Source organism: Arthrobacter sp. Y3221048, from assembly GCF_059092685.1.
In genome coordinates this window covers 850,236-906,051 of record NZ_JBNHHX010000001.1, presented here as the reverse complement: position 1 = coordinate 906,051, position 55,816 = coordinate 850,236, and the positions used below count along the sequence as shown (strand labels likewise).

The 55,816-nt window shown below is 67.2% G+C and carries 54 protein-coding genes, 1 tRNA gene, 1 pseudogene and 1 riboswitch (1 of these 57 running past the window's edge); of the genes and pseudogenes, 27 read left to right on the top strand and 29 right to left on the bottom strand.

The genetic code is table 11. From position 1 onward, the window contains the following. The 4 genes from AC5RVS_RS04280 to catC all read left to right on the top strand — a co-directional run. Positions 1–428, top strand: the 3' portion of a protein-coding gene (locus tag AC5RVS_RS04280; RefSeq protein ID WP_494107239.1) for an MFS transporter. It extends 958 nt beyond the left edge of the window; the window shows 428 of its 1,386 coding nt (coding positions 959–1,386); the start codon falls outside the window, past its left edge; it ends in the stop codon at positions 426–428. A 129-nt stretch (positions 429–557) separates the two neighbouring features. Next, positions 558–1,502, top strand: a complete 945-nt coding sequence (locus AC5RVS_RS04275; protein ID WP_494107238.1) for a LysR substrate-binding domain-containing protein — start codon at positions 558–560, stop codon at positions 1,500–1,502. Next, complete coding sequence (locus AC5RVS_RS04270) at positions 1,499–2,602, top strand: mandelate racemase/muconate lactonizing enzyme family protein (RefSeq protein WP_494107237.1); 1,104 nt, start codon at positions 1,499–1,501, stop codon at positions 2,600–2,602. Before AC5RVS_RS04275 ends, AC5RVS_RS04270 begins: the two co-directional genes overlap by 4 nt. Before the next feature lie 23 nt (positions 2,603–2,625). Continuing rightward, a complete protein-coding gene (catC, locus tag AC5RVS_RS04265; protein ID WP_494107236.1) occupies positions 2,626–2,904 on the top strand; it encodes a muconolactone Delta-isomerase in 279 nt (92 codons plus the stop codon). Here the strand turns inward: catC and AC5RVS_RS04260 are convergent. The 5 genes from AC5RVS_RS04260 to benA form a co-directional block, all read right to left on the bottom strand. Next, positions 2,897–5,773, bottom strand: coding sequence for an AAA family ATPase (locus AC5RVS_RS04260; protein ID WP_494107235.1), 2,877 nt, complete (start codon positions 5,771–5,773; stop codon positions 2,897–2,899). The genes catC and AC5RVS_RS04260 overlap by 8 nt on opposite strands. 58 nt (positions 5,774–5,831) lie before the next feature. Next, a complete protein-coding gene (locus AC5RVS_RS04255) occupies positions 5,832–6,659 on the bottom strand; it encodes a 1,6-dihydroxycyclohexa-2,4-diene-1-carboxylate dehydrogenase (RefSeq protein ID WP_494107234.1) in 828 nt (275 codons plus the stop codon). Then, entirely contained in the window at positions 6,659–8,230 is a 1,572-nt protein-coding gene (gene benC, locus AC5RVS_RS04250; RefSeq protein WP_494107233.1) for a benzoate 1,2-dioxygenase electron transfer component BenC, read from the bottom strand. The genes AC5RVS_RS04255 and benC overlap by 1 nt, the downstream gene beginning before the upstream one ends. Positions 8,231–8,351: 121 nt before the next feature. After that, on the bottom strand, positions 8,352–8,888 hold the full coding sequence (gene benB / locus AC5RVS_RS04245) for a benzoate 1,2-dioxygenase small subunit (protein ID WP_494107232.1): 537 nt from the start codon (positions 8,886–8,888) through the stop codon (positions 8,352–8,354). A 36-nt stretch (positions 8,889–8,924) separates the two neighbouring features. After that, on the bottom strand, positions 8,925–10,307 hold the full coding sequence (gene benA, locus AC5RVS_RS04240) for a benzoate 1,2-dioxygenase large subunit (RefSeq protein ID WP_494107231.1): 1,383 nt from the start codon (positions 10,305–10,307) through the stop codon (positions 8,925–8,927). A gap of 330 nt (positions 10,308–10,637) precedes the next feature. Between benA and catA the strand changes: the two genes are divergently transcribed. Then, entirely contained in the window at positions 10,638–11,522 is an 885-nt protein-coding gene (gene catA, locus AC5RVS_RS04235; RefSeq protein WP_494107230.1) for a catechol 1,2-dioxygenase, read from the top strand. Between the two features lie 111 nt (positions 11,523–11,633). Beyond that, complete coding sequence (locus AC5RVS_RS04230; protein WP_494107229.1) at positions 11,634–12,917, top strand: benzoate/H(+) symporter BenE family transporter; 1,284 nt, start codon at positions 11,634–11,636, stop codon at positions 12,915–12,917. A 519-nt stretch (positions 12,918–13,436) separates the two neighbouring features. On the opposite strand, the pseudogene AC5RVS_RS04225 reads toward AC5RVS_RS04230, so the two are convergent. After that, a pseudogene (locus tag AC5RVS_RS04225) lies at positions 13,437–13,873 on the bottom strand (acyl-CoA dehydrogenase family protein); the annotation flags it as partial. 101 nt (positions 13,874–13,974) lie between these two features. Between AC5RVS_RS04225 and AC5RVS_RS04220 the strand changes: the two are divergent. The 3 genes from AC5RVS_RS04220 (at position 13,975) to AC5RVS_RS04210 (ending at position 17,193) form a co-directional block, all read left to right on the top strand. After that, positions 13,975–14,048, top strand: a tRNA-Met gene (locus AC5RVS_RS04220). A 362-nt stretch (positions 14,049–14,410) separates the two neighbouring features. Then, positions 14,411–16,675 (top strand): choline BCCT transporter BetT, encoded by a 2,265-nt coding sequence (gene betT, locus AC5RVS_RS04215; RefSeq protein WP_494107228.1) that lies wholly within the window; start codon positions 14,411–14,413, stop codon positions 16,673–16,675. A gap of 83 nt (positions 16,676–16,758) precedes the next feature. Then, the gene (locus AC5RVS_RS04210) at positions 16,759–17,193 is read left to right on the top strand and encodes an acyl-CoA thioesterase (protein ID WP_493989900.1); all 435 of its coding nucleotides are present in this window, start codon (positions 16,759–16,761) and stop codon (positions 17,191–17,193) included. Between the two features lie 128 nt (positions 17,194–17,321). On the opposite strand, the gene rlmN is transcribed toward AC5RVS_RS04210, so the two are convergent. Further along, positions 17,322–18,539, bottom strand: a complete 1,218-nt coding sequence (gene rlmN / locus AC5RVS_RS04205) for a dual-specificity RNA methyltransferase RlmN (RefSeq protein WP_494107227.1) — start codon at positions 18,537–18,539, stop codon at positions 17,322–17,324. Between the two features lie 173 nt (positions 18,540–18,712). Between rlmN and AC5RVS_RS04200 the strand changes: the two genes are divergently transcribed. Next, positions 18,713–19,195 (top strand): pyrimidine dimer DNA glycosylase/endonuclease V, encoded by a 483-nt coding sequence (locus tag AC5RVS_RS04200; RefSeq protein WP_494107226.1) that lies wholly within the window; start codon positions 18,713–18,715, stop codon positions 19,193–19,195. Between the two features lie 105 nt (positions 19,196–19,300). On the opposite strand, the gene AC5RVS_RS04195 is transcribed toward AC5RVS_RS04200, so the two are convergent. The 3 genes from AC5RVS_RS04195 to AC5RVS_RS04185 form a co-directional block, all read right to left on the bottom strand. Continuing rightward, positions 19,301–20,521 (bottom strand): aminotransferase class I/II-fold pyridoxal phosphate-dependent enzyme, encoded by a 1,221-nt coding sequence (locus AC5RVS_RS04195; protein WP_494107225.1) that lies wholly within the window; start codon positions 20,519–20,521, stop codon positions 19,301–19,303. Between the two features lie 7 nt (positions 20,522–20,528). Continuing rightward, positions 20,529–20,954: a universal stress protein gene (locus tag AC5RVS_RS04190; protein ID WP_493989904.1), complete on the bottom strand. Its 426-nt coding sequence runs from the start codon at positions 20,952–20,954 to the stop codon at positions 20,529–20,531. A gap of 104 nt (positions 20,955–21,058) precedes the next feature. After that, positions 21,059–21,262, bottom strand: coding sequence for a hypothetical protein (locus AC5RVS_RS04185; RefSeq protein ID WP_493989905.1), 204 nt, complete (start codon positions 21,260–21,262; stop codon positions 21,059–21,061). A 213-nt stretch (positions 21,263–21,475) separates the two neighbouring features. On the opposite strand from AC5RVS_RS04185, the gene AC5RVS_RS04180 reads away from it, so the two are divergent. Both AC5RVS_RS04180 and AC5RVS_RS04175 read left to right on the top strand, forming a co-directional pair. Continuing rightward, positions 21,476–21,934 (top strand): VOC family protein, encoded by a 459-nt coding sequence (locus AC5RVS_RS04180; protein ID WP_494107224.1) that lies wholly within the window; start codon positions 21,476–21,478, stop codon positions 21,932–21,934. Positions 21,935–22,163: 229 nt separating this feature from the next. After that, complete coding sequence (locus AC5RVS_RS04175; protein WP_493989907.1) at positions 22,164–22,604, top strand: arsenate-mycothiol transferase ArsC; 441 nt, start codon at positions 22,164–22,166, stop codon at positions 22,602–22,604. A gap of 53 nt (positions 22,605–22,657) precedes the next feature. Here AC5RVS_RS04175 and AC5RVS_RS04170 read toward each other — a convergent pair whose 3' ends face one another. Both AC5RVS_RS04170 and AC5RVS_RS04165 read right to left on the bottom strand, forming a co-directional pair. Next, a complete protein-coding gene (locus AC5RVS_RS04170) occupies positions 22,658–23,959 on the bottom strand; it encodes an MFS transporter (protein ID WP_494107318.1) in 1,302 nt (433 codons plus the stop codon). 298 nt (positions 23,960–24,257) lie between these two features. After that, positions 24,258–24,797 carry a TetR/AcrR family transcriptional regulator gene (locus AC5RVS_RS04165; RefSeq protein ID WP_493989909.1) on the bottom strand — a complete coding sequence of 180 codons (540 nt, stop codon included), beginning with the start codon at positions 24,795–24,797 and terminating at the stop codon, positions 24,258–24,260. Positions 24,798–24,899: 102 nt separating this feature from the next. Between AC5RVS_RS04165 and AC5RVS_RS04160 the strand changes: the two genes are divergently transcribed. The 4 genes from AC5RVS_RS04160 to AC5RVS_RS04145 all read left to right on the top strand — a co-directional run bounded on the left by AC5RVS_RS04160 (position 24,900) and on the right by AC5RVS_RS04145 (position 29,689). Further along, positions 24,900–26,405 carry an MFS transporter gene (locus AC5RVS_RS04160; protein WP_494107223.1) on the top strand — a complete coding sequence of 502 codons (1,506 nt, stop codon included), beginning with the start codon at positions 24,900–24,902 and terminating at the stop codon, positions 26,403–26,405. Positions 26,406–26,492: 87 nt separating this feature from the next. After that, positions 26,493–26,846 carry a metal-sensitive transcriptional regulator gene (locus tag AC5RVS_RS04155; protein WP_494107222.1) on the top strand — a complete coding sequence of 118 codons (354 nt, stop codon included), beginning with the start codon at positions 26,493–26,495 and terminating at the stop codon, positions 26,844–26,846. 40 nt (positions 26,847–26,886) lie between these two features. Next, complete coding sequence (locus AC5RVS_RS04150; protein ID WP_493980104.1) at positions 26,887–27,111, top strand: heavy-metal-associated domain-containing protein; 225 nt, start codon at positions 26,887–26,889, stop codon at positions 27,109–27,111. Positions 27,112–27,238: 127 nt separating this feature from the next. Next, the gene (locus AC5RVS_RS04145; RefSeq protein ID WP_494107221.1) at positions 27,239–29,689 is read left to right on the top strand and encodes a heavy metal translocating P-type ATPase; all 2,451 of its coding nucleotides are present in this window, start codon (positions 27,239–27,241) and stop codon (positions 29,687–29,689) included. A gap of 92 nt (positions 29,690–29,781) precedes the next feature. Here the strand turns inward: AC5RVS_RS04145 and AC5RVS_RS04140 are convergent, their stop codons facing one another. Further along, on the bottom strand, positions 29,782–30,057 hold the full coding sequence (locus AC5RVS_RS04140; protein WP_493989913.1) for a DUF2277 domain-containing protein: 276 nt from the start codon (positions 30,055–30,057) through the stop codon (positions 29,782–29,784). Between the two features lie 181 nt (positions 30,058–30,238). Beyond that, positions 30,239–31,594 carry an MFS transporter gene (locus AC5RVS_RS04135; RefSeq protein WP_494107220.1) on the bottom strand — a complete coding sequence of 452 codons (1,356 nt, stop codon included), beginning with the start codon at positions 31,592–31,594 and terminating at the stop codon, positions 30,239–30,241. A gap of 348 nt (positions 31,595–31,942) precedes the next feature. Here AC5RVS_RS04135 and AC5RVS_RS04130 point away from each other — a divergent pair, with 348 nt between their 5' ends. Further along, positions 31,943–32,620: an NADPH-dependent F420 reductase gene (locus AC5RVS_RS04130; RefSeq protein WP_493989915.1), complete on the top strand. Its 678-nt coding sequence runs from the start codon at positions 31,943–31,945 to the stop codon at positions 32,618–32,620. Here the strand turns inward: AC5RVS_RS04130 and AC5RVS_RS04125 are convergent. Continuing rightward, positions 32,604–33,608 carry an EamA family transporter gene (locus AC5RVS_RS04125; protein ID WP_493989916.1) on the bottom strand — a complete coding sequence of 335 codons (1,005 nt, stop codon included), beginning with the start codon at positions 33,606–33,608 and terminating at the stop codon, positions 32,604–32,606. The two genes, AC5RVS_RS04130 and AC5RVS_RS04125, sit on opposite strands and share 17 nt — an antisense overlap. Before the next feature lie 108 nt (positions 33,609–33,716). On the opposite strand from AC5RVS_RS04125, the gene AC5RVS_RS04120 reads away from it, so the two are divergent. Continuing rightward, on the top strand, positions 33,717–34,265 hold the full coding sequence (locus AC5RVS_RS04120) for a CGNR zinc finger domain-containing protein (RefSeq protein WP_493989917.1): 549 nt from the start codon (positions 33,717–33,719) through the stop codon (positions 34,263–34,265). 91 nt (positions 34,266–34,356) lie between these two features. Here the strand turns inward: AC5RVS_RS04120 and AC5RVS_RS04115 are convergent, their stop codons facing one another. The 5 genes from AC5RVS_RS04115 to AC5RVS_RS04095 all read right to left on the bottom strand — a co-directional run bounded on the left by AC5RVS_RS04115 (position 34,357) and on the right by AC5RVS_RS04095 (position 38,972). Further along, a complete protein-coding gene (locus tag AC5RVS_RS04115) occupies positions 34,357–35,238 on the bottom strand; it encodes a DUF4261 domain-containing protein (RefSeq protein ID WP_494107219.1) in 882 nt (293 codons plus the stop codon). 43 nt (positions 35,239–35,281) lie between these two features. After that, on the bottom strand, positions 35,282–35,710 hold the full coding sequence (locus tag AC5RVS_RS04110) for a hypothetical protein (protein ID WP_493989919.1): 429 nt from the start codon (positions 35,708–35,710) through the stop codon (positions 35,282–35,284). Between the two features lie 102 nt (positions 35,711–35,812). Further along, entirely contained in the window at positions 35,813–36,424 is a 612-nt protein-coding gene (locus AC5RVS_RS04105; RefSeq protein ID WP_494107218.1) for a hypothetical protein, read from the bottom strand. Positions 36,425–36,433: 9 nt separating this feature from the next. Continuing rightward, positions 36,434–37,783: an MATE family efflux transporter gene (locus AC5RVS_RS04100; protein WP_494107217.1), complete on the bottom strand. Its 1,350-nt coding sequence runs from the start codon at positions 37,781–37,783 to the stop codon at positions 36,434–36,436. Between the two features lie 34 nt (positions 37,784–37,817). Further along, positions 37,818–38,972 carry an MFS transporter gene (locus AC5RVS_RS04095; RefSeq protein ID WP_494107317.1) on the bottom strand — a complete coding sequence of 385 codons (1,155 nt, stop codon included), beginning with the start codon at positions 38,970–38,972 and terminating at the stop codon, positions 37,818–37,820. Positions 38,973–39,161: 189 nt separating this feature from the next. Here AC5RVS_RS04095 and bcp point away from each other — a divergent pair, with 189 nt between their 5' ends. Beyond that, positions 39,162–39,626, top strand: coding sequence for a thioredoxin-dependent thiol peroxidase (bcp, locus tag AC5RVS_RS04090; protein WP_494107216.1), 465 nt, complete (start codon positions 39,162–39,164; stop codon positions 39,624–39,626). 126 nt (positions 39,627–39,752) lie between these two features. Here the strand turns inward: bcp and AC5RVS_RS04085 are convergent, their stop codons facing one another. Continuing rightward, positions 39,753–41,021: an MFS transporter gene (locus AC5RVS_RS04085; protein WP_494107215.1), complete on the bottom strand. Its 1,269-nt coding sequence runs from the start codon at positions 41,019–41,021 to the stop codon at positions 39,753–39,755. 95 nt (positions 41,022–41,116) lie between these two features. Here AC5RVS_RS04085 and AC5RVS_RS04080 point away from each other — a divergent pair, with 95 nt between their 5' ends. The 3 genes from AC5RVS_RS04080 to AC5RVS_RS04070 all read left to right on the top strand — a co-directional run bounded on the left by AC5RVS_RS04080 (position 41,117) and on the right by AC5RVS_RS04070 (position 42,821). Then, on the top strand, positions 41,117–42,214 hold the full coding sequence (locus tag AC5RVS_RS04080) for a WD40/YVTN/BNR-like repeat-containing protein (RefSeq protein WP_494107214.1): 1,098 nt from the start codon (positions 41,117–41,119) through the stop codon (positions 42,212–42,214). A gap of 12 nt (positions 42,215–42,226) precedes the next feature. Next, positions 42,227–42,529, top strand: coding sequence for a MoaD/ThiS family protein (locus tag AC5RVS_RS04075; RefSeq protein ID WP_494107213.1), 303 nt, complete (start codon positions 42,227–42,229; stop codon positions 42,527–42,529). Between the two features lie 70 nt (positions 42,530–42,599). After that, positions 42,600–42,821 carry an Rv3202a family protein gene (locus AC5RVS_RS04070; protein ID WP_494107212.1) on the top strand — a complete coding sequence of 74 codons (222 nt, stop codon included), beginning with the start codon at positions 42,600–42,602 and terminating at the stop codon, positions 42,819–42,821. Between the two features lie 84 nt (positions 42,822–42,905). On the opposite strand, the gene AC5RVS_RS04065 is transcribed toward AC5RVS_RS04070, so the two are convergent. Next, positions 42,906–43,445, bottom strand: a complete 540-nt coding sequence (locus tag AC5RVS_RS04065) for a DinB family protein (protein ID WP_494107211.1) — start codon at positions 43,443–43,445, stop codon at positions 42,906–42,908. A gap of 36 nt (positions 43,446–43,481) precedes the next feature. Between AC5RVS_RS04065 and AC5RVS_RS04060 the strand changes: the two genes are divergently transcribed. After that, entirely contained in the window at positions 43,482–44,066 is a 585-nt protein-coding gene (locus AC5RVS_RS04060) for an LOG family protein (RefSeq protein WP_494107210.1), read from the top strand. A 111-nt stretch (positions 44,067–44,177) separates the two neighbouring features. Here AC5RVS_RS04060 and AC5RVS_RS04055 read toward each other — a convergent pair whose 3' ends face one another. The 3 genes from AC5RVS_RS04055 to AC5RVS_RS04045 all read right to left on the bottom strand — a co-directional run bounded on the left by AC5RVS_RS04055 (position 44,178) and on the right by AC5RVS_RS04045 (position 47,893). Then, positions 44,178–45,164 (bottom strand): ABC transporter substrate-binding protein, encoded by a 987-nt coding sequence (locus AC5RVS_RS04055; protein WP_494107209.1) that lies wholly within the window; start codon positions 45,162–45,164, stop codon positions 44,178–44,180. A gap of 217 nt (positions 45,165–45,381) precedes the next feature. Next, positions 45,382–47,073, bottom strand: a complete 1,692-nt coding sequence (locus AC5RVS_RS04050; RefSeq protein ID WP_494107208.1) for a long-chain-fatty-acid--CoA ligase — start codon at positions 47,071–47,073, stop codon at positions 45,382–45,384. 115 nt (positions 47,074–47,188) lie between these two features. Next, a complete protein-coding gene (locus AC5RVS_RS04045) occupies positions 47,189–47,893 on the bottom strand; it encodes a transglycosylase family protein (RefSeq protein ID WP_494107207.1) in 705 nt (234 codons plus the stop codon). 370 nt (positions 47,894–48,263) lie between these two features. Here AC5RVS_RS04045 and AC5RVS_RS04040 point away from each other — a divergent pair, with 370 nt between their 5' ends. After that, the gene (locus tag AC5RVS_RS04040; protein ID WP_494107206.1) at positions 48,264–48,458 is read left to right on the top strand and encodes a DUF2795 domain-containing protein; all 195 of its coding nucleotides are present in this window, start codon (positions 48,264–48,266) and stop codon (positions 48,456–48,458) included. Here the strand turns inward: AC5RVS_RS04040 and AC5RVS_RS04035 are convergent. After that, a complete protein-coding gene (locus tag AC5RVS_RS04035) occupies positions 48,455–48,976 on the bottom strand; it encodes a metallophosphoesterase family protein (protein WP_494107205.1) in 522 nt (173 codons plus the stop codon). The two genes, AC5RVS_RS04040 and AC5RVS_RS04035, sit on opposite strands and share 4 nt — an antisense overlap. Positions 48,977–48,997: 21 nt before the next feature. Next, positions 48,998–49,618 carry a LysE/ArgO family amino acid transporter gene (locus tag AC5RVS_RS04030; protein WP_494107204.1) on the bottom strand — a complete coding sequence of 207 codons (621 nt, stop codon included), beginning with the start codon at positions 49,616–49,618 and terminating at the stop codon, positions 48,998–49,000. Between the two features lie 70 nt (positions 49,619–49,688). On the opposite strand from AC5RVS_RS04030, the gene AC5RVS_RS04025 reads away from it, so the two are divergent. From AC5RVS_RS04025 to AC5RVS_RS04015, 3 genes are all read left to right on the top strand, one after another. Next, positions 49,689–50,588 carry a LysR family transcriptional regulator ArgP gene (locus tag AC5RVS_RS04025; protein ID WP_494107203.1) on the top strand — a complete coding sequence of 300 codons (900 nt, stop codon included), beginning with the start codon at positions 49,689–49,691 and terminating at the stop codon, positions 50,586–50,588. 130 nt (positions 50,589–50,718) lie between these two features. Then, complete coding sequence (scpC, locus tag AC5RVS_RS04020; protein WP_494107202.1) at positions 50,719–52,239, top strand: succinyl-CoA:acetate CoA-transferase ScpC; 1,521 nt, start codon at positions 50,719–50,721, stop codon at positions 52,237–52,239. A gap of 67 nt (positions 52,240–52,306) precedes the next feature. Beyond that, positions 52,307–52,416: riboswitch (TPP riboswitch) on the top strand. Positions 52,417–52,446: 30 nt separating this feature from the next. Beyond that, the gene (locus tag AC5RVS_RS04015; protein WP_494107201.1) at positions 52,447–53,820 is read left to right on the top strand and encodes an NtaA/DmoA family FMN-dependent monooxygenase; all 1,374 of its coding nucleotides are present in this window, start codon (positions 52,447–52,449) and stop codon (positions 53,818–53,820) included. Positions 53,821–53,838: 18 nt separating this feature from the next. On the opposite strand, the gene AC5RVS_RS04010 is transcribed toward AC5RVS_RS04015, so the two are convergent. Together AC5RVS_RS04010 and AC5RVS_RS04005 are read right to left on the bottom strand one after the other, a co-directional pair. Continuing rightward, positions 53,839–54,666 carry an oxidoreductase gene (locus AC5RVS_RS04010; RefSeq protein ID WP_494107316.1) on the bottom strand — a complete coding sequence of 276 codons (828 nt, stop codon included), beginning with the start codon at positions 54,664–54,666 and terminating at the stop codon, positions 53,839–53,841. Positions 54,667–54,672: 6 nt separating this feature from the next. After that, a complete protein-coding gene (locus AC5RVS_RS04005; protein ID WP_494107200.1) occupies positions 54,673–55,812 on the bottom strand; it encodes a hypothetical protein in 1,140 nt (379 codons plus the stop codon). Positions 55,813–55,816 lie beyond the last annotated feature (4 nt).

Here is a 55,816-nt window from a genome sequence, read left to right as displayed (position 1 = left end):
AGCGAATCATTGCCGCTACATTCGGACTTGCTACCATCTCGCTGGCACTGATGACATTCAACTTTCCGTTGCCGATGCTTTTTGCCTTCATCGCTGTTGCAGGCGTTGGAACTTTGGGCACCCAGGTGCTCGTGTACGGATTCCAGTCCAACTACTTCACCACAAATGCCCGGGCGGCCGGCGTCGCATGGTGCGCCAGCGTGGGCCGGCTCGGCGGAGTGCTGGGTCCGATCATCGGTGGCTGGTTGGTCGCTGCGGGCATCGGCGGGTCCACCGCCTTCTATCTCTATGGTGCGGTGGCTCTCATCGGCGCCGTCGTTACGGTCCTGGTCCCCCACCAGCGCCGGCTGGAGGAAGCTGAGCACAAAGTAGAGGAGATCGCCGGAGGCCGGCGGGAGCCAAGCCTGACTTCGAACCCGCGCAAGTAGCTGGCGCTGGCCACCTAGCCCGATTGAGCTTTCAAAATGTACTAGTAAGGCTTTTTATGGCTATTCTATGAATCAATCTTCGTTCAGGGCAGCGGGCAGGAACGGTCAACGCAGAAGGGTGGCACTACGGTGGAAATCCGGCAGCTCAGCTACTTCATTGCGGTTGCCGAGGAGCGGCATTTCGGCCGGGCGGCCAAGCGCCTGCACATGGCACAGCCACCCCTTTCGCAGCAAATCCGCCAGCTGGAAGATCAGCTCGGAGTGCGGCTTTTCAACCGCACCACGCGCAGGGTGGACCTCACGGCAGCGGGACAGCTCCTGCTTGACCGCGGACGACAGATCGTCAATGACGTTGAGACGCTGACGGCGGACGTCTACCAGGTAGGCAAGGGTGCCACCGGCGTCCTCCGGGTGGGCTTCTCGGGGTCAGCAACCTACGGTGTCATGCCTCAGATTGCCCGCCTTGCCAATGAGGTCCTCCCAGGCTTGTCCCTTGCCCTCAACGGCGAAATGCTCACGCCTTCTATGGAGGCAGGCTTGCGCGACGGAACGCTGGACGCGGCGTTGCTGCGACCCCCGGTTGCTTCCCAGGAGATCGACTACCGCGTCGTAGCCCAGGATTCGCTCGTCGTTGCCCTGCCTTCGTTCAGCGCCCTGGCAGAAGACAAGACCGTGGCGATGCATGAACTGCAGGACCAGGATTTCATCTCCTATGCGCCAGAGTCCGTGCTCTTCCGCATTACGTCAGACCTGTGCCGCCAGGCAGGCTTCCAGCCACGGATCACCCAAGTTGTAGGCGAGACCTCCACGATGCTGGCATTCGTGGCTGCCGGGGGCGGTGTAGCGATCATGCCGTCCAGGGTGCGGGCGTTCCAGCTCGATGGGGTTACTTACCGGGAGATCGAAAACGCCCCGCCCGTGGAGCTCGCTGTCGCTTGGATGCGCGGGCACCGCTCAGCACTGTTAAACAACTTTCTGGACGTCGTGGTGGCCGCTACTGCGGGACCGTCGACGGCCGCTGCATTGCCCGACCCGGTGTCGTTTCCCACTGATGAAAGGCTTTCCTCTTCATGAAGATCGCAGCCATTGATGCGATTCCATACTCGATCCCCTATCGCCATCCGCTGCATTTCGCGTCCGGTTCCGTTCATGACGCAGACCATGTCCTCGTCAGGCTTCGCACGGACGACGGGGTGGTGGGGACCGCCGACACGCCACCGCGGCCCTACACCTACGGTGAGACGCAGAAGTCCATCGTTGCGGTGGTGCAGGATGTTTTCGCCCCGCAGCTGATCGGCGTCGACATCTTTGACCGGGAGAAAATCCAGGAGATCCTTTACCGGACGATACACAACCAGACGGCCAAGGGCGCGGTAGACATCGCGCTGTGGGACGTTATTGGCAAGACCCTCGGGCAGCCGGTGACGAAACTGCTGGGCGGATACACCGACTCATTGCGGGTTTCCCACATGCTCGGTTTCAAGCCTGCACAGGAATTGCTGGCGCTGGCCCTGCAGTTCCGAGAGATGCACGGGATCAACACGTTCAAGCTTAAGACCGGCCGACGTCCGCTTCACCTCGATATCGAGGCCGCACGGGTTTTGCGCGAAGGCCTTGGTGAGGACGCGGAGCTGTACATGGACGCCAACCGCGGCTGGTCAGCCAACGAGGCGGCCGAGGTACTGCGCCGCACGGCGAACCTGGGTTTTCAGTTCCTTGAGGAACCGGACGACGCCCGCGAAGTCCTGGGCCGGCGCCGCCTCGTGACGAACTCCCCCATACCCATAGCCGCTGATGAATCTGCCCCCAACCTCGGCGAGGCCGCCCGGGAAATCCTTACCGGCGGGGCAAACCTGCTGGCGGTAAAGACGGCCCGTTCGGGTTTTACTGAAGCCGCCAAAATTGTTGGGATGGCCGAGGGCATGGGCGTCGACGTCTACATTGGCAATCAAATTGATACCCAGGTCGGTACGGTCGCCTCGGTGGTCTTCGGCGCCGCATTCGCGCATACGGCCAAACGGGCCGCGGAGCTGTCAAACTACCTGGACATTGAAGATGACCTGCTGGCCGAGCCCTTGACCATTACTGGCGGGCGCATCCATGTCCCCGAGGGCCCCGGGGTGGGTACCGCCATTGACGAGGACAAGCTTGCGCTTTACCGCACCGATCGATAGCCCCCTTCCACAGAGAGGAACCCGTGAAGTACCTGGTCCACATGGACGTAACACTGCCCGCCGACCTGCCTGCCCCTGAAGCCGCCGAGATTAAGGCCAAGGAAAAGGCGTACTCCCAGCAACTGCAGCACTCGGGCAAATGGCCGGAAATCTGGCGCGTGGTGGGCGAATATGCCAACTACTCCATCTTCGACGTCGATTCCAACGACGAACTCCATGAGATCCTGCAGAACCTGCCCCTGTTTCCCTACATGGACATTTCGGTAGTGCCGCTCGCCAAGCACCCCTCAGACGTCAAGTAGGCACCCGAGTAGGCATCACCGCAGGCCGGGTTTCCGGGTCAGTCCTTGTCCGGAACCCGGCGGCGAGTTCGCTGCGGGAACGGATGCCCATTTTCCGGTAGAGCCGCGTCAGGTGGTACTGCACCGTCTTCTCCGCGAGGAACAGGGCACGGGCTGCCTCCTTATTGGTGGCCCCGGCCGCTACCAGTTCAGCCACCGCGTGCTCTTGGGCAGTGAGCTGGACGTGGTGATCGCTGACGGCACTGAGCACGGGGTCGGCCGGGTCGGGCAGGTTCCCGACGTCCAGACCGGTCGCCTTGAGCTCCCGGTCGCAGCGTTCCACATAGGTTGCCGCCCCAAGGGAGTCGTAAAGATCCCGGGCCGCACGCAGCACGGAGGAGGCCAGGCGCCGTTTGCCGGCCCGGCGCATGCTCTGCCCGAAGGCAAAACTTATCCGCGCCCGCAGATACGGCCGGTTCAGCCCGCGGATGTGTCTCAGGGCCGCCTCAAAGTGTTCCCTGGCCGCGTCGGGGTCCCCCTGTGCGGCCAGCAGCCGCCCCCTCGCCCACTCCATCCTTGCCAGGTCAGAGGGAACTTCCCGCTCGCGCTGCACGCCCTCGAAAGCCGTAAGGAAGGATTCTGCGGCGTCGAGCTGGTCAGTCATGACGAGGGCGTTGACGTACGTATCCTGCCACGGCCAGAAAGACACGCGGTTCTCCGTCCACGGGTCCAGCTCCGTTAGCGGCTGCAGAACGGCCAAAGCGCTTTCATAATCCGCCCTCGCCTCGTGGAAGCGGGCCCGGGCCAGGCTTGCCGGAACCTGCATGGCGCGGTACGTCCCCGGCTGAACCGCCGCCTGCGAGACGTAGTATCGCGCCCGGTCCCAGTCGCCCCGCATGGACCAGAGCTCAGCGGCGGTCCAGTAGAGCAGGGGTCGTATCAGCGGCATCCGCGATGTTTCAAGGCGCACGCTTGCGCGCGCTACTGTGGCGGCGGCCGCATCCCAGTTCCCTAGCACGAGGTGCGTGCGGGCCAGCCATGCCTCAGCCCACAGGGAAATCCGCAGCGATCCGCCGCGGTACTCGGTGGGGGCGGCGGACTCGAAATTCACCAGTGCCGACTCAACATTGTCGAGGCGCAACGCCAACCAGCCTGCCCCCATTTGAACCCGCTGCTTCTGGGCGTTCTCGGCAGCATGTGCAAAAGCCCGCTGGTAGGAGGCCTCCGCCTCTCCGATCCGACCCCGGGCATACAGGCCCAGGCCGTAGATGGCTTCTGACTCTATGTGGGCAGGGGTTCCCGGCTGCGTGAGCGCCATGGCGCGCTCGGCCCAGCCGGTGATCAGCGGGCCATCCCAGGACGCTACCCCGTGGAGGACGAGACGTTGTGCCACCTGCGCCGCGGCGGCGGGTTCACGTTGAGGGTTGCTGGTGCGCCAGGCCATTTCCAGCTGGGTCTGTGCACTGTCATTTTGGCCAGACACCGTGGACAGGTATCCCAGCACGGAGGAGCGGAGCGGCGAGGATGGCAAAGCATCCACGGCGGCGGCCCACATCTGCGCCTGGGCGACATTGCCGGAGCCAACGAGGGCATCCACAGCCCTGAGGAGCCGGTCGTTGCGGGAACGGATATCCAGTGAGAGCCGGGATGCGGAGAACAGCGCCGTTGAGACGTCCTGCCAAGCCCCCACCGTGGCTTGGCGGCGCGCGAAGTCCTCCAGCTCCACGGCCATGGACTCATCTGCGACGGGGGTCGCCGAGACCCGGTGGCCCAACCGTTCGCCCTCTAGTTCGACGGCTTCGGCAGCCAGCTGATGAAGCGCAATACGCCGGCTGGGAACAATTTGTTCGTAAATTGCTTCTGCCGAGCCGGGTTGAACGAATACTATGGCGGAACGCGCCTGGTCAACGGACAGCTCCAGCAGCCCGGCGCGGTGGCCCTCGTCGAGGACTTCCATGACGGGCGCAACCCCGCTGACCTGGGATACCTCGGCCAGGCCGGCGCTTCGCCCGAGCACGGACGCGGCCTCCGCGACGGATACGAGCCCGGGGGACGCCGCATTCAGGATGCTGCGCACCCTGGCTCGCACCCGGGACGTCGGCGGCAGGGATGGAAACCACGACAGCCAGGTTTCTGCCGGCAGCTCGCGCAGCAGTTCCACGATTGGTTCCGGCAGGCCTTTGGTGTGCTGGACCAGACCGTGGGCTGCCGTCACGCTGAGGTCTATACCGAGCAAGCGCCGGGCGACTTCCTGGACCTGCTGCGGGGAAAGCGGCTCCAAAGGGATGCGCACCACTTGGTGGCCGGTGAGGAAATCGAGCACGCCAGCGGGGATGCGCTGAGCGTCGGCAGGGTTGAGTGTCAGCAGGAACAGGATTCGTTTGCCGTGCAGCCGTCGCATGACGAAGGTGAGGATGCGCAGGCTCTCCACATCCAGTTTGTGGACGTCATCGACGGCGACAACCACGCTCCCGTGGGACTGCAGCCCTTCGAGGTGTGTGCTGAGAGTCAAGGCGTAGTTGACCATTTGGCCGGTGGTGAGAGCTGCGACGGGCGCCGCAGGCAAGGCCGGGCCGCTGTCGTAACCCTTCGCCGAACGCAGCGGCGAAGTGAGCATGAGCTGGGAGTAACCGGCGAGGGCAAACTGTGCCTCCCATTCATCCCCCATAACGGACAGCACCCGGATTCCACGCGCCACAGTATGGCAGTGTTCCACGAAGGAATTCAGCACGGCGGTCTTTCCGGACCCTGATGGGCCTGTGAGCACCACTGTGCCGACGTTGCCTTTGCGCACTGCGCGGAGGATTTCGAGGAGTTCCTCGAAGACCCGGGCCCGACCCACCAGCGGCGAGTCCTCCGTTATTTCGCCTTGGATGGACCCGGCAGTCATGCCGGCAAGTCTACCGGAGGGGGCCGTCTGGCCCTTGAAGCGGGGATTCAAGAGTGTCTTATCCCAAGTCCCCGCCGGCGACCGGCAGGATGCTCCCGGTCAGGTATGACGCTTCATCTGATGCGAGGAAGACAATGGGCGCCGCCTGTTCGTCCAGGGTGCCATAGCGCTTCATGAAGGAGGACTGCACGGTCTGGTCGACGATCACCTGGTACCAAGCCTTTTCCACCTCGGTTTCGGCGTCCGGCCCTCGCTTGACCTGGCGGGGAGGCGCCTCGGTACCGCCCGGGGCGGTCGCGACCACTCGGATGCCGCGCCCGGCAACTTCCATCGCCAACGCTTGGGTCAACGCATTGACGCCGCCCTTCGCCGCCGCGTACGGCACGCGGTGCAGCCCGCGGGTAGCCACCGAGGAAACGTTGACGATCGTGCCCGATCCCTGCTCCAACATTATTGGCAGCACGGCCCGGCAGCTCCAAAGGGTGGGAAAGAGCGAGCGGCGGATTTCCTTCTCAATCTTGTCTGCGTCGTATTCTTCGTATGGGCGGGCCCAAATGGTGCCACCGACGTTGTTTACCAGCACGTCTACCCGCCCGTGGGCGGCTACCGCCGCCTCCACGGCCTGCCACGCTCCCGCGAAGGTCTCAAGGTCAGCGGTCACGGACGTGGCCGAGCCTCCGGAACCGGCAGCCTGTGCGGCCTCATCGATACCGCTTGCCACCTCGTGGACGAGCTCGGCCCGGTCCACAAGGACGACAGCTCCGCCCTCGGCACCGATGCGCTGGGCAACCTTCTGGCCGATGCCTTGCGCGGCTCCTGTCACTACGGCTACCTTGCCGGAGTACCGGCCCGGGGTAAGGAATTGTCCCGCATATGGCGCTGCCATTAGCGGGCAGCCTTTGCGTCGATCGCACCGGCCATGGTCTCCTTCGCGTCACGTGCATGGTCGGTGATGACCTCACGCAGGCGCGCCCTGTCCTGGCGCTCGAAGGCGTCGACGATGTCAAGGTGGTCCTGGGTGACCCGGTTGAAAATCCGGGATCCTTCTTCTAGCGCCGCGGCCATCTGGGCGTGGACGTCGAGCCGGCGGTAGGACTCGAGCAGCATGGGGTTATCGCAGATCATGAAGAGGTATTCGTGGAACTCCTCGTTGGTGCGCGCGAACTCCTCCGGTTCCTTGATGGCCCCTGCATCGATTGAGCGTGTTGTGGCCTCGGCGAGCCGCCGGAACTGGCGCAGCTGCTCCTCGCTGAGCCGGCCCAGCATCAGCTCGCTTACTGCAAGCTCCAAACCCATGCGGGCATCCAGCTGGGCGAAACTGTCCTCCTTGCGGAAATTCACACGGCCGGTCTCCAGGGAAGAGACGGCCTCGCCGCGGCTCATCGTGTCGCCCTCGGTCTCGATCTTCTCGGCGGGTGCTGGTGCGCCCGTCTCGGCATCGCCACCGGTGGTCTCCTTCGGGGCGAACCGCTCGAAGTAGAAGTTGGCAGGCTGGATGCCTTCGGCGTCCAGCCACTTAGAGACAGCATTGACCATGGGGGGCGGGCCGCACAGGTAGATGTCTACATCGCCCTCATTGAGGTGGGCGGGCTCGATAATCTGGGTGACATAGCCCGTGTGGGGGGCGGAGGTGCCAGGTTCGGAGGCAATGTAATCCCAAGTGAATCCCGGTAGCTTCGCCTCGTACTCCCGCAGCCAGTCCAAGCCGACGATATCTGCCTCTCGGGTTAGGCCGTAGATGAGATGGACCGGGGTGGCAGGCGGATTGCTGGAGAGCTTCTCGAGCATTGACAGCAGCGGGGCCAGGCCCGTGCCGCCTGCCAGGAGCAGCAGGGGGCGCTTAGGCTCACGCAGGAAGAATGAGCCGTAAGTGCCCGTGAATTCGATGGTGTCGCCCACTGCCGCCCTGTCGCGTAGGTACTCCGACATTGCGCCCTGCGGAGTCACCCGCACCATGAAGGACGCGTCCTGCACCTCGGGGCCGCTGCTGAAGGAATAGGAGCGCTCGGCGTCAGTTCCAGGGACCTTGAGGTTGACGTACTGGCCCGGAAGAAAGGCCAGCGCGTCCCGGTTCTGCACCTCGAGGGTGAAGGACACTGTGCTGTCCGAGTGCTTGTTGAGTTCCTTTATGGTTGAGGTGAAGGTGGTGGCGGCCGTTTTCGCGGATTCCGACGTGGCGGGGATCTGGATGGCCAGGTCTGACTCCGGCACAGCCTGGCATGTAAGCAGATAGCCCTTTTCGAGCTCCTCTTCGGTCATCGCGTCGTCAATGTAGTCCCCCGGGTCGAAGGAGCCGGAATCGCAGAATGCCTTGCAGGTGCCACAGGCACCGTCACGGCAATCTGACGGGATGTTGATGCGTGCCTTGTACGCGGCGTCCATGACTGTTTCGTAGTCGCCGACCTTAATGACTTTGGTTACGCCGTCCTCGAAGCTGAGGGCTACCTCGTGGCCCATGATTCCTCCTGTCTGAGCGGGCGCGTCGTCGCTACCCGGGAAAGTTGTTGTGTGAACGTTGGGCACAGCTTGCGAACCGGTCGGGGCCGGCGCCCGGCCGGTACCGGCACCGGCGCGGCCCTCAGATCATGTAGACATCCACCACGTGGTGGATGTAGTCGTTCTTCAGGACGACCTTCTTCTTCAGAATCACTGGCTCCTCGGCACAGAGATCGATCGTGTAGTAGCTGGTTCCGAAGTACGTATCCGTTGTGTTGTAGCGGAAGTACAGGGTGAACCAGTTGAAGCGCACCTGCACCCGGCCGCGGTCGTGCTCCAGGATTTCGATATCAGTGATGTTGTGGCCGGTGCGCGGCTCCGGCAGTGAGGTGGCAGAGGACCGGTCCGTCTTGATCCGGAACACGCGGTCCTCGATACCGCCGCGGTTGTCGTAATAGATAAGGGAGATTTCGTTCTGCGGATCCTGGGTGAGCCGGTCGTCGACGTCCCACGCAGGCATCCAGAATTCGGAGTCCGGGTGGTAGCACTCGAGCCACTCGTCGAACTGGCGGTCATCCAGCAGGCGTGCTTCCTTGTACAGGAAGGCCCGGACGGTTTCGAGCGTGGCAATCTCCTCGGCGGTCTTGAGTGCCGTGGCGGTTTGGGTCGGGTTGGTCATAGTGTTATCCACTCTTTCTGGCTCCACGTGGGCTGGTCAGGCGGTGACGGGAACTGCGTCCAGGGCGGAGCGCTCCTCCTCTTTCAGGGCCCGGTCCATGACTTCCTTCCAGTACCCGTGCTGGATCGGGTACAGTCCTTCATCCTCTGTGCGCACGCCGGAGGCGATCACCCTGGACATGCCCAGCGCCCGCGCCTGTTCGTCGGGGCCGGCGATCTCATGGGTGGAGCCACGGGTCATGTCGTTCCAAGGTGCTGCAGTGGCCCAGTAGGTCTTGTTGCAGGACCTGAATTCCTCAAGGTCGTCGGGAGTGGCCATGCCGGTGGCGTTGAAGAAGTCCTCGTACTGGCGGATGCGCTTGGACCGGTTCTCTTGGGATTCGCCCTTGGGGGCTATGCAGTAGATCGTTACCTCGGTCTGGTCCGCCGAGATGGGGCGGAAGTGGCGGATCTGCGAGGAGAACTGGTCCATGATGTAAACATTCGGGTACAGGCAGAGGTTCCGGGAGATGTTGATCATGAAGTTGGCCATCTCCTCGCCGTACTTCGCGCACAGCTCGTCGCGACGGTCCCAGAGCGGGCGATCCTCCGGGTTGGTCCATTCCTGCCAGAGCAGCAGGTGGCCGTGGTCGTAGGAATAGAAACCGCCCTTGACCTTGCCCCATTTGCCGGCGTCCATGGCCTTGGTCTTGTTGGCGGAGTCGCCGGCGCTGCGGCGGGCGGTGGTGGCAGCGTAGTTCCAGTGCACGGCTGTGACGTGGTAACCGTCGGCCCCGTTCTCCGCCTGCACCTTCCAGTTGCCGTCATAGGTGTAGGTGGACGACCCGCGCAGCACCTCCAGGCCCTCCGGGGACTGGTCCACGATGGAGTCGATTACTTTGGTGGCGTCGCCCAAGTGCTCTTCGAGCGGGAGGACGTCAGCTTTCAAGGAGCCGAAGAGGAAGCCGCGGTAGGACTCGAAGCGGGCGACTTTGGTGAGATCGTGGGAGCCTTCTTTATTGAAGGTCTCCGGGTAGCCGGCATTGCGCGAGTCTTTTACCTTCAGCAACTCCCCGGAGTTCTTAAACGTCCAGCCGTGGAACGGGCAGGTAAACGTGGTGCGGTTGTCCGTCTTGCGGCGGCACAGCATCGCACCGCGGTGCGAACAGGCGTTAACGATGCAGTTGAGGTTTTCGTCCTTGTCACGGGTAATCACCACGGGAGTGCGACCGATGTAGGTGGTGAAGTAGTCCCCCACGTTGGGAATCTGGGACTCGTGGGCAAGGTAAACCCAGTTCCCCTCGAAGATGTGTTTCATTTCCAGTTCAAAAATGTCCTGGTCAGTGAAGATTTCGCGCTTGGCCCGGATGACGCCGTTCTCACGGTCGTCGATTACAGCGTCGGCAAGGACCTCGCGGACATGGGTCAGGTTCTCGGTCATGGCGTGCTCCTCCATTGGAGAGTGCTGGACGGATGGGCGGAGATCCGGGGCGAGGCTGAGGCGCCTGCGGCGGACGTTGTCAGCCAATTCTTGCGGCTCGTGACTGTCCTCACATCAGGCAAACACCTAGGGTCGACCAAGGGTGCATTTATGTATCGATAATGACAAAAAACTACCCAAATCAATATTTGTAGCGTCCTTATGCCAAGCCTACGATGAGACAGACGTCACGTGATGCCGCGTCGCCGCAGGTGCATGCTCCGCCTGCGCTACGCGGCGGGTGCAGGAACCCTTCCTGTCCCCTATCTGATGAGGAAGGTGAATACCACCATGACTGAGACCCAAGCGGATACCCGTAATGAGAACGAGGGAACTGCCGTTGAGGCCGGCTCAAAGGCGACCGAGCGCTTCGCCACCTCAGGCAAGCTCGCGCAGCTGGAGGTGCCGAAGGAAAGAGTGAGCCTCCTGGCGGGGGCGCTGATCAGGGCCGCCAACGACATCGTCATCGAGCACCAGGTCACCTATGAGGAGTACAACGCGCTCAAAGCTTGGCTGATCAAGGTGGGCACGGACGGGGAGTGGCCCCTGTTCCTCGACGTGTGGCTCGAGCACACTGTGGAGGACGTCAATTCACAGGACCGTCCCGGCACCGTGGGCACCATCGAAGGCCCCTACTACGTGCCCGGCTCCCCGGAACTCGAATCTCCGGCCACCGTCCAGATGCGCGACGATGAGGAGGGCACCCCGTTACGCTTCAGCGGCCGCTTCACAGACACGGACGGCAACCCCATCCGGAATGCGCAGGTGGAGATCTGGCACGCTGACGCGGCCGGGTTCTACTCCCAGTACGCCCCGGGCCTGCCTGAGTGGCTTTTCCGCGCCACGGTCAAGGCAGATGACGATGGCCGCTTCGAAATCAACACGATGCGCCCTGCGCCTTACCAAATCCCTACGGACGGGGCCTGCGGTCAGCTGATCAGTGCAGCAGGCTGGCACGCATGGCGCCCAGCCCACATCCACATTAAGGTTTCGGCGCCCGGCTTCCAGTCTGTCACCCAGCAGCTGTACTTCCCCGGGGACCCCCACAATGCCGACGACATCGCTTCGGCAGTCAAGCCTGAGCTGATGCTCGACCCCCAGCCGCGTACGGACGGCGGCACTGGCGAGGAAGTCGTCTATGACTACGTCCTCGCCAAGGAAGGCCAGACCAAGTAACAAGCACCGCTCATTACCGGTGCAGGGGCCATGGCCCCTGCACCGAAGGCGCTCTGGGGATGCAAAACTCTGGGGCGCCTGTCTTTTTTGCCCATGCCGCCAGGAGCCAGAATGCCCCGATTCCGCCGTAACCCGCCCTTAACGACGTATGTGGCACACGCTGCGGCGCCGGCGCCCCAGCCTCTGCTGGAACGTCCGGAGTTCCGCCCGGCAGGGCCTCGCCAGGTCCTCCGCGACGTGTGCGTGCCCTACGCCGTTAACGGGCTAATCGGGCTCATCTTCACAGCCTCCGGGCCCATCGCGGTCACCCTGGCCGTCGGCGCCGCGGGGGGACTCACCCAGGGGCAACTCGCATCCTGGGTGTTTGGCATCCTTTTCTCCGGCGGCGCAGCGACCCTAATCATGTCACTCCTCTACCGCCAGCCCTTGGGTTTCGCCTGGTCCATCCCCGGCACGGTGCTCCTAGGCCCGTCACTTCAGCACCTGTCCTTTGCGGAGGTGGTTGGGGCGTTTTTCACCTCAGGTGTGCTTATCCTCGCGCTGGGCACCACTGGCGTGGTTCGCAGGATCATGGCTGCGGCCCCGATGCAGATCGTCATGGCGATGGTTGCCGCCGTGTTCCTGAGGTTCGGCACAGACATCGTTGCTTCGACCCAAGCGAATCCCGCAATAGCCGGACCGATGGTGGTGGCATTCTTGCTCCTCACCGCCGTACCCGCCCTAGGAAGGTTCCTTCCGCCGGTACTCGGCACCCTTGTCGCAGGGTGCCTGGCTGTGGCGGCAAGTGGCCAGTTCACCCCCGGAGAAGCCGGGCCGCTCCTGGCCGCCCCGATTTTCACCCCTCCCGAGTTCACTTGGGCAGCCCAGCTCGAGCTGGTTGCTCCCCTGGCGCTCACAGTGCTGTTCGTTCAGAATGGCCAGGGCATTGCCGTTCTCCGCACTGCCAATCACCAGCCGCCCGTCAACGTTTTTGCTATTGCCTCCGGCGCTTTCTCCGTGCTCAATGCCGCATTCGGTGCGGTATCGGCGTGCGTGACCGGGCCCACCAACGCGTTATTGACTTCTTCGGGAACCAGGGAGCGCCAGTACACGGCCGCCGTTACGTACGGTGTTCTTGCCTTGGCCTGCGCCGCCCTGGCTCCCACCCTCACCAGGCTGATGCTCGCAACTCCCAAGGAATTTGTCCTCGCCCTGGGCGGCCTCGCCATGCTGCGGGCACTCCAGCAGGCCTTCGTGGCCGCCTTCGCCACCACCTTCACTTTGGGATCTCTGGTGACGTTCGTCGTGACCATCTCCGGCCTGAGTCTCTTCAACATCCACGCGGCCTTTTGGGGCCTGGTCATCGGCTACACCGTGTCCCGGCTACTCGAACCAGCAGACCATGTCAGGTCCTAGTGGGTGCCGAGTACCCCCAACTCCGAAATGACCAGCCAGCAATACCGCGGTCTCACAGTGCTCGCTCCAACACTTCAGCACCTGCCTTGGTGCATCAGGTCCGCGACGCTTCCCGGCGCTGCAGTGACAGGGCAAATGCACGCACCCGTGCTAACAGTAGCGGGACGTTCCCTCGCCGGCTTGGTGCCGAGCGCGACGGAAGTCTTCAGTCAGGGCGACATAGCTACCTCCGGGTGAGCAGCACAGTATTCCTAGAAGCCGCTCGTGCATTCCAACCCAGGCTTCGGGCACGCCTCAAGGAAGAGCTCTTCCACCGCGTCCGATTCCTCAGCACCGATGCATAGGGGGCGTCACCACGAATACATCCGCCTGGAACACCACCGAAAGAACCTCCATAAAGCTCGATGGCCTGCGTGCGGTGCAATACCGTGCTCAGGCCCTCGCGGCCTAGTTCTTACTTAGCCAGTCCGCCTTACGGAACCCAGTTCAGCCTTCACGAAGCCCATCCATCAGATGTCCTTAACGGAAGGCCGGGATGCCCGTGAGCTTGTTGCCCAGGATCAGGGCATGGACCTCGTCGGCACCCTCATAGGTGCGCACCGATTCGAGATTGTTGGCGTGGCGCAGCGGTAAATAGTCCAAGGTAATACAATTGCCACCCAGGATGGTGCGCGCTTCCCGGCAGACCGCGATCGCCTCGCGGCAGTTGTTCACTTGCCCACCGAGATCTGATGGAAATCCAAGATGCCGGCATCCTTCTTACGGCCAATGTGCAGGGCCAGCAGGAATCCCTTATTGATCTCCAAGGCCATGTCCACCAGCTTCTGCTGAGTCAGCTGGTAGCGGCAAGCGGCTTGTCGAATTGCAGACGCTCCTGCGAGTACTTCAGGGCGACCTCGAAGGCGTCACGGCTCGAAGGCGTCACGGGCAGCGCCCATGGCTCCCCAGATGATGCCGTTCGCCGTCGTGCTTGAATGACAGGCTTTCCTGGCACATGCGGTGACGCCCCTCACCAAATTTGTCGTTTGGAAACTGGGGGGTCTACAGTCAGAAACGCCGCAGGGTGGAGCAGTTCGGCAGCTCGCCGGGCTCATAACCCGGAGGTCGTAGGTTCAAATCCTACCCCCGCAACTACTAGTGGGACCCTTGCCTGTTTCAGGCCGGGGTCCCACTTTTTTGGCATACTCCCCCCGCTGGGGCGCATCCCGGAACAGCCGGACAGCGCCCGACTTGCGGGCCGAGGGCAACACGGGCAGCAGCGCTGGCCGCCGGCGCCAGGAGCACCGCATTGGCGGAGCCACGCCGCGGGTTTTCCCGGGAAGCGGCGTCCAGGCCGGGGTGGGGAGACGGAGTCGGGGGACCGGAAAAAATTGCTCCCCCACAGGTGGGCACGGACAGGCTTGGGAGGTCTACGCTGTTCACCGCCACGGTTTTTTGGGCGACGTGCCGCTGACGAGAGCGACAGGCGCCGCCCGCGAGAGAAGGAGAATCCGATGGCTAACGCCGAAGACGACGGCATCTCGAACAATGAGGCGTTGAAACCACTCGTCGAACGCAGTCGCTTCGGCGTGGCGGAACGGCGTAAATCCGCTGACGCGGATTCCGAGGGCAAGCGCCCGCCCATATCCAGCACGGAACTGAGCAAGGGGCCGGCCGAACTCACCGAGAACCGCGGCCCCCGGGTCAACTGGCGGGTCTTCATCATCTCGTCGGCGATCGTCCTGGCCTTCTCCATCTGGGCCATCATCGCCCCGGGCAACGCGGCCGGCACGATGCACACCATGGTCGGCTGGATCGCCACCAATCTGGGCTGGTTCTACGTCCTGACCGTCACCCTGGTCATTCTTTTCGTCCTGTGGGTGGCCCTCTCCAAGGAAGGCAGCGTCCGGCTCGGCCCCGACCATTCACGCCCCCAGTACAACCTGTTCACCTGGGTCGCCATGCTCTTCGCCGCCGGCGTGGGCATCGACATGCTCTTCTACTCCGTCACCGGCCCGATCACGCAATACATTTCTCCTCCCACCGCCGCACCCGAATCGGCCGAAGCCGCGCAGGACGCCGTCGTCTGGACGATGTTCCACTACGGCGTGGCCGGCTGGTCGATGTATGCCCTTCTCGGCATGGCGATGGGATATTTCGCCTACCGGTGGGGCATGCCGCTGTCCATCAGGGCCGCGCTCTACCCGCTGCTGGGTAAGCGGGTGCGCGGTGCGACCGGCGACGTTATCGACATTTTCGCCTTGGTAGGCACTGTCTTCGGCGTAGCCACCTCGATGGGCATCGGCGTCGTGCTGCTCAACGTCGGCTTTAGCTGGTTGTTCGGCCTGCCGGAGGGGCTGGCCCTGCAGATTGCCCTCGTGCTCGTCGCCGTCGTCATGACTGTAGCGGCCTGTACTTCCGGCGTGGACAAGGGGATCCGGTGGATTTCCGAACTGAACCTGTGGGCGGCCGGAGCGATGATGCTCTACATCCTGGTCACGGGCAAGACCTCGTTCCTGCTGAACGCGATGGTCGAGAACATCGGCCGCTTCATCTTCTCGCTGCCGGAGCGCACCCTGCAGACCCTGGCCTACGAGGAGGACGGTTCGGCGTGGATGGCCGGCTGGACCCTCTTCTTCTGGGCCTTCTGGCTGGCCTGGGGCCCGTTCGTCGGCCTTTTCCTGGCGCGGATCTCGCGCGGCCGGACCCTGCGGGAATTCGTCATCGCGGCCATCACCGCTCCGGTCCTCTGCGACTTCTTCATCGTCTCGATTTTCGGCAACAGCGCCATGAGCGAGGTGCTCGCCGGGAACACCGAATTCGCGCAGGAGGCCATCAACAGCCCCGAGCACGGGTGGTACGCGTTGCTGGAAATGTTCCCGGGCGCGCCGTTCCTGATCGGTCTGGCCACCCTCTCGGGCCTGCTGTTCTACCTCACCAGTGCCAATTCCGGTGCCATGGTGATGTCGAACTTCTCCTCCATGATTCCCGATCCGGCGATGGACGGGGCCAAGTGGCTGCGCATCTTCTGGGCCCTGGTCACGGCGTTCCTCACGGTGGCCATGCTGGTGGCCGGCGGTGTCACGACCATGGAATACGCCACCCTGATCTTCGCGTTGCCGGTGACCGTCATCGCGTATCTGGTAATGGCCTCCTTCTCGAAGGTGCTCAGGATGGAACGGGCCGAGCGCGAGGGGCAGGTGCTGCGACGGCGCACTGCTGCCGCCCATGGCGGGCAGATACCGGAGAAGACCTGGCGGCAACGCCTGGCGCGGCTGCGGTCCTACCCGTCGAACAAGGCCGTGGCACAGTTCGCCGAGCGGGTCGTGCAGCCGGCGCTGCAGGACGTCGCCAAGGAATTCACCGAACTCGGCTACGAGGCGGAGATGACGACGACGCCGAACCCGAAGACCGGCATCGACGAGCACACCCTCGTGGTGAACATGGAGGACCACCGCAACTTCCATTACCAGGTGGCCGCGGTCGAGGCCCCCGTGCCGACATTCGGCGGCCGCAGCATGCCCCGCGAGATCGACACGTACTATCGGCTCGAGGTGTTCACCCAGACCGGCAGCGAGGGCTACGACCTCATGGGTTTGACCCAGCAACAGGTCATCAACGATGTCCTCGACCGGTACGAGGCGCACCTGGCGTTCCTCAAGTACTCCAGCGAACACGCCTACGCCTCGGTGCTCACCCCCGTGGTCCCGCCGACGACGGAGTCGATTCCGCATGTGCCCAAGAAGGCCGACGACGTCGAGAGGCTCGACGAGTCCTAGAACCGCGGGCCGGCGTCTCGGCGGGCGGGCTGTTCCGAGACGCCCCGGCCGAGCCTCCCGCCCCGTTCCGATACAGTCGTCCCATGGGCACCGACGACATTTCCTTCCATACCCGCAAGTGGGTGCGCCCCGAAGATCTCAACGCCAACGGCACCCTTTTTGGTGGCAGCTTGCTGCGGTGGATCGACGAACAGGCGGCCATCTACGCCATCGTCCAACTGGGCAACGGCAAGGCAGTGACCAAGTACATGTCGGAGATCAACTTCGTCAGCTCGGCCCGCCAAGGCGATCTGATCGAGATGGGCCTGAAAGCCACGCATTTCGGCCGGACGTCCCTGACGATGCGGGCGGAGGTGCGGAACATGTTCACCCGCCAGTCGATCCTGACGATCGATAAGATCGTATTCGTGAACCTGGGCGAGGACGGCAAGCCCGCACCGCACGGCTACACCGAGATCACCTACAGCCGCGACAGGGTCCCCCGGCAACATCTGGATCCCTCGGCGGTCCCAGACTAGCGGGCAGGCCTCCCGCCGGCGGCGACGAGGGGTCCGGCCGCGGCGACGAGGGGCCCGAAAGCGGCGCCGAAACAGGCGGCGGGCCGGATCCGAGGACCCGGCCCGCCGCCGTCGTTGTTGGTGAGAGGTTACTCCGTCGCCGCCAGCTGGCCGCAGGCGCCGTCGATCTCCTTGCCGCGGGTGTCGCGCAGCGTGGTGGGGACGCCGGCGTCGTTGAGCCGGGCCACGAACTCACGGGTAACGTCCGGGTCGGACGAGGTCCAGATGGAACCCGGGGTGGGGTTCAGCGGGATGGGGTTGACGTGCACCCAGCCGCGGCCGCGCTTGTTGAGCTTCTTGGCCAGGAGGTCGGCCCGCCACGCGTGGTCGTTCATGTCCTTGATCAGCGCGTACTCGATGGAGACGCGCCGGCCGGTGCGCTGGTAGTAGCCGTAGGCGGCGTCGAGCGCCTCGTCGACCTTCCACCGGGAGTTCACCGGGATCAGCTCGTCGCGCAGCTCGTCGTCCGGGGCGTGCAGGCTGAGCGCGAACGTGAAGGGGAGGTTTTCATCCGCCAGCTTGTTGATCGCCGGCACCAGGCCCACGGTGGAGACAGTGATGCCGCGGGCGCTCATGCCCAGGCCCTCGGGCGCCTCGTCCACCATGCGGTGCACGGCATTCATCACGCGCTTGTAGTTGGCCAGCGGCTCACCCATGCCCATGAAGACGATGTTGGTGACGCGACCCGCGTCGTGGCCGCCGTCCTTGCGCTTGCCGCCGAGGCCGCCCTCGGCGATGACCCGGTTGGCCTGGACGATCTGGTCCAGGATTTCCGCGGTGGACATGTTGCGGGTCAGGCCGGCCTGGCCGGTGGCACAGAACGGGCAATTCATGCCGCAGCCGCACTGGCTGGAAACGCAGAGCGTGATCCGGCCCGGGTAGCGCATCAGCACTGATTCGACCAGCGAGCCGTCGAAGAGCCGCCACAGGAACTTGATCGTGTCGCCGTTGTCCGTGGTCAGGCGCTTGACCTCGGTGAGGAGGGTGGGGAAAAACGCCTCCGCCAGTTCCGCGCGCCGCTCCTTGGGCAGGTCGCTCATGCGCTCGGGGTCGGTGGTGTAGTGCTGGAAGTAATGCGTGGACAGCTGCTTGGCGCGGAACGCCGGCAGGCCCAGCTCCTTCATCTTTTCCTGCCGCTCGGCCAGCGTCATGTCGGCAAGGTGGACCGGCGGCTGCGTGACCCGCGGGGACTTGAACTGCAGCAGCGGGCGGCCCTCGCTGGTGACGGCCTGGTTCCAGCCCTCGGCGGCGGGACGCACCTGGGGCCGGTCGGAAGTTTTTTGGGGGGAAGAAATCTGCGAAGACATTGCCACCTATTGTCTCACAGGCACGATATAGTTCTCCCTCCGCTGCCGCCGGTTGCCCGGACGGCCGCCGCAGCCGGCTGGGGGGCTGCCGCCCGGCCGGCTGCCTGGGCCGCCGCCCCAGCAGGCTGTGGTGGTCGCCGCCCGGAACGCCGCGGTGTGCTTATTCTGGTCCAATGCGGATATGGAGCCTGCACCCCCGGCTGCTCGACCGCAGGGGCCTGGTGGCCTGCTGGCGGGAGGCCTTGCTGGCGCAAAAGGTCCTCGCGGGCGAAACCAAGGGCTACCGCAACCACCCGCAACTGCAGCGTTTTCGTGCCGCGGAGGATCCGATGGCAGCCATCGGAGCTTACCTGGAGGGGCTGGCAGCCGAGGCGGCGGCCCGCGGATATGCCTTCAACACCGGCCTGATCCGGTGCCCGGGAACCTCGGCCGCCGGCGCCGCCGCAAGGGCACGGCAGCCTGCCCTGCCGGTTCATTCGGAACAGCTCAGCTTCGAACTGGGGCATTTGATCGCCAAGATCGCGGTCCGGGATCCTGCCCACGCCGTGGTCCTGAACCGTGGGCTGGGGCAGCAAAGCCCCGGCTGGGTCCCCGACCCCCATCCGCTGTTCACCATGGTCGAGGGGCCGGTGGAGGATTGGGAACGGCCGGTGTGACCGCTTCCGGCTCGCCGGCGTAACCCGTTCCGGCGCAGGCGTGGGCTGTCCGGCGGCTAGCGGCTCCTTGAGGGCGCCCAAGTCCAGGCGTGAGCGGCCCGGGACCTAAGCGTTCCGGCCGTGGTTCTCCTGGAAGCGGACAATGCGCTCGATGGCCGAGGCCACGGCGTCCGCGCCGGCGGCAAAGGACAGCCGGACGGAGCGGGTGCCGTGGACGGCGTCGAAGTCGGCGCCGGGGACCAGGGCCACGCCCTCTTCCTCCAGCAGCGCCCGGCAGTATTCGGCCGAATCGGCGAAGCCCTTCAGCTGTTGTCCGAGGTCGGCGTAGAGGTAGAAGGCCCCGTCTGCCGGTGCCGCATTCCCCCACCGGAGCCGGCCCAGGTTCTGCAGCAACAGCGCGCGCACCTCGGCGAAGGCGGCCACCGCCGCATCGGCCTCCGTGTAGGAGTCCGCGCCGAACGCCTCCAGTGCCGCCAGCTGGGCCGGCGCCGGCGGGCACAGCGCCACGTTTCCGGCGAGCGCATCGAAGGCCGGCGCCAGGTCGCCGGGCATCAGCGCCCAGCCCAGCCGCCACCCCGTCATCCCCCAGTACTTGGAGAAGGAAGAAACAACGACGCCGGTGCGGTCCAGTTCCCAGGCGCAGGTTCCGCGGGAGTCCGGTTCCGTGGGATCGGCCGGATACGTGATGCCGTGGTAGATTTCGTCGCTGACCAGGCGGACCCCATGCCCGGCGCACCACGCCGTGAGCGCGGCAAGCTCGCTGCGCGACACCATGGTGCCGGTGGGGTTGGCCGGCGACGCCAGCACGAGGCCAGCCAACGGCCCGTGGGCCGACTCCGCCGCGGCCAGCAGTTCCGGCGTCGGCTGGTAGCGGACCTCGGGACCGCAGTCGATCTCCACCACCTTGCAACCGAGCGCCCGCAGAATGTTCCGGTAGGCCGGATAGCCGGGCCGTGCCAGCGCCACGCGGTCCCCCGGGTTGAAGGCGCTCAGGAACGCCAGCATGAAGGCTCCGGAAGAACCCGTGGTCACGGCCACTTCTTCCGGCGCCACGTCCAGCCCGTACCAGCGCCCGTAATGACCGGCGATCGCTGTCCGCAGCTCCTGGATGCCCAGCGCGCTGGTGTAGGTCAGCGGCTGGCCGGAGGCATGGATCTCGGCGGCCCGCGCGGACACTGCACGCGGGGCGCCGCCGGACGGTTCCCCCGCACACAACGAGATAACGTCCCGGCCGGCAGCGCGCATCTGTGCCACCCGGTCAAGGATGCTCATCACTTGGAACGGCGGAACCTGGGCACGGCCGGCCACCTGCAGTTCGTTCACCATCCCGGAATCAGCCGGCGGTCTTGGCGATGTACACGTCACAGGCCGCCTTGTGGGTGACCGAACTGGCCACGCTGCCGAGCACCCGCCCCAGCCCCTGCATGCCCACGTTCCCGACGACGATCAGGCGGGCGTTGACGCGTTCCGCCTCTTCCACCAGCGCATCCTGGGGCTTGCCGAGTACCGCCGTGAAACTGGTCCGCAGGCCCTCCGCACCCAGTTCCGCCGCGACGTCCCTGGCTACCTTCTCTGCCCTTTCGGACTCGTGGATGTACCACTTGTCGTTTCCGATCGACACAACTTCCGTCGCATCGGACTCGTGGGCCGTAACTACCCGGAGTTCGGCACCCATTGATGCGGCGAGTTTCGCCGCGGTGCGTGCCGCCTTCATGGCGGTTTCGCTGCCGTCGACTCCTACGATGATGATTCCGGCCATCGGGCCACCCCTTCGAGCACGTCGTCTGGCGGCCACGTGGGCCGTTTCACACCAACTTACCCGCCCCGGGCCCGACCGGCCGGGAGCGCCGCCCGCCGTCGGCGTCAGTCCACGAACTCGGACTGGGTCTCGATGAACTCCCAATCTTCTTCCGGCAGCGTGGCCTCCTTCAGGTCGGGCCCGCCGGCCTCATAGACCGCCGCCGCCGCGTCTGCGTCCACCACGTCGGCCCGCAGGTTCTCCCGGAACCACTGCTTGTGCCCGGTCGCCAGCTTCAGCCACCACTGTTCAATCCGCAATTCCGCCATCTCGCGCCTCCTTCGCCTCGCCGCTACTACTCCCACCGTAGGTCTGCGGTTTCCCGCGGACAAGGGAGGCCCGCCCGCAGGGCCGCCGACCGGGACGGCAAACTACCTCTGCCGATAGCTCTTGGCTCGTCCCGGCCGCAGTGCCACAGTGGACCTCGTCCCACTCCCGTCGCGCCGCGCCGGCCGGCGGGCCCCTCCTGGAAGGAACAGCCCATGGACCGCATGGTTTTCATCAACTTGCCCGTCAGCGACCTCAAAAAGGCCACCGATTTCTACACCGGGCTCGGCTACACGCTGAACCCGGACTTCTCCTCCCCCGATGCCTCCTCGGTGGTCATCTCCGACACGATCATCGTGATGCTGCTGACGCAGGAGCACTTCGGCAAGTACCTCCGCGACGGCGGCACCCCGCATCTGGGCTCGAACGCCAAGGAAGTGCTGGTGGCCCTCAGCGCGGACTCCAACGAGGAGGTCGACCAGTTCGTGGCCAAGGCCGAGGCCGGCGGCGGTGCTGTCTACCGGCCCGCCGAGGCCGAGATGCCGGGCATGTACGGGGCCGCCATCACCGACCCGGACGGACACGTCTGGGAGATCATGCACATGTCACCCGAGGCGATGCAGGCAGTCGCGGAGCAGAACGCTGCGGCGGGCAACCCCGCGGAGGCCCAGTAGCTTCAGCGCCGATCCGGTTTCCTTGCCGGACCAGGCCGCACCCACCGAAAGCCTTAATCCACCACGGAGAGGCGCTGTGTGCCCCGGATTATCGGCCGGTCAGTTCCGGGTACACGCGCCTGCAATTATTGCCCACGCACCTATGGGTCTGCCCGAAGTTCTGGCACAGTGAGGAGAAGCAGCCGGCGCCGGCAGCGGGGCCGGGAGCCGAACGACGCGGAGGGCCGCCATGACTGCCTCAACACCGGGCACTACCCGTCCGACCGTCCTGTTCGTGGGCGTGCGGGATGCCGGCCGCTCACAGATGGCCGCGGCCTATCTCTCCCAGCTCGCCGAGGGCGGCATCGAGGCCCGCTCGGCCGGAACCCGGCCCGGAGGACGGCTCGACGCCGCCGTCGTGGAGGCCATGGCAGAAGAGGGCATCGACCTGTCCGCGGTGCGGCCCACGGCCGTCACCCACGAATCGGTCAACAAGGCGCAGATGGTGGTCACCCTGGGTTCCGGCGACGAATGCCCCGTGGTCCCGGGCCGGCGCTACGAAGACTGGGAAGTGGACGACCCCGCCGGCCGGGACGCGGCCGGAGTCCGTGCGGTCCGTGACGACATCAAGCACCGGGTGCAGCAATTGCTGTCCGAGCTGCAGCCGGCGCTGCACCCGGACGCGCAGTAGATTCCTCGCGGAGGCCGTCACGGGCTGGGTGCGGGAGCTGCCCGCGGCGGGAATCAGGTCCCCGATGCTCCGGTGGTCGCCTGCGCGTACGAGGCCGAGACCCGACGATAGACCGGGGCCAGGAAGGCCAGCAGTGCGGCGACGATCATGACGATCCCAGCGACCAAGAACACCAGGGCGATGCCTCGGGACGTGCCCTCGCCCAGGAGCGGTGCGAGCTGGGCCGAACCCTCGACCGACCGGGCATATGGAATGATCCAGACTTGGGCGATCGGTGCGATGAGGAACGCGGTGATTGGCGCAGCCGCGGACTCGAGCGCCATGGCGAATCCGAACACCCGGCCCTGCCGTTGAAGAGGAACCACCTGCTGGATGACCGTCTGCTCGGCGGCCTCCACCACAGGCACCAGGACCAGATACAGCCAGATCCCTGCGACGTACAGCCAGGCCCACTCGCGCAGCGTGAAAACCGCACCGAGGGCCCCCATCACGATCACCGCGATGAGCATGGTGCGCAACGGATTCCGCCCCAGTCCGAACTTGCCGATCATCGCGCCGCCCACGATGAATCCCGTGGAACCGAGCGCGAGGTACGCGCCCCACAGCTCCACGGGGAACAGTTCCAGGCCATAGGGATCCATGAGCGCCATGTAGACCCCGCCGATGAAGTTGTTGAAGGTGGAGAACAGGATCAGCGCGAACAGTCCGGCAATGGCCAGCACGGCGGCCAGGGAACCGCGCAGGTCGAAGCTGCCGTGCGCGTCCGTGGCGGCCGCGCGCACCTCCTCCGGCATGCGCAGGGTCAGTAGGTGCAGAAATGCCAGCGCTGTGAGCACCAAGGCGACGACGATCGTCCCGCCCATGCCCAGCAGCCCGACCGAGAGGCCGGAGAGCAACGAGGTGACGATGAACATAAGTCCCTGGACCATGCCCACCAGTCCGTTGGCATTGGCCCGCCGGTCCGGCTCGATCAGGATAGTGACAGTGGTGGAGAGGGCAATGTTGCGCATGTTCTCTACCACCGCGCCGATCAAAATGATCAGGGAGAAGACCCAGAACCACGGCCGAGTGAGGTCCAGCAGCCAGGCTTGGGGTGTCAACAGGAACATGGCCCCGGAAAGAAGGAACATCACCAAGGTGAAGGCGGCGGCGAAGCGCATCACGACCAGCTTGCGGTAGCGGTCCACGAAGGTGCCGAAACTGATGCTGGAAAGGGCTATCAGCAGCATGTACGCGCCGCCGATCACCCCGGTGGCTATCACGTTGCGCGTCTCCAGGTACACCCAAAACGTCAGGGCGAACCACAGGTAGCTGGTGGTGATGTTGGCCAAGGCCGTATTCACCAGGATCCCCATGAAAGTGCGGTACCGCTGTGCAGGGCTGCGCAAGGTCGTGTCGACTGCGTCCGGAGTTGCCAGGCCCTGCCCTTCGCCGGCCCCGCCCTGCACCGGAACAGCGGCCGCCCGCGGGGTGAAACCCGCGACCTCTTGTTGAGCCGGGGGCCCGGTCGGGCCCGGTTCCTGCTCGGTCATGCGTCCCAGTGTAGTGATCGGGCCCCGGCACGGACACAGCCAAATACCGACGATGATCCCCTGGTCCTGCCGGGAACGGATTTTCCGGGAACGGGCTGACCCTAAGCCCGGCGGCCTCGAGTCAGCCCCGGCTCACCAGCGTGTCGACCTGTTCCAGCAAGGCATCCATCTCGCCGTCGGCCAGTTGGTAGCGCTGCGCATCCGGCGAGAAGAAGGTTGCGCTGTAGTAGAGGCCGTCGCCGATCAGCTTCACGGCCTGGGCCACCGGCCGGCTGCCCAGCGCCTGCTCCAAGGCATCCAGCCACAGCTCCTGGATTCCGGCAAAGGTCCTGGCGGCGGACGGGTGACCCTGCTGGACCAGGCGCGCCACGGCCACGATCGCCCGATCCAGCGGCGAACCGACGAACTTGGACGTGCGCACGTAGTAGCGGGCCGCTCCTTCCGGGGCACTGAGGATCTGCTCCGCGTCTGCTGCAGTCAGTGCGGACAGCCGCTCGCACAGGGCCTCGACCATGGCCTCCTTGGACGGAAAGTGGTACAGCAGCCCGCCCTTGGACACCCCGGCCGCCGCCGCGACGGCATCCATCGTGGCGGCTCGTTCGCCCTCTTTGATCAGGATGTCCTCGAAGTTGTCGAGGATCCGGTCTCTCGCACTGGCCATCCATCCATCCTAGAACCCGCTCTCCGGCGGAGCTGCCACTTTGCAGGTAAACCGTCCAGACGGTACAGTAAGTCAAACTTCCCCGATCCCGAAAGACCCACCATGCTTACCGTCACCCAGCGCGCCGGGCGCCGAGAATGGACCGCCCTGGCAGTCTTGATGCTTCCGGTCCTGCTGGTCGCCGTCGACAACACCGTGCTCAGCTTCGCGCTGCCCGCGATTTCCCTGGCCTTCAGCACCAGTGGAACCACCCTCCTGTGGATCATCGACATTTATCCCCTGGTACTCGCCGGCCTGCTGGTGGCCATGGGCAGCCTGGGCGACCGGTTCGGCAGGCGCCGGATGCTGATGATCGGCGCGGCCGGTTTCGCCGCACTGTCCGCGCTGGCCGCCTTCTCCCCCAGCGCCGAACTGCTGGTTGCCGCACGCGCCGGCCTGGGCATCTTCGGGGCCATGCTGATGCCGGCCACCCTGTCCCTGATCCGGAACATCTTCACGGACCGGGCTCAGCGGCGCCTGGCGATCGCCATCTGGGCCGCCGGCTTCTCCGCCGGCGCCGCCCTCGGACCGCTGCTGGGCGGCCTGCTGCTGGAGCACTTCTGGTGGGGTTCGGTCTTTCTGCTCGCCGTCCCCATGCTGCTGCCGATGCTGGTGCTGACGCCGGCGTGTGTGCCGGAGTCGCGCGATCCTGAGCCCGGGCCGGTCGATGCGGCCAGCATCCTGCTCTCCGTCGCCGCCCTGCTCCCCGTTGTGTACGCCATCAAGCAGCTGGCCGGCGGGGGAAATTTGGCCGTCGCGGCAGCAACGTTCGCCCTCGGCGTCCTGGCCGGCTGGCTGTTCGTCCGCCGCCAGCTGGGCCGTGCCAACCCGATGCTGGATGTCCGGCTGTTCCGCCACCGCCCCTTCACCGGCGCCGTGCTGGTCAACCTGTTGGCCGTGTTCTCCCTGGTCGGCTTCCTGTACTTCGTGTCGCAGCATCTCCAGTTGGTCCTCGGACTCAGCCCGCTGCGGGCCGGCCTGGTACTGCTGCCAGGTTTGGTGGTCACCATAACGGCCGGTTTGCTCGCGTTGTCGCTGGTGCGCCGGATTGCCCCGCACCGGGTGGTGGCTTGCGCCCTGTTACTGTCCGCGGCGGCCTACGCCCTGGTGGCGTCGACCCCGGATGCGTCGGCGGTGACCCTGATGGCGGCCTTCGCGCTGCTCGGCGCAGGTGTCGGCGCCTCCGAAACGCTCTCGAATGACCTCATTTTGTCCAGCGTCCCCGCAGCCAAGGCCGGGGCCGCCTCCGCAGTGTCGGAGACGGCCTACGAGGTGGGCTCTGTCTTCGGGACCGCCGTGCTCGGCAGCATCCTGGTCGGTGCCTACCGGCGGAACATCGCCCTTCCCGCAGGACTGACCGCCGAACAGCAGCAAGCTGCCGGCGAGACCCTCGGTGGAGCCATCACCGTCGCCGGACAGTTGCCCGAACGCACCGGGGCTTCCCTGCTCGACTCCGCGGTCCATGCTTTCGATAGCGGTGTGACCGTCACCGCCGGGCTGGCCGTGGTTCTCATGGTCGCGGCAGCATGGCTCGCCTTCCGAACGCTGCGCATCCCGCAGCACCAGTGACCGGACGCAGCCGGCCGCCCGCCCGCCCTTGCGTCATACCCCTAGGGGGTATAGATTGGTTGACGTAGTCCACCGATTGAGGAAACCATGAGCCACACAGCACTGCCCGCGGAAACCGATCCCGTCACCGCCGCCGACGAGCACATCGGGCACGCCTACACCTCGGACAAGGAAGCGTACCTGCGCCGGCTCAAGCGCGTCGAGGGCCAGGTCCGCGGCATCGCCCGCATGGTGGAGGACGACAAGTACTGCATCGACATCCTCACCCAGGTCGCCGCCGTCAACAAGGCCCTGCACGCGGTGAGCGTTGGCCTGCTCGAAGACCACATCGGACACTGCGTCGTCGGCGCCGCCAAGGAATCCGAGCTCAGCGGCGACCGCCAGATCGTCCAGGACAAAGTCAGGGAAGCCTCGGACGCCATCGGACGGCTGCTGCGCTGACCTTTACGCCCAACACATACCCCACCCCTAGGAGACTGTCATGAGCACCACCACCATCAGCATCGACGGCATGACCTGCGGCCACTGCGTGGACGCCGTCACGGAAGAACTGCAGGCCCTCGACGGCGTCCGGGACGTCAGCATCGAACTCAACAAGGGCGGAATCTCCACGGCGACGGTCGATTCCGAGGCGGATCTTGACCCGGCCCAGATTGGCGAGGCCGTCGCCGAAGCCGGGTACACCGTCGTCGCGCAGAACGCCTAGGGCTAGACCGCCTTCGGACTGTACGACGGCGGCGCCCTCCGGCCGACGTACGCCCCTCTCGCGCGCCATCGGACGCGCTGCCCCGCACGCCGCCCGTCACCACACGCAGAATCGAGTCGACCAACCGATGGCCTCCCATTCCGGCACCAGGGATCCTGTAGCCGAGCCGAACCCGACCAGAACCGTTGAACTGGCGATCGAGGGCATGACGTGCGCCTCCTGTGTGAACCGGGTGGAACGCAAGCTCGGCAAGATCGAAGGCGTCCAGGCAAGCGTTAATCTGCCCCTGGAGTCCGCCGTCGTGCTCGTCCCGGACGGTGTCACCAACCAGCAGTTGGTGGACACGGTGAATGCCACCGGCTACAAGGCCCGGGTGAAGCCGCAGCCGCACTCCGCGCCCGCCCCACTGCACGGGGTCACGGGCCACGGGCACGACGGGAACCCTGAGTCGGACCACGGCACCGGCCCCGGCGGCCGGGACCGGCACGACCACTCCGGACCCGCCGGCCACGGTGAGGACGGCGAGCACGCCGATCACGTGGAGGGTGAGGACCACATGGCCCATGGCGGCACCGCCGGCCAGCTGCGGCCGCGCCTCTGGACGGCCGCCGTCCTGACCTTGCCGATCTTCATTATTTCGATGATCCCCGGCGCGCAGTTCCCGCACTGGGGCTGGGTTGCCTTCGCGCTCAGCATCCCGGTGGTGTTCTGGGCGGCCTGGCCGTTCCACCGCGCCGCGGCGATCAACGCCCGGCATTTGGCCTCCACGATGGACACGCTGGTGTCCCTCGGCGTGCTGGCGGCCTTCTTCTTCTCCGCCTGGCAGCTGGTCATGGATCCGATGATGACCGAACACGTGCACGGCAATATGGCCGAGCACGAACTGTACTTCGAGGTGGCCGCCGTCGTGGTCACGTTCCTGCTGCTGGGCCGCTATCTGGAAGCCAACGCCAAGCAGCGGGCCGGCGACGCCCTGAAGTCCCTACTCAACCTGGGCGCGAAGGACGCTACCGTGCTGCGAAACGACGCCGAGGTGAAAGTGGCGGCCGCCGACCTGGTGCCCGGGGACATCATGGTGGTCCGGCCGGGCGAAAAGATTCCCACCGACGGCTACGTGGTGGACGGGCACTCCGCCGTCGACACCTCCCTGCTTACCGGTGAATCCGTGCCGGTAGAAGTGGATGTGGACGACACCGTCACCGGTGCCACCATCAACACCTCCGGCCGGCTGCTGGTCCGCGCCACCCGGGTCGGCTCGGACACCACGCTGGCGCAAATGGGCCGCCTGGTCAGCCAGGCGCAGGCGGGCAAGGCCCCGATTGCCCGGCTGGCCGACCGGATCAGCTCCGTCTTCGTCCCCATCGTGCTGGTCATCGCCGTCGTCACTTTCACCCTCTGGATGGTCTTCACCGGCGACCTGCAGGCGGCGTTCACCGCGGCCGTCACCGTGCTAGTCATCGCCTGCCCGTGCGCCCTGGGACTGGCGACGCCCACCGCACTGCTCACCGGCACCGGCCGGGCTTCCCAGCTGGGCATCCTGATCAAGGGGCCGCAGATCCTCGAGGACACCCGGCACGTGGACACCATCGTGCTGGACAAGACCGGCACCGTGACCACCGGGCAGCAGGCGGTGGAGGGCGTGCTGGCCCTGGCGGACCGCAGTGAAGACGAGGTCCTGCTGCTGGCCGGCGCGGTCGAGGCCGGCTCGGAGCACCCGATCGCCCTGGCCATCGTTGAAGCAGCCCGCAAGGTTGCGGCACGCACCGCCACGCCGTCCGGGGCGACGGCCGGCAAGGATGCCGGACTGCCGGCCCTCTCCGATTTCCACAGCACGGCAGGCGGCGGCGTCCGCGGCACCATCACCGAACGCGACGGACGAGCCAGCACCGTCGTCGTCGGCCGCAACAACTGGATGGACGAGAACGGCATCGCCCTCACCGACACCCATCGCCGGGCCCTGCTGGAGCAGCAGCAGGCCGGGTCCACGGCGGTCTGGGTCGCCGTCGACGGCACCATCGCCGGGATTGTCAGCCTGCAGGACACCGTGAAGGAGAACTCGGCGGCCGCCATCGCACGGTTCAAGGACCTGGGGCTGCACCCCATCCTGCTCACCGGCGACAACGCAGCGGTGGCCGCCGAAGTGGCCGCCGAGGTCGGCATCGCCGCCGAGGACGTCTTCGCCGATGTGCTCCCCGAGGAGAAGGTGGCCGCGATCAAGCGGCTGCAGGACGAGGGCAAGACGGTGGCGATGGTGGGCGACGGCGTGAACGACGCCGCCGCGCTGGCCCAGGCCGACCTGGGCATCGCCATGGGCGCCGGCACCGACGTGGCGATCGAAGCCGCGGACCTGACCGTGATGGGCAGCGACCTCGGTCAGGTGGTGCAGTCCATCGAGCTCAGCCGCCGGACCCTCTCCACCATCAAGTCGAACCTGTTCTGGGCCTTCGCCTACAACACGCTCGGGATCCCGGTGGCAGCGCTCGGGCTGCTCAACCCGATGATCGCCGGCGCCGCGATGGCCGCCAGCTCCGTGCTGGTAGTGGCCAACTCCCTGCGCCTGCGCCGCTTCGGGCGGTAGCGGGCGGGGGCTGCAACCCGCCGGGCGGCACAGCAGCGTCCCGCCGGGCGGCACAGCAGCGTCCCGGCGGGCCGGTGTTTTCGGCGCCGGGCCTAGACGGTGGCCCCGTAGCGGACGGCGGCGCGGGCGCGGGCCTTCGCGGCCTCTTCCTCACGGTTCTTCGGGGGCGCCGCGGTCACCAGGTCGTCGAGCAGGTGGGCGGTGATGTGCGCGATCTCGTGCACGGCCTGGTTGAATGCTTCCTCGTTGGCCTTGGACGGCTTGTTGCTCCCGCTGACCTTGCGCACATACTGCAGCGCCGCTGCCTCGATTTCGGCATTCGTCGCGGCGGGTTCGAAGTTGTGGAGCTGGCGGATATTCCGGCACATTTCGGGCCTCCGGTTCGGATGGTGGGTGCTGGCTGGTTCCAGTTTGCTCCCCCGCCGCGGCGTCGCACCACCCCCGCACAGCACGGCCGCGGGCCCCACACCTGCCCACGCACGACGGCGGGGCCCGGCACCGTGCCGGGCCCCGCCGTCGTTCCAAGGTTCTAAGCCGAACTGCTGCCGGTTAGTGCTTGCCGGCCGGTTCCCGCTCCCGGTCCGCTGCGCCTTCCGGGGCAACCGAGGCGAGCACCGGCTTGCCCAGCATGGAAATCACCACGGCGCCGATCAGCATCGGGATGATGAACAGGAAGTACAGGTCGGTAGGCTTCCAACCGCCGTCCATCAGTGCGCCGGCAATGATCGGCGAGGCGATCGCACCCACGCGGCCCATGCCGATGACCAGACCCAGTGCGGTGCCGCGCACGTCCGAGGTGTAGTACGTGGGGCTGATGGCCAGCATGCCGGCAATCGGGGCGTTGGAGCCGAAGCCGACCAGCGCCGCGGCAAACAGCGCGCCGGCCAGCGATCCGGTGGAGAGCGAGAACGCGCCGAAGGTCAGGCCGCCGATCACGAAGAACACCGCGAGGACCTTGCGCATGGGGAAGCGGGCACCGAAGACGCCCAGCACGACGGCACCGATGATCGCGCCGACGCTGAAGAGCACGCCGGCGGTGATGCCGTCCTGCTGGCTGAAGCCGCTGGCGGTGACCAGCTTGGGGGTCCAGGAGTTGGCGAAGTAGAAACTGGCCATCAGGATGAAGTAGGCCAGCGAAATCAGGATGGTACGGCGCGCATTGACCCCGGTGAGCACGTCGGCAAAGCGGGACTTCTTCTTGGCCGGGGCCTCGGGCAGGGCCGGCAGTTCTTCCACGACCGGCTGGCCGATCCGGCGCAGCACCTTGTTGACGCGCTGCAGGGCATTCTCCGGGCGGCGGACCAGCAGGAAGTCGACGGACTCGGGGACGGCTTTCATGATGAACGGGATCATGACCACGGTGATGATCGCGCCGAACAGGAAGGCGGAGCGCCAGCCGAACGCGGTGATCAGGGCGCCGGTGGCCATGCCGCCGAGCACACCGCCGATGGGCTGGCCGATGCTGACCAGGGCCAGCGCGGTGGAGCGGCGCTTGGCGTTGGAGAATTCGGAGGCCAGCACGTTGGCGGTGGCCTGCAGGGTACCCACGGCCAGGCCCGTGATGAAACGCAGCACGACCAGCACGGCGTAGCCGGGCGCGAAGGCCGAGACCAGCATGCCCACGGCGACGACGGCGGCGCCGATCACCAGGGTTTTCTGCCGCCCGATGATGTCCGCGACGCTGGAGACGAAGATGGAGCCGATCGCCATGCCGATCAGCGCGGAGCTCAGGAGCACACCCAGCTGGCTGCCACTCAGGCCCCAGTCCTCCATCACGGCATTGGCGCTGAACGCCATCACCAGGACATCGAAACCGTCGATCATGTAGAGCGCCATGCAGATGGCGATGACGCCGACCTGCGTGCGCTTCATGGGGGCTGCCTCGATGCGGGCTCTGATATCCATGGCGGGCCTAACTTGTTGCTGATGAAGCCGCTCGGAGCGGCTACAGACTGAACGACCGGTAAGTTCGGTTGAGCAATCAACTCTATGACCCGCGCGACCCGCTCCTGTGCCACACACCATAGATATGTGAGCAAGCTCTCGTGGCGGGTGTTACAGCACCTGCAGCCGAGCCTCGTTGAGATAGACGCCGGACTTGCCGCCCAACCGCGGGCCCCGCCCAAAGCTCAGGGCGGGGAAACCCCTGCGACTTCCTCGACCGGACTGGCTCGCTCCCGATGGAAGGAGCACAGTGAGTGGTGAGGGGAGTCACACTCGAGCGGGTAAACCCGAACCGGACAGGAAACCATCATGAAAACTGCAGTCCTCGGAACCGGCAGGGCCGGCCGAACCATCGCAGCACGCCTGGCCGAGCTCGGCCACGCCGTCACCATCGGAACCCGCGATCCCGAAACCACCCTGTCCAGGACCGCGGCTGACGCCATGGGCACTCCGCCCTTCGCCGTCTGGGCCGCCGACAACCCAGGCATCGGTGTCGCCCGCTTCACCGACGCCGCGGCCGGCGCCGAGCTTATCGTCAACGCAACCAACGGCGGCGTCTCCCTGGACGCCCTGGCTCAGGCCGGGGCCGAAAACCTTGAGGGCAAGGTCATACTCGACATCGCCAACCCCTTGGACTCCAGCAGCGGAATGCCCCCGACCCTCTTCGTCAAGGACACTGATTCCCTGGGCGAGCAGATACAGCGCGCCTTCCCGGCCGCGCGCGTCGTGAAGTCCCTCAACACGCTCACCGCCGACCTCCAGGCCCGCCCCGCACTGCTCTCCGACCCCGGAACGGTCTTCGTTTCCGGCAACGACACCGATGCCAAGATCACAGTCACCGAACTCTTGAAAGATCTCGGCCATCGGGATGTCATCGACCTCGGCGACATCACGACCGCCCGTGGTGCCGAAATGATCCTGCCCATCTGGCTCCGCCTCTGGAGCGCGCTCGGCACGCCCCAGTTCAACTTCAAGATCGTCCGCTAGCCCTCTGGAGCTGCTTGGGTTTCAACGCCGGCTTGGGGCCGCGCAGTTCGTCGGCGCGGACCAGCACCACGCCCGCCACGATCAGTGCGCCGCCGACCAGTTGGATGGCCGCTGGCAGCTCGCCCAGCAGCAGCCATGCCCAGATGACGGCGAAGAGCACCTCGGTCAGCGAGACGAAGGAGGCCACCTTGGTGCCGAGCGCCCTGGCGGCCATGATGCCGGTGACATAGGACAGCACCGTGGACAGCAGTACCAGTCCGACCAGCGGCACCCACCACTGGGTCTGCCAGCCGGCCAGCTCGACGCCGGCCGTGCTGAAGGCCATCGGCAAGACCTGCACCGCGCCGAGGACGACGATGGCCGCACCGCCCACCAGCAGTCCGCCGGCGGCCAGCACGAGCGGCGGCAGCGAGTCGTTCTGCTTGGCGGTGATGAAGAAGTAGACCACCAGGCACACGGCGGCGCCGAGCCCCCACAGCACGCCGGCAACATCCAGTTTGACCGGCCCGAAGACGTCGAGGACGAGCATGAGGCCGGCCACCGCCAGCACGGTACCCGCGATGGTCGCGGGCCGCGGCAGCCGGCGGCTGGTCAGCCAGAGCCACAGCACGATCAGCACCGGCGCCAGGAACTCCAGCAGCAGCGCCACCCCCACGGAGAGGGTGGCAACGGCATTAAAGTAGAAAAGCTGGCAACCGGCCACGCCGATCAGCCCGAACAACACGATGGTCTTCCAGTTTTGCCGCAGCTGGCCCCACCGGCCGCGCAGCATAAAGGCGGCCGGCAGGAACAGCACCAGCGCCGCGCCCACCATCCGCACCGCCACCGCAGAGCCCGGCGTCCAGCCGGCCTCAAGCAGCGACTTGGCAAAGGGCCCCGAGAGTCCGAAGATCGCCGAGGAGACCAAGGCGATGCCGACGCCGGCCACGGCGGAACCCGGGGGCGGCGGGGCAGTCTGGGTGCGCTGTTCGGCGGCGGTGGAGGACATGACGGATCCTTGGGGAAGTGCGGGTTCACTCCCGGCACAGAACGGGTCTGTCAGGAGTCATGAGAGGTATACTCCTGACAATAACGCTGCCACTGTTCAGGAGTCAATGTGGTCTTTGCTCATGACACGGAGTACTCGCTGGTGGACGCGGCCCGGCTGATCAATACGGCCGAGGTCCACCCGGACACCCTCGCCAAGGTGGCGGATCTCGATGCTCTCGTGGACGACTTCGGTTTCACCGGTTCGCGCACGCATACGACGGCGGAGCTCGAGGCGGTCCGCGCCCTGCGCCCCGTGCTCAAGGAGGTCTGGTCCGCGCCGGAGGACCGCGCCGTCGTCATTGTCAATACAATCCTGGCCGACGCCGGCGCCATCCCGCAGCTGGTCAAGCACGACCAGTGGGACTACCACTTGCATGCCACCCGCCCGGACGCGCCGCTGGAGGTGCGCATGGCCGTGGAGGCGGCGATGGCGCTGGTGGACGTGATCCGCGAGAAGCAGCTGGACCGGCTGCGGATCTGCGCCGCGGACGACTGCACCGCGGTTCTGGTAGACCTGTCGAAGAACCGGTCGAAGCGCTTCTGCGATACCGGCAATTGCGCCAACCGTACGCACGTGGCCGCCTACCGGGCGCGCAAGTCGGCTGCCGCCCGCTGACCGACCGGCCGGTGCCCGGCCTGGGGTGGTTGAGCGCCCGCCTGCGGCCTGTCGGCTGCCGGCCGCCCGGCCTCACGCCCCGCCTGCGGCCCTAGCGACTGCCGGCCGAGTAGGGCGGGCCGGGATCCAGGTCGATGACAGTCCGCAGCGGCGGCAGCAGCGAATCTTCCCAGCCGGCGGTGAACCTCATGCCCTCCGGACCGTTCAGCTGGCTCTTGGACTGGATGACCGGACCGTGTTCGAACAGGTAGGCGGCCACGTTAAAGGCCAGTTCCACCATCTGGTTCGGATCCTTGTCGCGGAAGTGCACCTGCACGTCCGGCAGGCCCAGCTGGTACATGCCCAAGCTGTCCACCACCATGGCGCCCTCGTCGTTGCTGACCAGAAAGAACCGCATATTCACCGGGCCCGCCAGCGGGTGTGCCGCCTCCAGCTCCCCGGGGTCCCGCCAGTGGGAGTTGTGCAGCCACCGGACCGCGGCCGGCCGCGTCTCGGCGGCCAGCAGGCGAAGCACCCGCTGGAAGGACTCGACCCGCGGCTTGGGTTCGAAGCCGCTGGCCACCACCTCCGTCACCAGGATGCGGTGGGTGCAGCCGGGCACCTGCTGCTCGGCGTCCGGCCAGGACCAGCTTTGGTCCGCGGGGGTGGTCTCCAACGCCTCGGCCGCGGACAGCGGCCCGCGGGGAACGGCGACGCCGGTGCTCAGCCGGATCGTTTTCACGCCGGAGGCGCCGTTGATGTCGAAGGAGTGCCCGGCGTGCGGCAGCAGGGCAACGCCGTCGGAAAAGGAGGCGCCGGGGAATTCCGCCGTCAGGCGCGCCTGGAGATCCTCGCTGAAGAGTCGGGGATCCGACCGGTACCACAGCTCCGCGGCCAACGTGGTCTTGGCCTCGGGCGCTTGTCCGCCGGACGCGGCGGTGTCGCCGGGATCTGCCGGGAGGGGCAGGCGCGGGGAAGGCTGGCCGGACGTCATGCTGCCAGCTTGTCAGGCCCGGCCGGGCCGGCGCCAGCGCACATCAGCGGCGCGCGCCGCCGTCGTCGTCGTTACCCGAAAGACGATTGGTGGCCTGGTCGGGATTTGCGGCGGACTCCGCCGCCTGTTGTTCTTCCACCTGGGCCCGGCTCTGCGGCGTGCCCGGGGCCGGCACGGTGCCGGCGCCGCCCGGGATCTTCGAAGAGACGCGATGGATTCCGGAGCCCTCGCTGAGGTGGCTCGGGTTCTCCTTGGTGGACATGGTCAGCACCGCCACGATCAGCAGCGAGGCGATGAAGGCGATGCCGGCCGCCGTCACGCCGAGGTCCCAGCGCAGCAGGTTTCCGGACCCGCCGGTGGCGAAGACCATGGTCAGGGAGCCGGCGACCACGGCCAGTACCGCCGAGAAGATCAGCGGGCCCTTGACGGACATCCGTCCTTCGTCCGGACGGCCAGACGCGTTCTTGCCCACGATGATTTCCTCCTGCTGACGGATAAAGCCTGCATCCAGTCTACCGACTGTAGAAGTTGCCGCGCAGGCGCCGGTGGCCGGGACCACACGCGCGGGCGGTATTCAGCCGGCCGCCGGCTGCCTGGCCTCGTGGCGCAGGCTGAGGGCGGCAATCAAGAGGACGACGGCGATGATGATCGCCGCCCCGCCCAGCACCCCCAGCAGCGCGTGCGGGCCCAGGTGCGCGAAGAACGGCAGCGCGACGCCAAAGCCCACGGACACGGCGCCGGTGATCAGCCAGTCGCGGGCCAGCACGGAGACCGCCACACCGGTCGCGGCCGGGATACCCGCGGGCTTCCCCGGGATGTCGCCGCGGGAGGGCCGGTTGCTCCACCAGAGCATCAGCTCGGCCCCGCCGGAGACCAGCAGCGCCGCGGTGGCCAGCACGGTGAACATCGGGACCGTCTGGAGGGCGCAGGCCAGGATGCCGGCCACGGCGAGCACGGCGGCCTGCAGGAGCAGCAGCTGGCGGTGGGCCGCAGCGGCCGGCTTGCGCGCCAGCAGCCAGACCGCCCCGCCGCTGAGCAGCAGGAACAGCCCGCCGGCCAGCGCCATCACGGTGCGGTCGGGGTCCTGCCAGAAGATGGTGGTGGCGCCGAAGGCGGCGGCCACCAGGGCGCGGATCAGGACCGGCTGCCAGAATACGGCCGCCTGGGTAGTGCTCGGGATCGTCACGGTTCCAGCCTAATGTGCCCCGGTGACCATCCACGCATCGTTGCGGACCCGCCAGCCGAGCGTGGCCGCGCGCGCCGCGGTGTAGCCGAGCCCGAAGGCCGCCCACAGCCAGACGAGACCCGCAGCGCCGGTCAGCCCCGCCGTGGCCACCCACATCAGCAGGGGCACGTAGGCAACCAGATTCACGACGCCGGCAATCGCCAGGTAGCGCGCGTCGCCGGCGCCGATCAGCACGCCGTCCAGGACGAAGACAAGCCCGCAGATCGGCTGGCTCAGGGCCAGCAGCCAGATCGCGGCCGTGAACGCCTGGTGGACGGCCGGGTCGGAGGTGAAGACCCAGCCGAGCACGGGTGCCACCGCCGCCAGCAGCAGGCCGGTCACCACGCCGAATCCGACGCCCCAGACGATCATCCGGCGGGTCAGCGAGTGTGCCAGCGCCTTGTTCGAGGCGCCGAGTTCCTTCCCGATCAAGGCCTGGGCGGCGATCGCGATGGCGTCCAGCGCGAAGGCCAGGAAACTGTACATCGTCATCACCAGCTGATGGCCGGCCAGGCTCACCGGGCCCTGCGAGGTGGCCACGAAGACCGTGGCGAGCAGGGCGATGCGCATGCTCAAGGTCCGGAGCATCAGCCACGACCCCACGTGCGTGGTGGCCCTCAGGCCGACCCAGGTGGGCCGCAGCCGCACGCTGTGTTTGACCGCCCCGCGGTAGACGATGACGAGGTAGACCGCCGCCATCGCCCACTGGACCAGGCTGGTGCCCATGGCGGACCCGGCCACCGAGAGCCCCATCCCGTAGACCAGCAGGAAGTTCAGGCCGATGTTGGCCAGGAAGCCCACGCCGGCGACGAGCAGCGGGGTCTTGGTGTCCTGCAGGCCGCGCAACACCCCGGTGGCCGCCAGCACGATCAGCATGCCCGGCAGGCCGGGCATCGACCAGCGCAGGTAGTCCACCGCGAACTCCTGCACCTGCCCGCTGGCCCCCATCGCCGCCGTCAGGTCCGGCGCGAAAGCCCAGCCGGCGGCGGCCAGCACCACGCCGACGGCGAGCGCCAGCCAGATGCCGTCCCGCCCGACGCCGTACGCATCCGAAACCCGGCCGGCCCCCAGCAGCCGCGCCACCGCCGGGGTGGTCGAGTAGGCGAGGAAGATCATCAGTCCGACGACGGTCTGCACCACGGTGGCGGCCAGGCCCATCCCGGCCAGTTCCGCCACGCCAAGGTGTCCCACGATGGCCGAATCAGCCGCCAGGAAGAGCGGCTCGGCGATCAAGGCGCCGAAGGCGGGGATGGCGAGGGCAAGGATTTGCCGGTTCAGGCTCCGTCCCTGCCGCTGCTCGGCAATCTTCTCCGGGTTCACGCCCTCCAGCTTAGGCGCCCTCCGGTGGCCAACCTCACTCCCTGCCGCCGCGCCCCCGCAGGGCGGGCACCGCCGTGGCCCCCGCCACGACGGCGAGCGCGGCGGTAAACGCAACGACGCCGGTCCAGCCGAACCGGCCGAAGAAGAGGCCGCCGGCCCAGCCGAACAGGCTGGACCCGGCGTAGTAGAAGAGGTTGTAGAGGCTGGACGCCTGGGCCGCGCCGACCGTCGCCAGCCGCTGCGTCCAGCCCGACGCGATCGAATGCGCGGCGAAGAATCCGGCCGTGAACACCAACAGTCCCAGCAGGATCAGCGGTAGAGAATCGGCCAGCGTGACCGCCAGCCCGGCGATACTGACGAGGATCGCGCCCAGCAGCACGGGCAACCGGCCGGTCCGCGCCGTCAGGCCGCCGGCTACCCGGGAACTCACCGTTCCGGCCAGGTAGGCCAGGAACAGCAGGGAGGCCAGCGAGGCGGGCAGGGAGAACGGCGGCGCCTCCAGCCGGAAGCCCAGGTAGTTGTAGACGGCGACGAAACCGCCCATCAGCAGGAAGCCCTGGGCATAGAGCGCCAGCAGCGGCGCCGAGCGCAGGTTGGCCAGGATCCGCTGCCCCAGCCCGGGCCCCTGTCCGCGCGGCACCGGCCGGAAGCCGCGCGGGGCCGGTGCCAGCCGGACGAACAGCACGGCGGCAAGCGCGGCGGCGGCGCTGACCGCCAGCACGCCGGCGCGCCAGTCGGCCCACTCCCCTACCGGCCCGGCGATGAGGCGCCCGGCCAGGCCGCCCACCGTGGTGCCCGCGACGTAGGTGCCCGCCGCGACCGCCGCGTGCAGCCGCTGCACCTCCTCGTTCAGATAGACCAGGGCAACGGCGGGGATGCCGCCCAGCGCGGCGCCCTCCAGGAAGCGCAGCGCCAGCAAGGCGGGGAAATGCGGCGCCAGCGGCAGCGCCAAGCCCAGGATCACGGCGGCGCTGATCGCCCACGCCATGGTGCGCTTGCGGCCGGCGCGGTCCGCCACCGCGGACCAGGGGATAACGGCCAGGGCCAGGCCGATGGTGGCGGCGGAAAGACTGAGCGCGGCATCGGCTGCGCTGACCTGGAAGCTTCGGGCGATGCCGGGCAGCACCGCCTGCACCGAATACAGCTGGGCGAAGGTGGCGAAACCGCCGAAGAGCAGCGCCAGGAGCATGTTGCGGTATCCCCGGGTGCCTTTCGGGTGGCCTGCCCAGGGATGCTGCGCGTCACTCACGGATCCGATGCTAAGCCTGCCGCACGCAATGGTTGACCATGCCGCACAGGTGCGGCGCAGGCCGCGCCACTACACTCGGATCAGTAGCGAAGCTTCGCAACTGGTACGTTTCGATGAAAGAGGATCTTCGTGTCCCAACTCCAGCCCGGTATGTCCGCCCCCGAGTTCACGCTCTCCGACGCCGACGGCAAGAAGGTCTCGCTGTCCGACTACGCCGGCGGGAGCGTGGTGGTCTACTTCTACCCCAAGGCCGCCACCCCTGGCTGCACCACCGAGGCCTGCGATTTCCGCGACAGCCTCAACTCCCTGCAGGCCGCGAACTACGACGTCATCGGGATCTCGCCGGACGGTCCCGAGGCCATCCAGGCGTTCAGCGACGCCGAGGGCCTGACGTTCCCGCTGCTCTCCGACCCGGATTTCGCCGTGGCCAAGGCGTACGGCTCCTACGGCGACAAGACCTTCGGCGGGAAGGTCATCACCGGCACCCTGCGCAGCACCTTCGTGATCGGTCCGGACGGAACCATCAAGCACGCCGAGTACGACGTGGACGCCAAGGGCCACGTCGCCCGCCTGCGCGAGACCCTCGGGGTCTGATTCCGGGGACTTCCCAACATCCCAAGCACGACGGCGGTGCTCAGCCATCGCCGTCGTGCTCCGTTTCGGGTCCCTGCTCCACTAAACAACCGGAGCAGCCGCCCGAACCGGAGCGCCAGGCCGGCTTTAACCGGCCGGCCGCCGCCCGCCGCCGCCACCGCCGGTGCGCACCGTCAACCGTGCCGCGGCCGCCCCGCCCAGTACCGCGCAGGAGAACCAGATCGCGCCGCCCGGGCCGAGCGGGGCGGCCACCAGGCCCGCGGCCAGCGGCAGCACAACCTGCCCCACCCGGTTGCCCAGCAGCCGCAGTGCCAGCGCCGAGCCCCGGGACTCCGGGCGGACCGCGTGGCTGATCAGCGTCATGGTCAGCGGCTGGCCCAAACCCAGGAGGAAGCCGCCCACGAACAGCGCCGCCGCGGCCACCCAGAAGGGCTCCAGGACGAACGGCGTCACGGCGATCGCCGCACCGGAGCCCAGCAGGCTGGCCACCAGCAACTGGATCCGGGTCCAGCGGTGCACCAACCAGGGCAGCAGGATGCGGGAGATGATCGACGCGCCCGCCCGCACGGCCAGCAGGACGCCGACCCAGAGCGGCGGCACCCCGAGCTCCTCGCCGACCAGCGGCAGGAACGCCACCAGGATGTCGATCACCGAGAGCAGCGCCATGGACGCCAGCATGTTCCAGGCCACGCCGGGCCGCCGCAGGATCTGCAGCACCGGCTCCTTCACCACCGGCTCCCGCGCGGCGCCGCCGTCGTTCTGGCCGCGGCGGAACCGCCGGGCCGCCGCGCCCGGATGCGCACCGATCAGCATCACCGGCGCCCCGGCGGCGGCAATCCCGGCCGCCAGCAGCAGGGCCAGGTTGATGTCGCCGAGCCAGCTCGGCCCCACTCCCGCCGTCCCGCTGCCCAGCAGCAGCCCGGCGAGCAGCGGGCCGAGCAACTGACCCAGCGAAAACGCCGCGGTGAACCAGCCGAAGCCGCTGTCCATCTGATTCAGCGGCGCATACCGCCCGATGGCGGACTGGCCGGCAATAGTGAACACCAGGTGCCCCACCCCGAGCAGGGCCATGGATACCGCGATGACCACGAATCCCTGCGCCAGGGCCAGCCCCAGCGTGGCCACCGCCAGCAGGGCCGCACCCAACGCGACCATGCCCTTGAGCGAAGGAATACGGTCGCTCACCCGCCCGAGCCACAGCGCCGCCACCACCGGCAGCACGGCGTAAACGGCGGTCACCACGCCGATCACTGCAGCGTCTCCGCCCAAGGCCAGCAGCTTGTAGGACACCACGGGCCGCGACACGTTCAACGACGTCTGCGTTAGCACGGCGGCCGCCATCAGGACCCAGAGCCAGAGGCGGGACCCGGGCTGGTGCGGCGGCTGCGTGCTCATGTCCTCGTTCCTGAAGTAAGGTCGGCCTCCCCATTCTGCCCCGCGCCCGGCCGTTCGCCGCAAAACCGTTGCGCAGCCGGTGCCTCGGTGGTCGAATGGGTGGCATGGCTACTGGGGAGACCGTCCTGGCGATCGGGACCAAGAAAGGGCTGTGGCTGGCTACCAGCCGCGACCGGACCAATTGGTCCCTGTCCGGCCCGCACTTTTTGATGAACGAGATCCCCAGCATCGGGATCGACCAGCGCGACGGCTCGACCCGCCTTCTGGTGGGCGCCCGCTCAGAGCACTGGGGCCCCACGGTGTTCCGCTCGGAGGACCTGGGCGAGACCTGGACGGAACCGGAGAACGGCGCCATCCGCTTCGGCGACGACGACGGCGCGGCGCTGGAGCGGATCTGGCAGATCCAGCCCGATGCCGCGGACCGGCCGGGCGTGGTCTGGGCCGGCTGCGAACCGATTTCCGTCTGGAAGTCCACCGACGGCGGCGAGCACTTCGAGCTCAATCGCAGCCTGTGGGACCACCCGGACAAGGACCAGTGGGGGGCCGGTTACGGCGGGGCGGCCGTCCATTCGGTCCTGCCGAGCCCGCAGGATCCGGATACCGTCCACGTGGCCATGAGCACCGGGGGCGTGTACCGGACCACCGACGGCGGCGCCAGCTGGCAGGCGCGCAACCACGGCATCAGCGCGTACTTCATGCCCGACCCGAATCCCGAGGTGGGCCAGTGCGTCCACAAGATCGCGCGGGACGCCGCCGAACCGTCCACCCTCTTTGCGCAGAACCACCACGGCGTCTACCGCTCGGACGATTCCGGCGACAACTGGCAGTCCATCGCCGACGGGCTGCCCACCGATTTCGGCTTCGTCATGCTCACCCATCCGCGGAAGTCCCGGACCGCCTGGGTGGTCCCGATCAAGGCCGACGGCGAACGGATCCCGCCGGACGGGCATCTCGCCGTGCACCGGACCGACGACGGCGGCGCCACCTGGGCGCGTTTCGCCACCGGATTGCCGGACCTGGACTACAACGTGGTGCTGCGCGACGCCGCTGCCGTGGACACCGGCGATCCGGCCGGCGTCTACTTCGGCACCCGCGGCGGCTCGGTGTACGCCAGTGCCGACGAGGGCGAAGTCTTCGTGGAAGTGGCCTCGGGGCTGCCGGACGTCCTGTGCGTCCGCGCGGCCAACCTGTAAGGAGGGATCCCCGTGGTGGGTGTGGCAGAAAAGGCGGTCACCGTCGTCGTGCCCAGCCTGCTGGCCAAGGTCACAGGCGAGCAGCGTGAGCTGACCGTGCCGGCATCCGGCCCGCAATCCGTGGCGGACATCCTGGACGCCTTGGCCGGCGACTACCCGGTCTTCAACCGCCGGGTCCGCAACGAAACCGGTGCCATCCGCCGCTACGTCAATCTCTATCTCGACGGCGAGGACATCCGCACTTTGGACGGGCCGGCCACGCTCGTGGAACCGGGGCAGGAACTGCTGATCATCCAATCGGTTGCCGGCGGATAGGCGCCACGTTTAGCTACCGTAGTGATCAGACGACCGCATGTGACCGAACCAGACAACAGGAGGGCCCGCGATGACCAGCACCGGCAACCACGAAGCAGACATCCCGGCAGCGGATGAAGCCGACCGCGCCTGGCAGGAGCGCCCGGTCGACGAGGATGTCCCGGACCAAGTGGAATCCCCGCCGGTGCCGGTCGAGTGGGAAGCGAACGAGGCCGACCTGCAGGAGCAGTTGGAAGCGGTCAAGCCGGACGAGGACGAAGAGTATCCGCGCGACGATTCGGAGCAGTACTAGCCGGCAACCCCAACCGGGAACACCGCAACTGACCGGACCGGATTGCGCGGCCGGCGCTGCTGACAGGTGTGGCGACCGGCAGCGCTACTCCCCGACCAGTCCGTCCACTGCCTCGCGCAGCAGGTCGGCATGCCCGTTGTGCCGCGAGTACTCCTCGATCATGTGGACCAGGATCCATCGCAGGCTGGGAACCGCGGTATCGGACCCGGCCGTCGAGCCGATCTTGTCCAGGCCCCCATCGGCCAGGGCGCCATCGGTCAGGGACCAGGAACGTGCGACGGCGGCTTTCCACATCCCGCGGAGCTGTTCCGGCGTGTCTTCGCCCGCGGATTGCCAATCCCAGTCCGGGCTGGCCTTCCAGTCCACCGTGTCCCAGGGTGGCTGCGGGTCCAGCCCGTGCAACCGGTGGGAGAACCAGTAGTCCTCCACGAACGCCAGGTGCTTGAGCATGCCGCCCAGGGTCATGCGGGACGGCGCCAGGGTGGCGGCCAATCCTTCCGCGCCCAGGCCCGCGCATTTCCATTCCAAGGTAGCGCGGTGGAACTCGAGGAAACCCAGCAGGGTTGCGGCCTCGCCGGCGGCCAAGGGCGGTTCCGTGCGGCCTTGCTCGTCCACTTCGGTCATGGTCAACGAGTCTAGCGGCACTGGAATAATAGCCGCATGCGACTTGCAGTTTTCACCGGATCGGCCAGCGGCACGGACGAGGTCTACGCGCGGGAGGCGGAGCGGTTCGCCACCGACCTCGCCTCCCGCGGCATCGGGATTGTGTACGGCGGCGGGCAGGTGGGCCTGATGGGCGTCGTCGCGGACAGCGCGGTGGAGGCCGGCGGCGACGTGGTGGGCGTGATCCCGGAGTCGCTGGACAAGACCGAAGTAGGGCACGTCGGGCTGAGCACCCTGCACGTGGTGGACTCCATGCACGAGCGCAAACAAATGATGGCGGACCTGGCCGACGCCTTCGTGGCGCTGCCGGGCGGCATTGGAACGCTGGAGGAGATTTTCGAAGCCTGGACGTGGCTTCAGCTGGGTATCCACGAGAAGCCGGTGGCCTTCTTGAACATCAACGGCTTCTGGGACCAGCTGCTGGCCACCATCGACGGCCTGGTCGCCGGCGGCTTCCTCAAACAGGACTATCGGGATGCGGTCATCGTGGCCGGCTCCGCGGCCGAGCTGCTGGACGCCATCGAGGGCTGGAGGCCTCCGGTGCGCAAGTGGCGGGATCCCGGCGAGCACAGCCGCATCTAGCAGCCCGGGTGGTGGCGGAACGCAGACAGCGCCCCTCCCTTTCGGGAGAGGCGCTGTCGGGGTAGCAGACGCCGGGAGGCCCCGCCGTCGTACCGGGTGAGGAACTAGCCCCTACGGGAAGAACTTGTCCAGCTCGGCGGGCTTCCCCAGCGTGCCGTACTTCAGGGCCGCGTCGGCGAGCTTCTGCGCCGCCTCCATGTTGAAGTCCTTGCGGAAGGTGGGCAGGGCCATCTCCGCGCGGGCGGCTTCGTCGATCTTGGTGTAGGTGCCCACGATCTCGCGGACCTCGTCCGGGTTCTCCTGCGCGTACTCCAGCGAGCGGTTCATCGCGGCCTGGAACTTCTTCACCAGTTCCGGATCGCCCGATACCGTCTCGCCGGTGGCGAAGTAGCCCGAGATATCCAGGTTCTTGTCGAAGTCGGCGAAGTTGTAGGAGACAACGCGGCCGCCGTCGGCCACGGCCTGGGACAGGAACGGATCCAGGATCCACGCGGCGTCGACCTGCCCCTTGGCCAGCGCCGCCGGGGCGTCCTGGAAGCCGACCTCGACGAACTTCACGCTCTCGGGGTCGCCGCCGTCGGCCTCGATTACGCTGCGGATGGTGGTGTCGCCGATGTTGGAGAGGGTATTCACTGAAACGGTCTTGCCGGCCAGGTCCTTGGGCGACTTAATGTCCGAATCGCCCTTCACCACTACCCCGCCGAAATCGTGCGAGGTGTCTCCCGACGTGGAGTTGCCGTTGGCCACCAACTGGATGTCCAGGCCCTTGTCGTTGGCCACCATGACCGACACGACGTTGCCGAAGGCGAAGTCGAACCCACCGCTGACCACGGCGGGGATGGCCGCCGCGCCGCCGGCGACATTCTGGATGTCCAGGTCCAGGCCCTCTTCTTCGAAGAACCCCTTCGAGTCGCCGAGCCACAGCGGGGCGGTGTCCACAATCGGAATCACGCCGACGGTCACCTTGGTCAGGCCCCCGGGGGCGGCGGATTCGTCCCCGCCGGCCTCGTTGCCGCCGCCGCTCGGTGATCCGGATCCACAAGCCGCCAGGCCAAGCGCGGAGACGCCTGCCAGCAGCGTCAGTAATGTTCGCTTCATGTCACTTCTTTCAGTTCGAAAAAATCAAGTGACAGCGCCCGCGGTCTCCCCCAACCGGAAAGCGCGGCCATTGCGCTGCCACCGGGGACCACTATGTCACGGCTCACACCGCATGCTCGCTGCCCGTCCGTAATGTGACGCGTCACGCACTTTGTTCGCGTCCCCCACCTTGTTCGCGTCACCCCCTTTGTGGCAAGACCCCACGCGGGTAGGCAAATCACCGGGCGGCGAGTTGCTCCTTGACCTGCTTGCGGAGCACCTTGCCCAGGATCGACGTGGGCAGCTCCCGGACCGCAACTATCCGGCGCGGAACCTTGTAGGCCGCCAGCCGGCCGCGGCAGTAGTCCCGCATCCCCTGTTCGTCCAGCCTGACGTCGCCGCCGGGGCGAAGCACGACGGCGGCCGCCACCTCCTCGCCGCCCTCCGGCCGCGGGATGCCGACCGCCGCGGCCTCCATCACGTCGGGGTGGGAGCGGAGGGCGTCTTCGACTTCGGACGGCGAAACATTGAAGCCGCCGGTGATGATCAGTTCCTTGACCCTGTCGACGATCCGTACGTTGTGCTGCCCGTCCACGGTGACGATATCGCCGGTGCGCACCCACCCGCCGTCGAGCAGGACCTCCGCCGTTTCCTCCGGCTTGCCCCAGTACCCCTGGAAGACCTGCGGGCCACGGATCAGGAGTTCGCCCGGCTCGCCCGGCGCGACCTCGTTCGACGGGTCCTCCGGATCGACCACCCGCATCTCCGTGCTGGGGAACGGAACACCGATCGTGCCGTTCTTCCGCGTGGGCGCGAACGGGTTGCCCAGGGCCACCGGCGAGGTCTCCGTCATCCCGTAGCCCTCCACCAGCAGGCCGCCGGCGGTCTCCTCCCACAAGTCCACGGTAGCCTGCGGCAGGTTCATCGCGCCCGAGATGGCGAACCGCACGGAGCCCAAATTCACCCGGCGCTTCCTGGCTTCCCGGGCGGTCCGCTCGTAGATGGGCGGCACGGCGCAGAAGATGGTGGGCGGAGTCTTCTTCGCCGCCGCCAGCACCAGGTCCACGTCGAACTTGGGGAACAAAACCACCCGCGAACCGATCAGCACCCCGAACGTCAGGTGCAGGGTCATGCCGAAGGCGTGGAACATCGGCAGGATCGCGTACATGACCTCCTTGCCCTCGGAGACGCCGTGCATCCACGCGCGGCCCTGCTCCACGTTGGCCCGCAGGTTCCGGTGCGTGAGCATTGCGCCCTTGGGCTGACCCGTGGTGCCGGAGGTGTACTGGATGGCCGCCAGGTCGGTCACCGCCGGCCGGGGATGCGACTTCTTCAGCGGCCTGGCCTGCAGCAGCCTCTCCCACGTGACGGTGCCCTTCACCGGCGCGGTCAGCGCTTTGCGCGCCTTCCTCGCGGCCGGGACCGGCAGCCGCAGGGCCAGGCGCTTGGCCCGGGGCATCGCACGGGTCAGGTCCACCGACACGATCGCCTTGACCTCGATGTCCGGCGGGAACCCCTGCACTTTGGCCACCACGTTGTTCCAGACAATGGCTACCGTGGCCCCGTGGTCCTCGAACTGGTGGCGGAGTTCGCGCTCGGTATACAGCGGATTATGTTCGACGACGACGGCGCCCAGGCGCAGCACGGCGTAGAAGGCCACCACGTGCTGGGGGCAGTTCGGCAGGATCAAGGCGACGCGGCTGCCCGGGCCCACGCCGAGCCGGCGCAGGCCTTCCGCTGCCCGGTCTATCTGGCGGCCCAGCTCCCGATAGCTGGTCGTGGCGCCAAAAAAATCCAGGGCCGTCTGCTTCCTAAACCGGCGGACCGAGTCTTCCACCATGTGGGACAGGGATTCGGTGGGAACTTCGATCTCGGCCGGCACGCCGGGCTGGTAGTTCTGCAGCCACGGGCGGTTTTCAACGGTGGACACAGCAGTGGCCCGTCCTCTCACTCGGTTGATACCAGTCTAGGGCGCGTCTTTTGGGCCCAACCAACAAGGCCCCGCCCTCCTGTCGGAGAACGGGGCGCTGTTGGTACAAGCCGGATTACTGCGCGGGCAGCTGCAGAACCTGGTCCACGAAGATCAGGTTCGGATCGGCAACAGTGTCCGCATTGGCTGCGAACAGATCCTGCCATCCGCCCTGAAGACCCAGGGACTGGGCGATCTTGCCCAGGGTGTCGCCGGGCTGGACGGTGTAGGTTTCGCCGCTGACCGCCGGTGCCTGCACCGCGGGTGCGGCCGGTGCCGGGGCCTGGACCGCAGGTGCGGCCGGGGCCTGGGCGACCGGCGCCTGCTGGACCGGGGCCTGCTGGACCGGCGCCTGGGCGACGGGTGCCTGCTGGACGGGCGCCTGCTGGATCTGGGCCGACTGGCTGCTCACCTGCGACCCTCCGCCGCCGCCGGCCAGTCCCAGCTTGGACGAGCAGGCAGGCCAGGCGCCCCAGCCCTGGCTGTCCAGGACGTTCTCGGCCACGGCAATTTGCTCGGCACGGCTTGCGTCAGCGGCAGAACCGCTGCCGCCGTTAGCCGCCCACGTGCCCGGGGCGAACTGCAGGCCGCCGGAGTAGCCGTTGCCGGTGTTGATGTTCCAGTCGCCGCCGGACTCGCACTGGGCCAGGGCGTCCCAAGTTGCCCCGTCGGCGGCGTTCGCGGCCGGTCCGACCAGCGCAACGCTGGCTCCGGTCAAAGCGACGGCGGCGAGGCCGCCACGCAGGGCACGGCTGAGGTTCAGGTTTTTATTTGGATTCACAATGCTCCGGTTCGGCCGCCTTATGCTCAGTCCGTCCCCGAACGTCTCCGCACCGCCGTCAGCCACTCGCATAATCGAGGTCATGTGGACGTCTGCCATTCTGACGGCGAAAGGCGTGGGCAGCGTCCGGGCATTCCATGGGTAAATCGCGCCGGAAGTTCCGGCATCCCCTGGCGCGGTCATCTCGCCCGCGCACGGACTGCACGTTACCGTAAAGTAACCAACGTTGCAAAACCGTGATCTACCAACAGCGTGTCGGTGCGCGCGGCAGCCCGAATCCCGGCTAGGCGCACCCCCGCCCCTTTGGGCTCTTCCCAGTGCCCGGCCCAACACGTAGCGTGGGGATTCCCATTCGATCGGAAGGTTTCCCATGGCAGAGAATCCCAGTCCCATTGACATCCAGAAGGCGCTGGGCGGCGTGGACTACCCGGCATCCGCCGCCGACCTGGTGAAGAACGCGGAACAATCCGGAGCCGGGGACGACGTCCTCTCGGCGCTCAAGAATCTCCCCGACAAGCACTACGAAAGCCCGGCCGAGGTCAGCAAAGCGGTAGCCGGCAACTAACGCCCTCGGCCGGCAATCCTGTCCACCGGCACCAACTCGACGTCGAGGAGCCGGCCGCCGTCGGCCGTCGCGGTCATGTACGTGCAGACCGGCTGGCGGCGGCGGTCGGTCGGCGACCCCGGGTTCAGCAGCCGCAGGCCGCCGTCCGACGTGCTGTCCCACGGAATGTGGCTGTGCCCGAACACCAGCACGTCGACACCGGGGAAGCGGGCCTCGCACCGTTGTTCCCGGCCCTGCGCCGCTCCCGTTTCGTGGACCATGGCGAACCGGACGCCGTCGATGGTGGCCTCGGCAATCTCCGGCAGCCGCGAGCGCAGCTCGTCGCCGTCGTTGTTGCCGAACACCGCGACCAGCCGCCGGCTCCGCTCGTCCAGCTCGTCGAGCAGGTCGGCGGTGACCCAATCGCCGGCGTGGAAGACGACGTCGGCCGCCTCCACCGCTTCCCACACCTGGTCCGGGAGGCGCCGCGCGCGTTTCGGGACATGCGTATCCGCCAGCAGCAGCAGGGTGGTGGCCATACCGCATCCTCGCATATCCGGTCAGAGATCGAAGGCCATCCGCAGCCCGAGCGCCAGCATGACGACGGCGATCAGTCCGTCGAGCAGGCGCCAGGAGCCGGGCCGGGCGAAGAAGGGCCGCAGCAGCCGGGCGCCGAAACCGAGGGCGCTGAACCAGATGAGGCTGCCCGCCACGGCGCCGGCGCCGAAATACCAGCGCAGGTCCGGCCCCTGCGTGTTGGCGATGGAACCAAGCAACAGGACCGTGTCCAGATAGACGTGCGGGTTCAGCCAGGTCAGGGCGAGCGCCGTGGCGGCCGCCGCGGCCAGTCCCCCGCCGGAGCGATTGGCCGAGGCGGTCAACACGCCCGGCCTGATCGCCCGTTTGGCGGCGAACACCGCGTAGGCCAGCAGGAACGCCGCCCCGCCCAGACGGATGACGTCGACAACTGCCGGGGCAGCCTGGATTACTGCACCGATGCCCGCGATCCCGGCGGTGATCAGCAGGGCGTCGGAAACCGCGCAGATGAGTACGACGACGCCGATGTGCTCCCCGCGGATGCCCTGCCGCAGCACAAAGGCGTTCTGCGCCCCGATGGCGACGATCAGGGCCAGCCCGGTTCCCAGGCCGAGCAAAACTGTGGGGGCAATAGCGGTAGTCACAACAGCCGACGCTACTGACAACGCGTGCATCAGTACAGCTAAAGAATCTAGGGGTCCGTAAGCTGGGCTTATGCAGCCGTTCCAATTCGACCATCTGGCGACCTTCGCCGTCGTCGTCCGGGAGGGAAGCTTCGATGCCGCCTCCCGTGCGCTCCACGTGACGCCTTCGGCGGTGTCCCAACGGATCAAGGCGATGGAGCAGGCGGCGGGGCAGGTCCTGTTGCAGCGCACCGCCCCGGTGCGGCCGACGGCTGCCGGAGATGTGGTCCTGCGGCTGGCGCGGCAGGTGCGGGTCCTGCAGGACGATGCGCAGCGCGAACTCGGCGGCAACGGTGACGGCGTGGCCCTGCCGCTGGTGGTCAACGCGGATTCGCTGGCCACCTGGTTCCTGGGCGCGCTGGCCCGCATGCCGCGCGAGCGGGGCGTGTTCTTCGAAGTCCACCGCGAAGACGAGCAGCATTCAACCTCGCTGCTGCGGGCCGGACGGGTGACGGCGGCGGTAACGGCGACGCCGGAGCCGGTCCAGGGCTGCTCGGTGGAAGCGCTCGGCTCGCTGCGCTACCGTGCGGTGGCCAGCCCGGCCTATTTGGAGCACTGGCGGCCCGCCGGCGCAGGGGACGCTGGTGTGGCGTGGCTGGCGGCCGCGCCCGTGCTGGATTTCGACCGCAAGGACGACCTGCAGGAGCGCTTCTACCGGGAACTGACCGGCGCTGCCCTGGCGGCGCCGCGCCATTATCTGCCGGCCTCGGCGGAGTTTGCGGCAGCCGTCCGGCTGGGCTTCGGGTGGGCGCTGCTGCCGGAGCAACAGTGCCTGGCGGACGTGCGCAACGGGACGCTGCACGAGCTGGCCCCGGACCTGCCGGTGGACGTGCCGTTGTACTGGCAGCGCTGGAAGATCAGCTCGCCGGTGCTCGACGAACTGACTGCCTGCGTGAAGCAGACCGCGGAAGAACAGCTGCGCCAGCCCTAGCCTCACCACCGGAGATCAGGCTGCGCGCGGCGTTTCCGCCCGTCAACAGGGCCCGCTTCTCCCCGCCCCGAGCCCCGGCGCCCGCGCCCGACCCCTAGAGTGGAAGGGGAGATCCAGACGAAGGGGCACGATGCAAGACCGCATTCGCAACGCCCGCCTGCTCGAGCGCGTGATGTCCGCGGAGCAGGCGGCTGAACTGATCAAACCCGGCATGACGGTGGCCATGAGCGGCTTCACCGGGGCCGGTTATCCGAAGGCCGTGCCGCAGGCGCTGGCGGCGCGGATGGAAACCGCGCATGCGGCCGGGGAGCAGTTCAAGATCCGCGTGCTGACCGGCGCCTCAACGGCCCCCGAGCTCGACGGCGCCCTCGCCAAGGTCGACGGGATGCAGCTGCGGCTGCCCTACCAGTCGGACCCGGCGCTGCGCGAACGGATCAATGCCGGCGAGCTGGACTACATCGACATGCACCTTAGCCACGTCGCCCAGCACACCTGGTTCGGCTTTTTCGGCGACGTCGACCTGGCCGTGGTCGAGGCCGTGGGCGTGCTCGAGGATGGACGGCTGATCCCGTCCACCTCGGTGGGCAACAACATGACCTGGCTCCGGGAGGCCAGCCGGGTCATCGTGGAAATCAACAACGCCCAGCCGCTCGGCCTCGAAGGCATGCACGACGTCTACCACGGCACCGCCCTGCCGCCGGAGCGCAAACCCATCCCGCTCGTGAATCCGGACGACCGGATCGGTGAGCCCTACCTGGAGGTGGATCCGGACAAGATCGTGGCCATCGTGCATACCGACGCGCCCGACCGGAACTCCCCCTTCAACCCGCCCGATGAAAACTCGCAGCAAATCGCGGGCCACCTGCTGGAGTTCCTGGACCACGAGGTCCGGCGCGGGCGCCTGACCGAGCAGCTGCTCCCGTTGCAGTCCGGGGTCGGTAATATCCCCAACGCAGTGCTGGAAGGCCTGGCGGCCGGCGGCTACCGCGGCCTGACCGCCTACACCGAGGTCATCCAGGACGGCATGCTGCAGCTGCTCAAGGAGGGCGTGCTGCGCATGGCCTCCGCCACGTCCTTCTCGCTCAGCCGCACCGGTTTGGAGGAGTTCAACGCGAACGTCGACTACTACCGCGAGCGCATCATCCTGCGCACCCAGGAGATCTCCAACCACCCCGAACTGGTCCGCCGGCTGGGCTGCATCTCGCTCAACGGGATGATCGAAGCGGACATCTACGGCAACATCAACTCCACCCACGTTGCCGGCACCAAGGTGATGAACGGCATCGGCGGCTCCGGCGACTTCGCCCGGAACAGCTACCTGTCCGTCTTCATGTCCCCCAGCATGGCCAAGGGCGGGAAGGTCTCCAGCATCGTGCCGATGGCCAGCCACGTCGACCACACCGAGCACGACACGATGATCGTGATCACGGAGCAGGGTCTGGCCGACCTGCGCGGCCTCGCGCCGAAGCAACGGGCGCGCAAGATCATCGAGACCTGCGCCCACCCGGACTACCGGCCGATGCTGCAGGACTACTTTGATCGTGCCTGCCGGGACAGCTTCGGCAAGCACACCCCGCACCTGCTCGGTGAGGCCTTGTCCTGGCACCAGCGCTTCGTGGAAACCGGCAGCATGCTCCCGGCACAGCAGTAACGGCTGGGAGTATGACGCCGTCGTGCCGGCGGCCTTTCGCCGCCCGGTGCGGCTGCCGGTAGGCTGCTGGCTTGTACACGGGAGTCCGGTGAGCCGGGCTGAGAGGAAGCTTCTCAAGTTTCGACCGTTGAACCTGATCTGGATCATGCCAGCGCAGGGAGCAACCCTCACACCCGTGCCCTGTTCACTCAACAGAAGGGCGCGACAATGCAGACATCCGACGGCATGCACCTGGTGGCGATGGTCAACCCGCCGACCAGCCAGTATTCGGAGAACTGGCGGCATCCGCTCTCCCGGCGGGACTGGCTGAGCGCGGAGTTTTATCTCGATCTGGGCAGGACGCTGGAACGAGGCTGCTTCGACATGCTGTTCCTGCCCGACGCGCTGGCCGTCCCGGAGGACAACGAGGGCGACTTCGCCACCACGCTGGTCACGGGCGGCAAGGGCGCCATCTATCTCGACCCTTTGGTCACCCTGTCACTCGTTGCCGGGGCGACCCGGCACCTGGGGCTGGCCGCCACCATCTCCACGACCTTCACCCCGGCCTACACCATCGCCCGGAAGCTGCTCTCGCTGGATCACCTCTCCGGCGGCCGGGTCGCCTGGAACATCGTCACGTCCACCACCGACGCCGAGGCCGCCAACTTCGGCCTGGCCTCCATCCCGCCCAAGGCGGAGCGTTACGACCGGGCCGACGACGTCGTCCAGGCCGTAGTGGACCTGTGGGAAACCTGGGAGCCCGGGGCGCTGACACTGGACGCGCCGGGACGCCGGTTTGCGGATCCGGAGCGTGTCCACCGGATACCCGAACGGTCCCGGTCCGGCGGCGACGACCGTCCGCTGAGCCGCGGTCCGCTCACCCTGCCGCGCAGTCCGCAGGGAAGGCCGGTACTCATGCAGGCCGGATCCTCCCCGCGCGGCATGGAGTTCGCCGCCCGCTGGGCCGAGGTCGTGTTCGCCGTCGCCGACACTCCGGACGCCATGCGCGCGGTGCGGACCGAACTGCGGGCCCGCGCCGCCGTCGCCGGACGGAATCCGGATCGGCTGGCCGTGCTCCCGGCCGTCCAGCCGATCACCGGTGCCACTCCCGCCGCCGCCCGCCAAGCCGTAGTGGGCCTGGAGACGGCGCTTGATGAGGAGGACGTTCTGACGAAATTGGGCCGGCTCCTTCACGCGGCCCGGGAGGACCTGAAGCCGGACGGCAGCGCCGAGGAGTTGCTGCTGGCCCATCGCGGGGCCACGGGCAGCGAGGGCTTTGAACAAATGCTCCTGGCGGCAGCCCGCCGGAAATCGATGACCGTCCGCGAACTGGCGACGGCGCAGGCCATGAACCAACTGCACCCCCAGCCCGTGGGCGATCCGGCGGAAATCGCCGACTACTTGTGCGAACTCTACGACTCCGAGGCGGCTGACGGTTTCGTGATCATGTCGGCCCTCTACCCGTCCTCGCTCGAAGAGTTCGTCAACGGCGTGGTGCCGGAGCTGCAGGCCCGAGGCCGGTTCCGGACCTCATATTCGGGACGCACCCTGCGCGATCACCTGGGAGTTTCCGTGGAAGGCAGTCGCTCCGTCGCGTCTTAGCAGCCCTTCCGCGGCGGTTCAGCGCTGGTAGACCCTGGCGAGCACGGCGTCGAAGACCCGGTCGGGCAGCAGCCGGCGAGCGCCCATGATCGTCCGCGCGCCTCTGCCGACCGGGTACCGGCTGCGCGTGCGCCGGGCGGCCGCCACCCGGGCGATGCGGCGGCCAACAACGTCCGGCCGCGTTCCCGTGCGTTCCGTGTAGGCCCCGGCAATCGCCCGTGCCGCGCTCTCCGCCTGCTGCGCGTAGGCCGTCCCTTCGGAACTCTGCAGCAGGCTTTCCACCGCGATGGCGTCCCACTCGGTCAGAATCGGCCCGGGCTCGACGATCACCACGTCGATGCCGAAGGGCTTGAGCTCCACCCGAAGGCAGTCCGACAAACCCTCGACCGCGAATTTCGCCGCGTGGTACCAGCCGCCCAGCGGTTCGTAGAAGACGCCGCCGATCGAAGAGACGTTGATGATCCGCCCGCTGCCCTGGGCCCGCATGGCGGGGGCCGCCAGTTGGATGAGCCGCCCCAGCCCGAACAGGTTCACTTCGAACTGCTGCCGGGCGTCCTCCAGCGGCACGTTCTCAATCGCGCCGTACGAGCCGTAACCGGCATTGTTGACCAGCACGTCCAGCCGCCCCTGCTCCGAAAGGATTTGCCCCACCCCGCGCACCATCGACGCGTCGTCGGTCAGGTTCATCTCGAGGACGCGGACCCCGTGCTCTTCCAGCGGCCGCATCCGCTCCAGCCGGCGCGCGGCCGCGTAGACGGTGAAGCCGCCGCGTGCCAGTTCCCGGCAGGCGTGTTCCCCGATGCCGGAGGACGCTCCGGTTACCAGTGCGACTTTGTCCCTCACCATCACGCCTCACTTCTCTAAAGCCACAACGACGGCGGTGCCCGCCTCGTCCGGCAACGTCCGGGCCGCGCCGTCGGGTGGGTAGAGCCGCTGACAGCCGTCGAGTTCCACGGTCAGCGGTGCGCCGGCGCTTTGCCCCTTGGCGAGCGGCCAGAGCACAGCAAACTCCGTTGCGTCGTCGATGCATTCGCTGTCAACAGGATCCTTTGCGGCCGCGTTTAAGATGGCATCTTTGACCGTGCCTTTAATGCTTCCGCCCCTGGAAAACGTCCCGGACACGATCTCGATGACGTCAAATTCCAAGTCCGGCTGCGCTCCGGCGGGGCGCTCCTCCTCTTCAGCCGGCACCGGCTCGGTCCGGTACTGGCAGATCCTCAAGGCGTCGGCCTCGCCGGCGCTCGGCAGCAGACCGGGGGAACCCAGCTCGCCCTCGCCGCTGCCACGCGGCTCCTCGCCCACCTCGAAGGGTGCCAGCGCGGTCATGCCCGGCACCGGCTTGATGCTCCACTCGGCGGGGCAGTCAGCATCCAGCGCCGCCCTCGGCTGGATCAGTTCCATCCGGTGCTGCTTCGATTCGAGCACGGTCATGCCCGCCAGAACCTCGCGGACCCCGGGTTTCGTCTTGCCGCAGGAATCCGTGGGCCACGCGGCACGCATGGCTTTGCCGGCCGCATCCACGAGCCAAAGATCGGGGACCATTTCCATGTCCGCGGTGCAGGCCTGGTTCGCCCTGGGGCCGTCGCTGGGCTGCGCCAGCGCCTTTAACAGTGCGTCAATGTTTCCGGTGAGGCGCTCTTCCGTGAACGCCGACCACAGGCCTTCCTCGTCCTCGAGGGTCGCCATCGCCATGGCGTCGCAGCGGATGACGTCAACAGGCGCGAAGGCTTTGGGCACGCTACCGGCCGCCGGCGGCGGAGGCGCGGACGGCCGCCCTGGTTCGACGATGTGCTGCACCGTGGTGCAATCGACGGCGTCGACCAGCTCGGCCTCGGGCCGTGTTTGTTCTCCGGGGTTTCCAGGTTGCTGCCCGCAGGCCGCCACGGTGGCGACGGTCAGCAATGCCGCCATCATCGGCCCGAGCAACCGCCCTCGGCCTCCCTGCCGCCGCTTATGCTTCACCGCGCCCGTCCCCCCCCCGATCACCGTCAATGCC

Coding starts and splice junctions, on each gene's coding strand:
- AC5RVS_RS04070 (WP_494107212.1), top strand. CDS start 42,600: ATGACCAGCACCGGCAACCACGAAGCAGACATCCCGGCAGCGGATGAA.
- AC5RVS_RS04210 (WP_493989900.1), top strand. CDS start 16,759: ATGGGCACCGACGACATTTCCTTCCATACCCGCAAGTGGGTGCGCCCC.
- AC5RVS_RS04080 (WP_494107214.1), top strand. CDS start 41,117: ATGGGTGGCATGGCTACTGGGGAGACCGTCCTGGCGATCGGGACCAAG.
- AC5RVS_RS04145 (WP_494107221.1), top strand. CDS start 27,239: ATGGCCTCCCATTCCGGCACCAGGGATCCTGTAGCCGAGCCGAACCCG.
- AC5RVS_RS04270 (WP_494107237.1), top strand. CDS start 1,499: ATGAAGATCGCAGCCATTGATGCGATTCCATACTCGATCCCCTATCGC.
- AC5RVS_RS04260 (WP_494107235.1), bottom strand. CDS start 5,773: ATGACTGCCGGGTCCATCCAAGGCGAAATAACGGAGGACTCGCCGCTG.
- AC5RVS_RS04180 (WP_494107224.1), top strand. CDS start 21,476: ATGGACCGCATGGTTTTCATCAACTTGCCCGTCAGCGACCTCAAAAAG.
- AC5RVS_RS04085 (WP_494107215.1), bottom strand. CDS start 41,021: ATGAGCACGCAGCCGCCGCACCAGCCCGGGTCCCGCCTCTGGCTCTGG.
- AC5RVS_RS04065 (WP_494107211.1), bottom strand. CDS start 43,445: ATGACCGAAGTGGACGAGCAAGGCCGCACGGAACCGCCCTTGGCCGCC.
- betT (WP_494107228.1), top strand. CDS start 14,411: ATGGCTAACGCCGAAGACGACGGCATCTCGAACAATGAGGCGTTGAAA.
- benC (WP_494107233.1), bottom strand. CDS start 8,230: ATGGGCCACGAGGTAGCCCTCAGCTTCGAGGACGGCGTAACCAAAGTC.
- AC5RVS_RS04040 (WP_494107206.1), top strand. CDS start 48,264: ATGGCAGAGAATCCCAGTCCCATTGACATCCAGAAGGCGCTGGGCGGC.
- AC5RVS_RS04155 (WP_494107222.1), top strand. CDS start 26,493: ATGAGCCACACAGCACTGCCCGCGGAAACCGATCCCGTCACCGCCGCC.
- benA (WP_494107231.1), bottom strand. CDS start 10,307: ATGACCGAGAACCTGACCCATGTCCGCGAGGTCCTTGCCGACGCTGTA.
- AC5RVS_RS04175 (WP_493989907.1), top strand. CDS start 22,164: ATGACTGCCTCAACACCGGGCACTACCCGTCCGACCGTCCTGTTCGTG.
- catA (WP_494107230.1), top strand. CDS start 10,638: ATGACTGAGACCCAAGCGGATACCCGTAATGAGAACGAGGGAACTGCC.
- AC5RVS_RS04140 (WP_493989913.1), bottom strand. CDS start 30,057: ATGTGCCGGAATATCCGCCAGCTCCACAACTTCGAACCCGCCGCGACG.
- AC5RVS_RS04255 (WP_494107234.1), bottom strand. CDS start 6,659: ATGGCAGCGCCATATGCGGGACAATTCCTTACCCCGGGCCGGTACTCC.
- AC5RVS_RS04010 (WP_494107316.1), bottom strand. CDS start 54,666: ATGGTGAGGGACAAAGTCGCACTGGTAACCGGAGCGTCCTCCGGCATC.
- AC5RVS_RS04130 (WP_493989915.1), top strand. CDS start 31,943: ATGAAAACTGCAGTCCTCGGAACCGGCAGGGCCGGCCGAACCATCGCA.
- AC5RVS_RS04015 (WP_494107201.1), top strand. CDS start 52,447: ATGCAGACATCCGACGGCATGCACCTGGTGGCGATGGTCAACCCGCCG.
- AC5RVS_RS04135 (WP_494107220.1), bottom strand. CDS start 31,594: ATGGATATCAGAGCCCGCATCGAGGCAGCCCCCATGAAGCGCACGCAG.
- AC5RVS_RS04190 (WP_493989904.1), bottom strand. CDS start 20,954: ATGGCCGGAATCATCATCGTAGGAGTCGACGGCAGCGAAACCGCCATG.
- benB (WP_494107232.1), bottom strand. CDS start 8,888: ATGACCAACCCGACCCAAACCGCCACGGCACTCAAGACCGCCGAGGAG.
- AC5RVS_RS04060 (WP_494107210.1), top strand. CDS start 43,482: ATGCGACTTGCAGTTTTCACCGGATCGGCCAGCGGCACGGACGAGGTC.
- scpC (WP_494107202.1), top strand. CDS start 50,719: ATGCAAGACCGCATTCGCAACGCCCGCCTGCTCGAGCGCGTGATGTCC.
- AC5RVS_RS04055 (WP_494107209.1), bottom strand. CDS start 45,164: ATGAAGCGAACATTACTGACGCTGCTGGCAGGCGTCTCCGCGCTTGGC.
- AC5RVS_RS04170 (WP_494107318.1), bottom strand. CDS start 23,959: ATGGGGATCCTGGTGAATACGGCCTTGGCCAACATCACCACCAGCTAC.
- AC5RVS_RS04185 (WP_493989905.1), bottom strand. CDS start 21,262: ATGGCGGAATTGCGGATTGAACAGTGGTGGCTGAAGCTGGCGACCGGG.
- AC5RVS_RS04165 (WP_493989909.1), bottom strand. CDS start 24,797: ATGGCCAGTGCGAGAGACCGGATCCTCGACAACTTCGAGGACATCCTG.
- AC5RVS_RS04095 (WP_494107317.1), bottom strand. CDS start 38,972: ATGCTCCTGGCGCTGCTCTTCGGCGGTTTCGCCACCTTCGCCCAGCTG.
- AC5RVS_RS04115 (WP_494107219.1), bottom strand. CDS start 35,238: ATGACGTCCGGCCAGCCTTCCCCGCGCCTGCCCCTCCCGGCAGATCCC.
- AC5RVS_RS04200 (WP_494107226.1), top strand. CDS start 18,713: ATGCGGATATGGAGCCTGCACCCCCGGCTGCTCGACCGCAGGGGCCTG.
- rlmN (WP_494107227.1), bottom strand. CDS start 18,539: ATGTCTTCGCAGATTTCTTCCCCCCAAAAAACTTCCGACCGGCCCCAG.
- AC5RVS_RS04160 (WP_494107223.1), top strand. CDS start 24,900: ATGCTTACCGTCACCCAGCGCGCCGGGCGCCGAGAATGGACCGCCCTG.
- AC5RVS_RS04150 (WP_493980104.1), top strand. CDS start 26,887: ATGAGCACCACCACCATCAGCATCGACGGCATGACCTGCGGCCACTGC.
- AC5RVS_RS04230 (WP_494107229.1), top strand. CDS start 11,634: ATGCCCCGATTCCGCCGTAACCCGCCCTTAACGACGTATGTGGCACAC.
- AC5RVS_RS04035 (WP_494107205.1), bottom strand. CDS start 48,976: ATGGCCACCACCCTGCTGCTGCTGGCGGATACGCATGTCCCGAAACGC.
- AC5RVS_RS04125 (WP_493989916.1), bottom strand. CDS start 33,608: ATGTCCTCCACCGCCGCCGAACAGCGCACCCAGACTGCCCCGCCGCCC.
- AC5RVS_RS04195 (WP_494107225.1), bottom strand. CDS start 20,521: ATGGTGAACGAACTGCAGGTGGCCGGCCGTGCCCAGGTTCCGCCGTTC.
- AC5RVS_RS04025 (WP_494107203.1), top strand. CDS start 49,689: ATGCAGCCGTTCCAATTCGACCATCTGGCGACCTTCGCCGTCGTCGTC.